Genomic DNA, 49,491 nt, shown 5'->3' with positions numbered 1-49,491 from the left:
GAACCTTAACCGGTGTCCAAAATTGCTTGACCAGTTCAAGGCCGCTCCTACACGACTGTGCAAGCCGACACACTTCCCAGGCTTACGCGGACATTGTAGGAGCGGCCTAGTGCAGCGAAAGGGCCGCAAAGCGGCCCCAACTACTGCAAAGACTTAACTGACAGGCTTAATTTTCCTACCCCGATACCGGCTTATTCAGCCAGCTTGAAGGTAATGAAGCTCGCACGCCCCTGACGCAGCACACGCATGGACACCGAACGGTTCTTCGGCAACTCCTTGGCAATCTCGGTGAACTCCTTGGCCGAGCCGATCGCCTGGTTGTTCAGGTGACTGATCACATCGCCCGGACGCAGGCCGATGAGCGCTGCCGGACCATCCTGAACTTCCTTGATGACCACGCCACCCTTGAGCTCCAGGGATTTTTTCTGCTCGGCGGTCAAGTCGGACACCGCAACCCCCAGGCGATTGCTGCTGCGCTCGGTGCTGCCTTCGGCACTGGCGGCAATCTCGGCATCGTCGTCCGGCAGTGCGCCTACGGTCACATCGAGGTTCTGACGCTTACCGTTACGAATGATTTCCAGCTTGGCTTTCTCACCGTCTTTCAGGCTACCGACCAGGTGCGGCAGGTCAGCCGACATGACGATCGGCTGGCCGTTCATGCTCAGGATAACGTCACCCACCTGCAGCCCCCCCTTGGCGGCAGGACCGCTCTCCAGCACCTGGGCAACCAGCGCACCGGCCGGCTTATCCAAGCCGAAGGATTCAGCCAGGTCCTTGTTGACCTCCTGAATCACCACGCCCAGCCAGCCACGGCTGACCTTGCCGTCTTTCTTGAGCTGATTGGAGACATCGATGGCGACGTCGATCGGAATGGCGAACGACAGACCCATGAAGCCACCGGAGCGGGTGAAGATCTGCGAGTTGATCCCCACCACTTCGCCCTTCATGTTGAACAGCGGGCCGCCAGAGTTACCTGGGTTGATCGCCACGTCGGTCTGAATGAATGGCACATAGGTGTCGTTAGGCAGGGTGCGTCCCTTGGCGCTGACGATACCCTTGGTCACCGAATGGTCGAAGCCAAACGGCGAACCGATGGCCAGCACCCACTCACCCACCTTGAGCTTCTCGGAATCGCCCAATTTGACGGTCGGCAGGTTCTTGCCATCGACCTTGAGCAGGGCTACGTCGGTGCGTGGATCGGTGCCCACCAGCTTGGCTTGCAGCTCGCTGCGGTCGGACAGGCGGACGATGATCTCGTCGGCGTCGGCGACCACGTGGTTGTTGGTCAGCACGTAACCATCGCTGGAGATGATGAAACCTGAGCCCAGCGACTGCGCTTCACGCTGACGGTCGCCACGGGGCGTGCGCGGCTGCTGCGGCATGTTGCGCTCGAAGAACTCGCGGAACATCGGCGGCAAGCCTTCGAGGTCGGGCATCTGCCCAGCCGCGACGCGGCGATCCGGCAGTTTCTGCTTGGTGCTGATGTTGACTACCGCAGGCGAGGCCTGCTCGACCAGCGTGGTGAAGTCCGGCAGCGATTCTTCGGCCTGGGCGGTGAGCACCTGACCGAGCATCAGCACGGCGGCGAACATCGATAGGTAGGATTTCAAGCGTGGTATTGACATACGGCTCCCGTCACAACGAGCGTAGTTAGCAGTTAGACCCCTGCACACACAGCAAAGGCCAGACTCCGAGAAGCCTGACCTATAGAAAATTTGCCGCTGGATTGCAAATGACAATGCTTTAATTTCATGTCAGCTCTGTGTAACAGAAGCTGTCAGAAGGCGCGCCGTCATTGACGTGCCTGCGCATCTTGCGCGCGCATCGACAACGCCACGCGCTCGGCAGTACCCAATGGAATCTCACCCACCACGGTCACCATCATCTTGCCCTTGGGGGTAGTGAGATGGCGCGAAACCGCCACGGTCGGCCCCAATTGCGCGCGCGTGTCCGCACCCGCACCGTCGGCGACCGGCTCAAGGAACACCGAGAAGCGCGCCAAGCCATCGTCGTACATCAGGCTGCTGACCGTGCTCTTGCGCGCCGGATCACGACGCACACTGCTGTTGATCAGTTCGAAACCAGGGGGCAGCCAGTCCGATCGCCATCCCGCGACAGCTTGAGCGGTCGTAGCGGGCACCGCTTCGACAGGCTTGCAGGCAGCACTGCCGGTCAGGTCGGCATCGCTTAGCGCATCCTCGGTGTCCAGGCGCGTCATCTGGAAACGCTCAAGCAACTGCCCCTTGTCGTTGATCATCAACGAGCGCAGCGGCAGGCCGGTCTGGCGATCCAGGTGCATTTCGAACGCGTAGCGATGCTGGTCGCGCGGGGTGAGCGTGACGATCACCGCATCGCGCCCGGCGACGCGGGATTTACCCGCGACACTCAGGTCGTACCAACTCATCAGCTTCAGGGGATCGAGCACACGCGCAGCCGAATCGGGAGGAATACCCACGCCGCTGGCCAGTGCACCGCTCACGCATTGCACCTTACCATCGACGCGTACGATCTCCTGCGCCGAGCCGTCGAGCTGCAATAGCCGCTCGCTGACCTTGCCATTCTGGACGCGGTGCCAGATATCGTGGCTGGAGAAGCTGCCATTGCGCTCATAGACGAACGAACCCTGGTAGCTCTGCGTCTGTTCTGCCCGCGCCAGCTTGTTCAACCATTCGCTGGCCTCGGGCGAGGAATTGGCCGCCAGGGCCTGCACCGTCAGACTGCTGCCGAGCAGCAGCGACAGGAGAGGGAGCGCGCGCATGATCCTCCTTAATTAGCGATTTTCCAGGCTAGCGGCGCGTGCGTAAGGCAGAGCGGTCTCGGTGCCCTTGAGCGCAGACTCCTGGGCATGCTGGCGCAGGTAGCCTGGCAGACGCTGATCCCAGCCGGCTTGGTTCTGCAATACACCGTTAGCCATCGGGCCGGTCGGTTGTTCGCTGCTTTCACTGTAACCTGCCAGCACGGCCGGTCCTTGCGCCTGTGGCATGCTCAGACCTTGCTGGGCAGGCTGCTGCGCGGCCAGTTCGGCGCCGCTGATCTCATCTTGGTTGTAGAAACGTACGCCTGCCAGTACGGCAACCGTGACCGAGGCTGCAACGGCCAGACGGCCGAGGCTGCGCCATGGGCCCTGCTTGACCTTGGCCGGCACGGCCTCATCGGCCAACGCTGCGCTAACCGCCGAGGCGATATCCAGCTTAGGCAGCAGCAATTCCTTGTGCATCGCCGCACGCGCTACCTGGTAACGCGACCAGGTGGCACGGGTTTCGGCATCGTCGGCGGCATTCAGCACGCGACGCAGTTCCAGTTCGTCCGCTTCGTTATCCATTACCGCGGACAGCGATTCCTGCAAAGCTTCACGACTCATGGCGGTTCCTCTCTTGGCTGTCGCCGCTGTCTCAGGTGTCCTGCAACAGGGGTTGCAGGGCTTTGTCTATGGCCTCCCGAGCGCGGAAGATTCGAGAGCGCACGGTACCCACTGGACATTGCATGACGCTGGCAATGTCTTCGTAACTCAGACCATCGAACTCGCGCAGCGTCAGGGCCGTACGCAAATCTTCCGGCAGTTGCTGGATGGTGCGATGGACAGTGCCTTCGATTTCATCCCGCAACAACGAGCGCTCTGGGGACTCGAGATCCTTGAGACCATGATCGCCGTCGTAAAACTCCGCATCCTCGGAGCTAACATCACTGTCTGGCGGCCGTCTTCCACGGGACACCAGATAGTTCTTCGCCGTGTTGATGGCGATGCGGTACAACCACGTATAGAACGCGCTGTCACCACGGAAATTCCCCAGCGCCCGGTAGGCCTTGATGAAGGCCTCCTGCGCCACGTCTTGCGCTTCATGGGTGTCGTGTACGAAACGCACGATCAACCCGAGAATCTTGTGCTGGTACTTCAGCACCAACAGATCGAACGCTCGCCTGTCGCCACGCTGCACGCGCTCGACAAGCTGCTGATCCTCTTCCTGGGTTAGCATGAACACTCCTCAATGAGCTCGAAGGAGCGTTGCAGCAGCCATCGCTCAGGCTTGCAACCATAGACTCGGGCTTTACGCAAAAGTTCTCCCCTCCAAGCAAGTTTCCTGCGGCCCTTGGTCGGCTCACACGAAAGTCGCAGAACGGTCAGCGCCGACTGCGTCGATAATCTGGTTTCATTACACAGGTGCCAGCCCAAGATAGAGCTGCCGCCCTGCGTCGCCGCGGCAAACTGTGGCGTGCGGGCAGCCTTCTTAGGATTTCCAGGGCTGTAGGAAAGTTCCCAAAAAGATCGCCCGAGCCTCGCAGGTGCCATTGGAAATCAGGCACCCAGGGCTGCTATAAAGGCATCCCGGCAAGGCTTCACGATAGTTTCACAATGCCATCTGCGCGCGACTATTGTGCCGTGCCCCCTTCGAAGATTACTAGTGTCCCGACATGAGCCAACAATTCCAACATGATGTCCTGGTGATCGGCAGTGGTGCCGCCGGTCTCAGCCTGGCACTGAACCTCCCGGATCACCTGCGTATTGCCGTACTGAGCAAGGGTGACCTGGCCAATGGCTCGACCTTCTGGGCACAGGGCGGCGTAGCCGCGGTGCTGGACGACACCGATACGGTGCAGTCGCATGTCGAGGACACCCTCAACGCAGGCGGCGGCCTGTGCCATGAAGACGCGGTTCGCTTCACCGTCGAGAACAGCCGCCAGGCCATCGAATGGTTGATCGAACAAGGCGTGCCGTTCACCCGCGACGAACACGCCAGTGTCGACGACGGCGGTTTCGAATTTCACTTAACCCGTGAAGGCGGCCACAGCCATCGGCGCATCATCCATGCCGCCGACGCGACCGGGGCAGCCATTTTCACCACGTTGCTCGAGCAAGCTCGCCGGCGCCCGAACATCGAGCTGCTGGAGCAGCGCGTGGCAGTCGACCTGATCACCGAGCGCCGCCTCGGCCTGCCAGGCGAACGCTGCCTGGGGGCCTACGTGCTCAACCGCAACAGTGGCGAAGTGGACACCTTCGGCGCGCGCTTCACCGTACTGGCCACCGGCGGCGCAGCCAAGGTCTACCTGTATACCAGCAACCCAGACGGCGCCTGTGGCGACGGCATCGCCATGGCCTGGCGTGCAGGCTGCCGGGTAGCGAACCTTGAGTTCAATCAGTTCCACCCCACCTGCCTGTACCACCCGCAAGCCAAAAGCTTCCTGATCACCGAAGCCTTGCGTGGCGAAGGCGCCCTGCTGCGCCTGCCCAATGGCGAGCGCTTCATGCCGCGCTTCGACCCCCGTGAAGAACTGGCCCCACGCGACATCGTCGCCCGCGCCATCGACCACGAGATGAAGCGCCTGGGTGTGGATTGCGTGTACCTGGACATTACCCACAAGCCGGCCGACTTCATCAAGAGCCACTTCCCCACCGTCTACGAGCGCTGCCTGACCTTTGGCATCGATATCACCCGTCAACCCATCCCGGTAGTACCTGCGGCGCATTACACCTGTGGCGGCGTGATGGTGGACGATCGCGGCCACACCGACGTGCCGGGGCTCTACGCGATTGGCGAGACCAGTTTCACCGGCCTGCATGGCGCTAATCGCATGGCCAGCAACTCATTGCTCGAATGCTTCGTGTATGGCCGCGCCGCCGCGACGGACATCCAGGCGCACCTGGAAACGGTCGGCATGCCACGCGCCCTGCCCTGCTGGGACGCAAGCCAAGTCACCGATTCTGACGAGGATGTGATCATCGCCCACAACTGGGACGAGCTGCGGCGATTCATGTGGGACTACGTGGGCATCGTGCGCACCAGCAAGCGCTTGCAACGCGCCGAGCACCGGGTACGCATGCTGCTTGCCGAGATCGACGAGTTCTACAGCAACTACAAGGTCAGCCGCGACCTGATCGAACTGCGCAACCTGGCCCAGGTGGCCGAGCTGATGATCCGCTCGGCGATGCAGCGCAAGGAAAGCCGTGGACTGCATTACACCCTGGATTATCCAGGCATGCTGCCAAAGGCGGTGGATACGGTTCTCAGCCCGACCTGAATCAGGCGCCGCATGCCCAGCGGCGCCGACCGAACTTGAGCCTGACCCGTAAACGGCGGTGCTGCTCAAGGTCCAGTGCATCCTGCGCGATGCACTGGGATTCAGTCCACCAGCGCCCTTCACGGGCGAAACGCAGCACCACGCAGCGTGGCACCGCAACACTGTCGCGGCGCAAGCGCACCGACTGCCACCCCTGCGAACGGCTGAACACCCACCAGCCAAGCGCGTCGCGGCGTAGCCCCGTGATGGCGTGCGGGTGACTCAACAGGATACGACGGGGAATGGCCCAGCCCGCGTGGGCAATGCAGGCACCCAGTACAGCCAGGCATACCCACCCAGGCAGAGCACTCAGCCACAATGCCGCCAGCGCCAGAGCCTGGCATGCGAGGTAGAGCACCAACAGCCGGCGCGAGCCGTGCCAGTGGCACTCGAAACCATCACTTGGGCTGAACACGGTCCAGAATGATCCGCACCATACGCTGAAGCTCGGGGTCTTCGGACTCGGTGCGCTCCATGAACCAGCCAAACATGTCCTGATCCTCGCAGCTCAACAGGCGCACATACAGCTCGCGGTCGGTCTCGCTCAGGGTGGGGTAGACCTCCTGGGTGAAAGGCACCAGCAGCACGTCCAGTTCCAGCATGCCACGACGGCTGTGCCAGAAAAGCCGATTGAGTTCAGTTTGTTCGACCATGGGGCCCTCCTCGAATGGTCGCGCAGTATACCGCGACGCAGACGAAGCGACACCGGGCGTTGGTCTAGTCACCTACCTATTTTGTTACCGCCGTTCTATGATGACCGCCAGTCTTTAAGCCACCGCGATGACCCATGGCCGATTCCGCTTTCTTCTGTACGCTCGCCCACGAGGGCGTCCTCGCCGTCCGCGGCTCCGATGCCGGCAAATTCCTGCAAGGCCAGCTGACCTGCAACATCAACTACCTCAGCGACGCGTATGCCAGCTTGGGCGCACGCTGCATGGTCAAGGGGCGCATGCAGTCCAGCTTCCGCATCGTGCCTGAGGGCAACGGCTACCTCCTGGCAATGGCCAGCGAGCTGCTCGAAGCGCAACTGGCCGACCTCAAGAAGTACGCCGTGTTCTCCAAAGCCACCCTCACCGACGAGAGCGCCGCCTGGGTACGCTTCGGCCTGCAACACGGCGATAGCGCGTTGCAGGCACTGGGCCTGGCCCTGCCGGACAGCCCGGGGGCGACGGTTCGCCATGAACGCCTGTTCGCCATCCGCGCCAGCGCCCAGCGCGCCGAGCTGTGGGTGGCGGCCGAACAGGCCACGCAGGTGCGTGAACAGCTCGCCCCCACACTGCCCAAAGGCACGCTCAACGACTGGCTGCTCGGCCAGGTGCGCGCAGGCATTGGCCAGGTAATGGGCCCGACCCGCGAGCTGTTCATCCCGCAAATGATCAACCTGCAAGCAGTCGATGGCGTGAGCTTCAAGAAAGGCTGCTACACCGGGCAGGAAATCGTCGCGCGTATGCAGTACCTGGGCAAGCTCAAGCGTCGCCAGTACCGCCTGGCCCTAGAGCAGACCGAGCTGCCGGCACCGGGCGCCGAGATCTTCTCGCCTACTCACGGTTCATCGGTCGGCGAGGTGGTGATCGCCGCGTCCACCGGTCATGGCATCGAGCTGCTGGCGGTGCTCAGCGCCGAGGCGGTGGCCGACGACAACCTGCACCTGGGCGACCTTCAAGGCCCACGCCTGACACTGCTCGACCTGCCTTACGAACTGGACCGCGACCGGGAAATCCAGCGCTGACCAGCCCGCCCCGCCTGCCTGCGGGGCCGCACCACCTTTGCGGTAGAGAAGTCCCATGAACAAGCTGGCCGAGATGGTCCAAGCACAATTGCTGGCAGCCATCGACAACGACGACCTGGTCCTGCCGACCCTACCAGAGGTCGCCCTGAGCATCCGCGAGGCGGCCGAGGACAGCGAGATCAGTGTCTCGGCCCTTAGCAAAGTGATCGGCCGCGACGCCGCCTTGTCGGCGCGCCTGATCAAGGTGGTCAACAGCCCGCTGCTGCGCGCCGCCGTCGAGGTCACCGACCTGCATACCGCCATCACACGGCTGGGCATCAACTACAGCAGCAACCTGGCCATCGGTCTGGTGATCGAGCAGATCTTCCACGCCCGAGCGCCGGCAGTCGAAACGAAGTTACGCGATATATGGACCAATAGCCTTGAAGTTGCAGGCATCAGCTACGAAGTATGCCGACGCCACACCACACTCAAACCCGACCAGGCGGCCTTGGGCGGGCTGGTTCACCAGATCGGCGCCCTGCCGGTACTGATCTACGCCGAGGAGCACAACGAGCTGCTCTCGGACCCGGTCTGCCTGCATTATGTGATCGAGCAGATCCAGCCGGCGCTGGGTGACAAGATCCTCAGCGCCTGGGAGTTCCCCGAGCAACTGGTGAACCTGCCCAGCCAGGTCCAGGACCTCGATCGGCGCACCGACCAGATCGACTACATCGACGTGGTCCAGATCGCCCGCTGCATCAGCCAGCGCGGGCGCAGCCGTCCGCTCGCCGCCCTGCCCGCCTACCGACACCTTGGGCTGCCCTTCGGCACCGAGCTGGAGATGGACGAGTTGCTGGACGCGCGCAGCATGTTGCGCTGAAAGCGCTGTCCGACCTGGGCGCCGCGCACTACAACGCAGGCCCGCCGCTCAATCGGCGATGAAACTCACCCGTACCTTCAACCCGCCTCGCTCACCATCGTGCAGGCTGATCTGCGCCAGATGCGCCCGGCAGATCTCCCCGACAATCGCCAGGCCCAAGCCGCTGCCTTGGGCACTGCGCCGGTAGAAACGCTCGAACACCCGCTCGCGCTCGCCCTCAGGGATACCAGGGCCATCATCTTCGACCTCCAGCACCGCTGGCGCCAACACGCGCAGGATCACATCGCCTCCGGCAGGGGTGTGGGCCAAGGCGTTGTCCACCAGGTTGCTCAGCAGTTCGTTGAGCAGGGTCGGCTCGCCCTTGAGCCATACAGGTGCCTGCGCCTCCAGCGCCAAGGCCACGCCACGGGCATGGGCCAACGGCGCCATGGCCATCCCCAGCTCGCGCGCCAGTTGGCTCAGATCAAGACGCTGGGCGCCGCCTTCGGCGATGGCCCGAGCGCCGTTCTCGACCCGCGCCAGCGACAGCAACTGATTAGCCAGGTGGGTGAGCCGATCGGTCCCTTGTACCGCGGACTCCAAGGTCTGACGCCACTCCTCGGGCGCCTTGGAACGTAACCCAAGCTCCACCCGCGCCTTGAGCGCCGCCAACGGCGTACGCAGCTCGTGGGCGGCATCGGCGATGAACTGCGCTTGACGCTCGAACTGGCCTCGCAGGCGCTCGGTAAAGTGATTGAGCGCACGCACCAACGGCCCCAGCTCGCGTTGCACCTGCACCACCGGCAAGGCCCGCAGGTCGTCAGGCTGGCGCTCCTCAACGGCACTGCGCAGGCGCTCCAACGGCCGCAGGGCGGCGCTCACGGCGAACCACACCAGCCCCAGCGCACCCAGCGCCAGCATGCCCAGACGCAGCAGGGTATCGGCCATCAGGCTGCGGGCCATGCGCACCCGCGCCTCTTCGGTTTCGGCGACGCGGATCTCGGCCATGCCGTTCATGTTCGGCTCGCTGACCGCCTTGAGCAAGCTCACCACCCGCACGTCCTGACCCAGATAGGTGGCATTGTAGAAACGCGCCAAGGCCGGATAGTCGTCAGTGCGCGGTGTGCCCGGCGGTGGCGGTGGCAGGCGCTCGTAACCGGAGATCAGTTTCTGGTTGATGTCCAGCACCTGGTAGTAGATACGCCCGGCGCTGTCGTAGGCGAAGGTATCCAGGGCCACGTACGGCACGTCGGCACTGAGGGTGCCGTCACGTTGCGAAAGGCCGGCGGCGATGGTCCGCGCCGAGGCCAGCAGGGTGCGGTCGTAGGCGGTATCGGCCGCTTCGCGGCCGTTCCAGTAGGCGCTCAAGCCGCTGGCCAGCATCAGCACCACCAGCAACAGCGCCAGGTTGCCCAGCAAACGACCGCGCAGGCTTCCGTTGTCACGCATCGCGGTGCTCGAGCAGGTAACCCAGGCCGCGGAACGTGACGATGGCCACCGGCTGGCCATCGAGCTTCTTGCGCAGGCGATGGATGTAAATCTCGATGGCGTCAGGGCTGGCCTCTTCGTCCAGGCCAAATACCTGGGCGGCCAGTTGCTCCTTGCTCATCACCCGCCCCGGTCGGGCGATCAAAGCTTCGAGCACACTCTGCTCGCGCTGGGTCAAGGTCAGGGGGTCGTTTTCCAGGCTAAAGCGCCGGGTATCCAGGTCGTAGACCAACGGGCCGCAGCGCTGCTGGCGCTCGCCACCGAGCACGCTGCGCCGCAGCAGGGCCTTGACCCGCGCTTCGAACTCGGCCAATTCGAACGGTTTGGCCAGGTAGTCGTCGGCGCCAAGGTTGAGCCCGTGGACCCGATCCTTGACATCGCTGCGCGCGGTCAGCATCAGCACCGGCAAGGTCTTGCCACGCCCACGCAGACGCGCCAGCACCTCGAAGCCGTCCATGCGTGGCAGGCCGACATCCAGTACAGCCACGGCGTAATCCTCACTGGCCAGGGCCAGGTCGGCGGCCACGCCATCGTGCAGGACGTCCACGGTCAGGCCTTGGCTCTTGAGGGCCTGGGCCACGCTTTCGGCCAGTTGCAGGTGGTCTTCGACCAGCAGCACACGCATCGGATTCTCCCTGCTCGGGTGGGTCGGTGGCGCGGAGTTTACCGCTGTCCAGGGGCCTGTGAAGCCCCTTGTAACAAACCTTTCACGCTGAAAGGTTAGCGAAAGGTTCGTTACCTAGCATCGCACCACGGTCGCCCTACGCGCCGAAAAAAGCACCAGCAAGGTGCAACGAATAAGAACAATAAACGGAGTCATCCCGATGCTGTCATCGCAGCCTAAGGCGTTCGCGCCTAGCCGTTCCCTGTCCGCACGTCCATCGGCGATTGCCAGCGCCCTTGCGCTTGCAGGCGTCGCCCCGCTGAGCCAGGCCGCCTTCTTCGAAGACAGCACGGCCACCTTCGAAACCCGCAACATGTACTTCAATCGCGACTTCCGCGATGGCACCAGCGCGCAACAATCCAAACGCGACGAATGGGCCCAGGGGTTCATGCTCAACTTCGAGTCCGGCTACACCGAAGGCCCTGTAGGCTTTGGCCTGGACGCACTGGGCATGCTGGGGGTCAAGCTCGACTCCAGCCCTGACCGTACCAACTCCGGCCTGCTGCCGACCCACGACGATGGCCGCGCCGCCGACGAATACTCCAAGCTTGGCCTGACCGGCAAGGTGAAGATTTCCAAGACCGAACTGAAGATCGGCACCCTGATCCCGGAACTGCCGACCCTGCAGCCCAACGACGGGCGCATCCTGCCGCAGACCTTCGAGGGCGGCCTGCTCACCTCCCAGGAGATCAAGGGCCTGACCTTCACCGGTGGGCGCCTGGACCACGCCAAGGACCGCAACGACACCAACTGGGAAGCACTGGCCCTCAACAACAAGAACGGTCGCTTTGGCGGCACCTTCAGCTCCGACCACCTGAACTTGGCGGGCCTGGACTACAAGTTCACCGACCGTATCACCGGCAGCTACCACTTCGCCCAGCTCGACGACATCTACCGCCAGCACTTTATCGGCATGGTCGCCACCCAGCCTTGGGGACCGGGCACCTTCGGCGCCGACCTGCGCCTGGCGATCAGTGACGAGGCAGGCTCGGCCAAGGCCGGGCGCATCGACAACACGACCTTCAGCAGCATGTTCAGCTATGGCCTGGGCGGGCATAAGCTCAGCGCCGGCTGGCAGCAGCTGTCCGGCGACAGCGCCTTCCCCTACGTCGACGGTGCCGACCCCTACTTGGTCAACTTCGTCCAGATCAACGACTTCGCAGATGCCGACGAGCGCTCCTGGCAGGCGCGCTACGACTACAACTTCGCAGCCCTGGGCATCCCCGGCCTGACCTTCATGACCCGCTATATCAATGGCGACAACGTCAGCCGCGCCGCCGCTGGCGAAGGCAAGGAATGGGAACGCAACACCGAGCTGAAGTACGTGGTACAAACCGGCCCGTTGAAGAACGTCGCCGTGCGCCTGCGCAACGCCACCTTCCGCTCCAACTTCGCCCGCGATGCCGACGAAGTGCGGCTGCTGGTGAGCTACAGCGTGGCCCTGTGGTAACCCATAACAACAATGCTCACGGAGATAGACGATGACCTTTTCACTGCGCCGCCTCGCCCTCGTCACTGGCTGCCTGCTGCTGGCCGGCAACGCCCTGGCCGCCGAGCCCAAACGTCCTGAATGCATCGCCCCGGCCTCGCCCGGTGGTGGTTTCGACCTGACCTGCAAGCTGGTGCAAAGCGCCCTGGTGCAGGAGAAGATCCTCAGCAAACCGATGCGCGTCACCTACATGCCCGGTGGCGTGGGTGCGGTGGCCTACAACGCGGTCGTCGCCCAGCGTCCGGCAGATGCCGGCACCTTGATCGCCTGGTCCAGCGGCTCGCTGCTCAACCTGGCGCAAGGCAAATTCGGCCGTTTCGACGAGAACGCCGTGAAATGGCTGGCCGCCGTGGGCACCAGCTACGGCGCCATCGCGGTGAAGAGCGACTCGCCCTACAAGACCCTCGACGATCTGGTCGCGGCCTTGAAGAAAGACCCAAGCAAGGTGGTGATCGGCTCAGGCGGCACCGTCGGTAGCCAGGACTGGATGCAGACCGCCCTGATCGCCAAGGCCGCTGGTATCAATCCACGCGACCTGCGCTACGTGGCCCTGGAAGGCGGCGGCGAGATCGCCACCGCACTGCTCGGCGGACACATCCAGGTCGGCTCCACGGATATTTCCGACTCCATGCCGCATATCCAGAGCGGCAACATGCGCATCCTCGCGGTGTTCTCCGAAAAGCGCCTGGACGAGCCAGAAATGAAAGACATCCCGACCGCCAAGGAACAAGGCTACGACATCGTCTGGCCGGTGGTACGTGGTTTCTACCTAGGGCCAAAAGTCAGCGACGAGGACTACGCCTGGTGGAAGCAGTCGTTCGACAAGATGCTCGCATCGGAAGACTTCGCCAAGCTGCGTGACCAGCGCGAGCTGTTCCCGTTCGCCATGACCGGCGAGGAGCTGGATGGCTACGTGAAGAAGCAGGTGGCGGACTACAAGACCCTGGCCAAGGAATTCGGGTTGATTCAGTAATCGAGCCCCCTGTGGGAGCGGGCTTGCCCGCTCCCACAGGGAAGTGTGAAAGCCGCTTCAATCGAGGATTCCCCGATGATCCTGCAACGCCTCTTCGCCCTGGTCCTGCTCGCCGTGTGCGCAGCCCTGGCCGTAATGGCCTGGCCCTACCAGGCCGCGTTTTCCTATGAGCCGGTGGGCCCGCGCGCTTACCCGTTGCTGATGCTCGGGCTGATGAGCCTGGGCCTGTTGTACCTGGCCATCCGCCCCACCCCCATCGTACGCAAGGATGACGAACCGGAGCTGGACCGCGAAACCCTGATCAAGATCGCCATCTGCGTGGGCCTGCTGATCGTCTTCGCCGGCACCTTCGAGCCGCTGGGCTTCATCCTCAGCGCGATCCTGGTCGGCCTGCCGATGGCACGCCTGTATGGCGGCCGCTGGCTGCCCAGCGCCGTCGTGGTAGTGGGCATGAGCCTCTTCCTCTACTGGCTGTTCGACCGGGTCATGGACGTCCCCCTGCCCCTTGGCCTGCTGAGCGTACTGGAGAACTGATACATGGATACCTTGAGCTACCTCGGCCAGGGCTTCGGCGTCGCCCTGAGCCCGTATAACCTGGTCACCGCCCTGAGTGGCACCCTGATCGGCACCGTGGTCGGCCTGTTGCCAGGCCTGGGCCCGATCAACGGCGTGGCCCTGCTGATCCCTATCGCCTTCGCCTTGGGGCTACCGCCGGAGTCGGCGCTGATCCTGCTGGCGGCGGTGTACCTGGGCTGCGAATACGGCGGGCGCATCAGCTCGATCCTTTTGAACATCCCCGGTGAAGCCTCCACTGTGATGACCACCCTGGACGGCTACCCGATGGCGCGCCAAGGGCTGGCAGGTGTGGCCCTGTCGCTGTCGGCCTGGAGTTCGTTCATCGGTGCCTTCATCGCCACCTGCGGCATGGTGCTGTTCGCCCCGCTGCTGGCCAAGTGGGCAATCGCCTTCGGACCAGCGGAATACTTCGTGTTGATGGTCTTCGCCATCGTTGCCCTGGGTGGCATGGCCGGCGACAAGCCTTTGAAGACCTTCATCGCCGCGTTGATCGGGCTGTTCCTGTCGGCAGTCGGCATCGATGCCAACAGCGGTGTGTACCGCTTCACCGGTGACAGCGTGCACCTGGCCGACGGCATTCAATTCGTGGTGCTGGTACTGGGCCTGTTCTCCATCAGCGAAATCCTGTTGCTGCTGGAAAAGACCCACCACGGACACGCAGCAGTCAAGGCCACCGGCCGCATGCTGTTCAACTTCAAGGAAGCCGCCTCGGTCTTCGTGGTCAACATCCGCTGCGGTCTGCTCGGTTTCGTCATGGGCGTACTGCCTGGAGCAGGCGCCACCCTGGCCAGCGCCGTGGCCTACATGACCGAGAAACGCATCGCGGGTGACAGCGGCAAGTTCGGCAAGGGCGATGCCCGCGGCCTGGCCGCCCCGGAAACCGCCATCGGCGCCTCGTGCTGCGGCGCCCTGGTGCCGATGCTGACCCTCGGCGTTCCAGGCTCGGGCACCACGGCGGTGATGATCGGCGCCCTGACCCTGTACAACATCACCCCAGGCCCGCTGCTGTTCGAACAGCAACCGGACATCGTCTGGGGCCTGATCGCCTCGCTGTTCATCGCCAATATCATGCTGGTGATCCTGAACATCCCGATGATCCGCATCTTCACCCGCATCCTGGCCGTGCCGAACTGGGCGCTGGTGCCGGTGATCGCAATCATCACTGCGATTGGTGTGTACGCCGTGCACGCCACCACCTTCGACCTGTTCCTGATGGTCGGCATCGGCATCATGGGCTATATCCTGCGCAAGCTGGACTTCCCACTGTCGCCGATCCTGCTGGGCTTCATCCTCGGCGGGTTGATGGAGCAGAACCTGCGCCGCGCGCTGTCGATTTCCAACGGTGAGCTGGGCATTCTCTGGTCGAGCCCGATCAGCCTGTCGGTGTGGGTGCTGACCGCCTGCATGCTCTCCCTGCCGCTGCTGCGTATCTGGCGCAAACGCACCTTGCAGCGCCGAGCCATGGCCGGTGCCTGATCGCAGCGTGCCTGTGTTTTGGGCAACCGGGCTGGTTGGCCTGGCAGGCGGCTTTGCCGCCAGCCAGGTCGGCTGGCCTTTGCCGTGGATGGTCGGCTCGTTGCTGGCGATCATCCTGGTGCGCTGCCTGACGCCCTGGCAACTCAGCGAAATCCCCAACGGGCGCAAATGCGGACAGTGGATCATCGGGATCGGGATCGGCCTGCACTTCACCCCGCAGGTGATCGAACAAGTCGCCAACCACTTCGCCTTGATCGTGTTCGGCGCGCTGTTCACCACACTCTCCAGCGTCATCAGTATCTGGCTGTTGCGGCGTACCGGCGAGGACCGCGCCACGGCGTTCTTCGCCAGCATGCCGGGCGGTTCGGGCGAGATGGTCAACCTGGGGGCACGCAATGGCGCAGTCCTCAGCCAGGTGGCCGCCGCGCAGAGCCTGCGGGTGCTGACGGTGGTGCTCTGCGTGCCGGCACTGTTCAAGCTACTGCTCGGTGATGGCGTGGCGCTGGACCATGCTGGGAGTGTCAATTGGGCCTGGCTGGCGCTGATCGCGCCGCTGGGCGTGGCAGTGGCGTTGCTCTGGCAGCGCCTGCGCCAGCCCAACCCATGGTTGTTCGGCCCGCTGCTGGTGGCCGCCAGCGTGAGCCTGGCGGGTAACCTGCAAATCGGCTTGCCCAACGGCGCCAGCCAGGTTGGCCAGTGGCTGATCGGCAGCGGCTTGGCGTGTCACTTCAACCGGGCCTTCTTCCGCCGCGCTCCTGCGTTCCTCGGCCGCACCCTGCTGGCCACCGCCTTGTGCATGCTGATCGCGGCAGCGGCGGCCTGGGGCTTGAGCCTGCTCACCCAACTGGACCTGCGCTCGCTGACCCTGGGCATGATGCCTGGCGGCATCGCCGAGATGAGCCTGACGGCCGAGACCTTGCAGTTGTCAGTGCCGCTGGTGACCGCGCTGCAGGTGATGCGCTTGTTGCTCGTGCTGTTTTTGGCCGAGCCGTTGTTCAGGCGCTGGAACGCCAGCCAGGAATAATGTGCTGGCCTCTTCGCGGGTAAACCCGCTACCACAGGTACGGCGCAGGCTCTGAGGGCGGCGCATTTGCTGTGGGAGCGGGTTTACCCGCGAAGAAGCCAGCACCACGCGTCAGCCGATCACAGTGGCGGCACCGCCCAGTCGATTGGCGTCATCCCGCGCTGCTCGAGAAAACCATTGGCCCGGCTGAAATGCCCGCACCCAAAGAACCCACGGTACGCCGACAATGGCGAGGGGTGCACCGACTTGAGCACCAGATGCTTGCTGGCATCGATCAGCTTCTGCTTGCTCTGGGCATGTGCGCCCCACAGCAGGAACACCACGCTCGGGCATTGTTCGCTGACCACCTGGATGATCCGGTCGGTGAAGAACTCCCAGCCTTTCTTGGCGTGGGAAGCAGCGTTGGCGCGCTCCACGGTCATAGTGGTGTTAAGCAACAACACGCCCTGCTCGGCCCAGCTCTGCAAATACCCATGGGACGGAATCGGCAGGTTCAGGTCGCGCTGCAGCTCCTTGTAGATGTTGACCAGCGAAGGCGGCGTGGCAACGCCCGGTTGCACCGAGAAGCACAGGCCGTGGGCCTGGCCTGGGCCGTGGTACGGGTCCTGGCCGAGAATCACCACCTTGACCTGGTCCAACGGCGTGGAGTTCAAGGCATTGAAGATCATCGGCCCCGGCGGATAGATCTGCTTGCCAGCAGCATACTCGGCACGCAGGAACTCGCGCAGTTGGTGCATGTACGGCTGGTCGAACTCGGCGCGCAGGGCGGCCTTCCAGCTGGGTTCGAGCTTGATGCGATCGTCGTCGGTCATGGGCCTGTCCAGAAGCAAAGTGGCGCGACACTAGGAAAGCTGCGCCGGGTTGTCAATCGAAGCGACCGGCGACCTGCAGCTTCGCCTCGACGAGCCATACTGATGGGATGACTTGCGCGAGGTAGCTCATGTCCATTCAATGCGAAGTACTCACTGGCGCCGACGGCGCCCGAATCGGCATCGCCAGCCTGGATGCTGCCAAGACCCTCAATGCCCTGACACTGCCAATGATCGAGATGCTCCACACGCAGTTGCAGGCCTGGGCCCGCGACCCAAGGGTGGTTTGCGTGCTCTTGCGCGGCAACGGCCCCAAGGCGTTCTGTGCCGGGGGCGATGTACGCGCGTTGGCCCAGGCCTGCCGTGAAGCTCCCGGCAGCGTGCCTGAACTGGCCGCCACCTTCTTCGCCAGCGAGTACCGCCTCGATCACTGCTTGCACACTTACCCCAAGCCCCTGCTGTGCTGGGGGCACGGCCATGTGCTAGGCGGCGGCATGGGCTTGTTGCAAGGGGCTGCGGTGCGCATCGTCACCCCCAGCAGCCAGTTGGCGATGCCAGAGATCAGCATCGGCCTGTACCCCGATGTGGGCGCCAGCTGGTTCCTCTCGCGCCTGCCCGGCAAACTCGGCCTGTTCCTCGCCTTGACCGGCGCCCCCCTCAACGCCCGCGACGCCCTGGACCTCGGCCTGGCCGACCGTTTCCTCAGCGAGGGGCAACAAGACGTTCTGATCGAGGAACTGCTGCAACTGAACTGGCAGGAGCAAACGGCGCTTCAGCTCAACAGCCTGCTCAAGGCCGAACAACACCGCGCCTGGGCCGAGCTGCCCGAAGGTCAGTGGCTGGCACGCCGGACACAGATTGACGCAATGCTCGATGTGGCTGATCCGGTTGCCGCCTGGCGCGCCTTGAGCAGCCTGTCAGGGCACGCCGACCCTTTGCTGGCCGAGGCCGGCCAGCGCTTGCAGAAAGGCTGCCCGCTGACCGCGCACCTGGTTTGGGAACAACTGCGCCGAGCCCGGCATCTGTCACTGGCGCAGGCGTTGCAAATGGAGTACGGCCTGAGCCTGAACTGTTGTCGCCATCCCGAATTCAGCGAAGGCGTACGCGCCAGGCTGCTGGACAAGGACCACGCACCCCATTGGCATTGGCCGGATGTGGCGCAGGTTCCCAACAGTGTGGTGCAGGCGCACTTCTCGAAGGTGTGGGAGGGACGTCATCCGCTGGCCGAGCTGGATTGAACGCATCGCCGTGCGCAGCGGACGATCCGACACGCACGGCGATGGCTTCAACGCTGCCAGTTGCGGTCCCCGCCGCGTCCGTTGCCGCTGTCGTTACCGCCGCCAGCGTTCGGCCTGCGGTCGCGGTTACCCTGGCCTTGCGAATGCCAACGATCACCGCCATTACCGCGGTTGTCGTTGCGGTAGTCTTGCCGGTCACGGTCGCGCCCATAGTCATAGCGCTGCCGGTTGCCGTAGTCATGGCGCGGGTTGCCTTGCCACTGCGTTGGCCTGCCAGGAGGCGGGCCAGGGCGGTAGTGAGGCGCAGGCTCAGGCCGGTAATAACGCGGAGCCGGTTGGTAGTAACGCGGCGCAGGCTGGTAGTAGTAGCGCGGCTGTGGCGTCACGTAATAGCGATCCTGGCGGTAATAACCGGGGTAGACGTAACGATCGCTGCTGTAATAGTCGCTACGGTAATAGCCGTCGCTCTCGTAGTACGGCGCGCAGGCGGATGTCAGCAGTCCCAACAGGACAATGATGAGGATTCGTGGGTACATGGCGGCCTCCTGGACCGCAGGGGTGCCCGGTTCAGCGGCGCTGACGGGCGTCGGCGATAGGCGGATCACCGACACCTGATAAGACCGCGAGACCGGTAAACAGTGCCATTTCGGCAACAAATTGAAACAGCTCGTATAACCCTGAAAAACATGCAGTCATTTATCGGCCATCTCACTAGAATGTGAACTCTGGCACATATCACGGGACGATCATGCCTTCGCCTTCCGCCCTGTTTTCGCAACGCTCGCTGATCTTCACGCTCCTGCTGTTGCTGGCCTGCGGCTTTTTGGCTACGTCGCTGCTGAGCTACTACGCCTCGCGCGGGGCGATCCGTGATGGCATCGTCAACACCGAGTTGCCGCTGACCTCCGATACGGTCTACTCCGAGATCCAGAAAGACCTGATCCGTCCCGTGCAGATGTCGGCGATGATGGCCCAGGACACCTTCCTGCGCGACTGGGTGCTGGCCGGCGAACAGGACAGCGAACGCATGACCCGCTACCTGAGCGAGGTGATGGATACCCAGAACACCTGCACCAGCTTCTTCGTCTCCGACCGCAGCCTCACCTACTACCAGGCCAAGGGCGTGCTCAAGCGAGTCAAGCCCGAAGCCTGGCGCGATGCCTGGTATTTTCGCCTACGCGAGTCGACCGAACCCTACGCGATCAACGTCGACCTGGACATGGCTAACCAGGACACGCTCACCGTGTTCATCAACTACCGCGTGCTCGACTATCAGCAGCGCTTCCTCGGTGCGGTCGGCGTGGGCCTGAGCGTGGAGTCGGTGGTGAAACTGATCGACGATTACCAACGCCGCTACCAACGCTCGGTCATTTTCACCGATGCCAAGGGCAAGATCATGCTCACCGGCTCCGACGGCGGCCCCCATGGCTTGCGCGCAGGTCAGCAACTGGCTGACAGCGACCAGTGGGAGGAACTGCTCACGCGCATGCCCACCCCTTCTGCGGGCAGTCACGAGTACCGCGACAGCAATGGCCACAGCCATTTCCTGAATATACGCCTGCTGCCCGAGCTGGATTGGTACCTGCTGGTGGACAAGCGCGAGACCGACGCACTGGACCGCATCCGCCAGTCGCTGTATCTGAACCTGGCCATCTGCACGATGATCACGTTGGTGGTGTTGTCGCTGCTCAACGCCATGATCAAGCGCCACCAAGCCAACGCCGACGCCCTGGCCACCCTCGACAGCCTCACCGGGCTGCCCAACCGACGCAGCTTCGACCTGCTGGCCGGCCAAGCGCTGATCGAGGCCCAGCGCGACAACGCGCCCTTGGTCGCCTTGCTGATCGACCTTGACCACTTCAAGGTGCTCAACGATACACACGGCCACCTGGCAGGCGACGAAGTGCTGCGCCAATTCGCCCACGTGCTGCAAAGCAGCCTGCGTCAGTCCGATATACTGTGCCGCTGGGGCGGCGAGGAGTTCATCGTGCTGCTGCGCGAAGCCGAGGGCCGCCAGGCCATCGAGGTGGCCGAAAAGATCCGGCGGCGCACCGAGCAACTGACCTTCAGCTACGCCGACCAGCCGCTGCGCCTGACCACCAGCATCGGCCTGTCGGGCTTGCAGCGCGGCGACTCGCTGCACACCCTGCTCAGCCGCGCCGACCACGCGCTTTATCGTGCCAAACAAGGCGGACGCAACCGTGTCTGCAGCGAGATGCTCGGAACCGACCATGACTGACGCCAGCCACTGTCCCGCTTGCGGCGCCGCCAACCGCTGCGGCCTCGCCGCCCCACGCAGCGCCGCGCGTGGCTGCTGGTGCTTCGAGGTGAGCATCGACCCGGCAATCCTCCAGGCCCTGCCCGCCGAATTGCGCAACAAGGCCTGCCTGTGCCCGCGCTGCGCGGCGGTAGACGACCAGCTCAAGGCAGCGCCAGCACCTGGGATCGGTTAGACTGCGCGCCGATCCCCGGCCACCGTCAGCCCATGCGCCTCGACCGATTTCTCGCCAACCTGCCCACCTACAACCGCCAGCACGTGCGCCTGCTGCTGGCCCAGCGGCGTGTGCGGGTGGATGGCCAGGCAACCGCCGACCCGCTGCATGAGGTGCGTGAGTTCAGCCGGGTAGAAGTGGATGACCAGTTGCTGCAAGCAGGCCGAGCGGCCCGTTACCTGATGCTGCACAAACCCACCGGCTGCGTCAGCGCCACCCGCGACCCGCAGCACCGCACCGTGCTCGACTTACTGCCGCGCGAACTGCACGAGGACCTGCACATTGCCGGGCGCCTGGACTACAACACCACCGGCCTGATGCTGCTGACCAACGATGGCCAATGGTCACGGCGTCTGACTCAACCGCGCACGCGGCTGGAGAAAATCTATCGGGTGCGCACCGAAGCCCCGATCGGCGAGCATTACATCGACAAGTTCCACGAAGGTTTCTACTTTGCCTTCGAAGACCTCACCACCCTACCCGCCCGGCTGGAGATCATTGGCCCGCACGAGGCGCGCCTGGCCATCGTCGAGGGGCGCTACCATCAGGTCAAACGCATGTTCGGCTATTTCCAGAACAAGGTGGTGGCGCTGCATCGCGAACGCATGGGCCCGATCGCGCTCGACCCGGCCCTGGCGCCTGGTCAGTTCAGGGCGCTGACGGCACAGGAAATCGCCCTGATCTGAGGGGCTGGCGCGGCTGTCTGCGCGCAAACGATTGGGTAGCCGGGCACGCGGCGCACTACATATACCGCCCGGCGGTTTGCCTTGAAAAATCCCTTGAATGGCACTTGCGCGAGCCGCGCCCCACTGCTTGACTCATCACTTGTCGGTCTGCATGTGACCCAACAGTCACAGGTGCAGTCCAAGACACCTTTTTGCCGGCCACCCGGGGTCTCGATGCCTTGGGGCACGGCAAATCGCCCGCCACAACAATACCGTCGACGCTGCGTCAAGGATCGACACAAGGGCCCACCGGTTGTACTTCCAGGCGAATGCCTACCTGTCATAAAGCACGTGCACCCTAGGTGACGCGAATACCCTTTTGGCGCCAGGAGTCGATGACATGAGGCCAGAAATCGCTGTACTTGATATCCAAGGGCAGTACCGGGTTTACACGGAGTTCCATCGCGCCGAAGGCGCCGAAAAAACGATCATCCTGATCAACGGCTCATTGGCCACCACGGCTTCCTTCGCCCAGACGGTGCGCAACCTGCACCCGCAATTCAACGTGGTGCTTTACGATCAGCCGTACGCTGGCAAGTCCAAGCCCCACAACCACCAGGAACGCCTGATCACCAAGGAGACCGAGGCGCACATCCTGCTGGAGCTGATCGAGCACTTCGCTGCCGACCACGTGATGTCGTTCTCCTGGGGCGGCGCCTGCGGGCTGCTGGCCTTGGCGCACCAGCCGCGGCGCGTGAAGAAGGCCATCGTCAGTTCGTTCTCGCCCGTGATCAACGAACCGATGCGCGACTACCTGGAGCGGGGTTGCCAGTACCTGGCTGCCTGCGACCGCTACCAGGTGGGCAACCTGGTCAACGACACCATCGGCAAGTACCTGCCGTCGCTGTTCAAACGCTTCAACTACCGCCACGTCAGCAGCCTGGACAGCCACGAATACGCGCAGATGCACTTCCACATCAACCAGGTGCTCGAACACGACCTGGAGCGGGCCCTGAAGGCTGCACGCAACATTGACATCCCGGTGCTGTTCATCAACGGTGACCGTGACGAGTACACCACGGTCGAGGACGCCCGGCAGTTCAGTCGCCATGTAGGTCAGAGCCACTTCAGCGTGATCCGCGATGCTGGGCACTTCCTCGACATCGAGCACAAGGGCGCTTGCGAAGACACCCGTAGCGCGATGCTCGGCTTCCTCAAGCCGACCACCCGCCAGCCCCGTCAACGCTTCGCACCCGTACAGGGGCAACATGCACTGGCCATCTGAGCACATCGGCGCCCTGTAGCGCTTCATCTACCCGCAGGCTACAGGTCGCCGACAGGCTTTTTTATAACGTGGGCTTCTATTTCGCGGAGGTTTCTGGTAAAAAAGTCGGGCGCCGACGCGGGTATAGTTTAGTGGCAAAACGAAAGCTTCCCAAGCTTTAGTTGAGGGTTCGATTCCCTCTACCCGCTCCAAAAAATCGCATTACCCCGCATGGCGTTCCAGTAACGTCATCGCTGTCAAAAGGAGCCTCGGCTCCTTTTTTCGTTTCTGCGCCTTCGTTGACCTGGCCCATGGCCGCTGACCTGCCAATCCGCTTGAATGCCCGACTTTCGCGCACTTGCCTGCCACACCGGTTGCGGCGATAAATGCCTGTATTCATCGAAACATCATCAAGGACTGCGCATGTTTCTCTCCCGCTGGCTACCGGGCCTGGCCAACCTGTTGCACTACCGCCGCGAATGGTTTCACGCCGACCTGCAGGCCGGACTTTCGGTGGCCGCGATCCAGATCCCGATTGCCATCGCCTATGCCCAGATCGTCGGCCTGCCACCGCAGTACGGGTTGTACGCCTGCGTGCTGCCGATGATCGTCTACGCCCTGATCGGCAGCTCGCGCCAGCTGATGGTCGGCCCCGACGCAGCCACCTGCGCCATGATCGCCGGCGCCGTGGCCCCGCTGGCCATGGGCGATACCCACCGCATCGCCGAATTGTCGGTGATCGTCACGGTACTGGTGGGGGTGATGCTGATCGCCGCAGGCCTGGCCCGCGCAGGTTTCATCGCCAGCTTCTTCTCGCGGCCGATCCTGATCGGTTACCTCAACGGTATCGGCTTGAGCCTGATCGCCGGGCAACTGTCCAAAGTGGTGGGTTTCACCATCGAGGGCGATGGGTTCATCCTCAGCCTGATCAACTTCCTCCAGCGCCTGGGCGAAATTCACTGGCTCACGCTGGTCATCGGCCTCACCGCACTGGGCCTGCTGATCTGGCTGCCGCGCCGCCGCCCACAGTGGCCGGCGGCGTTGGTGACGGTGGTGGCGTTCACTGCGCTAACCGGCTTGTTCGGCCTGGACCGCTTCGGTGTGGCGATCCTCGGCCCGGTGCCAGCAGGCATCCCGGAGCTGGCCTGGCCACAGAGCAGCCTGGCCGAAGCCAAGAGCCTGCTGCGCGACGCCTTGGGGATCGCCACCATCAGTTTCTGTAGCGCCATGCTCACGGCGCGCAGCTTCGCCGCGCGCCACGGCTATGCGATCAACGCCAACCACGAATTCGTCGCGCTGGGCGTCAGCAACCTGGCCGCCGGTCTTTCCCAAGGTTTTGCCATCAGCGGGGCCGACTCGCGCACCGCCGTCAACGACATGGTCGGAGGCAAGAGCCAACTGGTGGGCATCATCGCGGCGCTGGTAATCGCGTTGATCCTGCTGCTGTTCACCGCGCCCATGGCCTGGATCCCACAGGCGGCGCTTGGCGCCGTGCTACTGATGGCCGGCTGGGGGCTGATCGATGTTAAATCGCTCAAGGGCATTCGCCAGCTCAGCCGCTTCGAGTTCTGGCTGTGCCTGCTGACCACCGTCGGCGTGCTCGGCCTGGGCGTACTGCCGGGCATCGTGTTCGCCGTGACCCTGGCGATCCTGCGTCTGCTGTACAGCATCTATCAACCCACCGATGCCGTACTGGGCTGGGTGCCGGGCATCGAAGGCCAGGTGGACGTGCGCCAACACAAGGACGCGCGCACCGTACCCGGGCTGCTGGTGTACCGCTTCGACGACGCGATCCTGTTCTTCAACGCCGACTACTTCAAGATGCGCCTGCTCGAAGCCGTGCAGCGCGAACACACGATCCAGGTGGTGCTGTTCGACGCCGAGGCCGTGAGCAGTATCGACGTCACCGGCATCAGTGCCCTGCGCGAAGTACGCGACACCCTCCGCGCCCGAGGTATTCACTTCGCCATCGCCCGCGCCCGCGGCACGTTCCTGCGCATGTTGGTACGCTCGGGGATGGCCCGTGAGATGGAAGACAAACTGCTGTTCGGCTCGGTACGGGCGGGGATTCGGGCCTACCGGGTGTGGCGCAATCGCGAGCGCAGGACGGCTTCGAACAGCGCCCCTAGCGTACCTGCGACGATCACCAGCGAGCCGCCCAAGACACTGGATGAGCCCGCGCCATGACTTGAAGCGTCGCAACCCGCGCCTGGCGAGCGGTAAACACCGCACGACATGCTAAAGTCGCGGCGTTTTCCGCCACGCCAACGGACCTGCCGATGCCTGCCCTCGACGCCCATTTGCCCACCTGGGCCGATCTCAACCAGCGCCACCCAAGCCACGCATTGTTGCTCGGCAATGGCGCCAGCCGCGCCCTGTGGAAACGCTTCGGCTATTTCTCGCTGTACGAGCAAGCCCAAAGTGCCGGGCGCAAGAAAGGCCTGGCAGTCAGCGACCAGGCGCTGTTCAAGTCATTCGCAACAGAGCTGTTCGAACCACTGCTGAGCACCCTCAACCAGGCGGTGCGGGCCAACGCTGCATTGGCCATCAGCTCAACTGCGCCGCTCAACCGCTACTACTCGATCAAGGAAGCGCTGATCCACGCCGTTCGCAGCGTACACCTGCCTTGGGCGCTGCTGCCGCAGACCACCCTGGCGACGATCAACCAGGCCTTGCGCAGCTACCGCAGCGTCTACACCAGCAACTACGACCTGATACTGCCCTGGGCGGTACACGCCGCACCACATGGATTCGCCGAACTGTTCGATGAGCAGGGCTTCTTCGATGTACGCCGCACAGCCAGTTCAGGCACGCGGGTGCTGCACCTGCATGGCGGCCTGCACCTGCTCAAACTACCGGACGGCACGACCCGCCAGCGCAGCGCCGAAGGCTCCGAACTGTTCGACGGCTTCGCGGTGAACATACCCGGCGAAGTGCCGCTGTTCATCAACGAAGGGCGCAGCGACGAAAAGCTGGCAGCCATTCGCCACAGCGATTACCTGTCCTGGTGCCTGGGCGAACTGGCCAGCGAGCGCGAAGGGCTGTGCCTGTTCGGCCAGCACCTGGACAGCAGCGACCAGCACCTGGTCGAAGCGATTCGCCAGGCGCAACCCAAGCACCTCGCCATTGCCATCCGGCCATTGAACGATGCGTCGGTGATCAACCAGAAGCAGCATTTCGTCAATCGCTTCGGCGACCTCAACGCAACCGCACTGTACTTCTTCGATGCCAGCAGCCACCCGCTGGGGGATGCCAGGCTGATGATCGAAGATACCCAGCACAGTTATTGAGCGATAGCGTTGGTGTTCATTTGGGCTGCTTTGCAGCGCATCGCGTAGGCCTCTCGTTGCAGGCTTACGCGCCCTCTGAGCGGCCTCGTGCCGCGAAGGGCCGCACAGCGGCCCCGACAATTCAAAGTACAACCAGGATTTCAAACTGCCGGGGCAACACAGCGTTACTCGAACAATTGAACGATCTCGTTAGGCAAGGCACTGCGCTGCTGCGACCACGAGCCGGTGAAATGATAAATGTCATTCACCTTGAGGAAATGTTTCACGAAATGGAAGTGATAGTCAGCGGCAATCTGGAACAAATACAGATCACTCAGAACATTCACGAAGCTGGTGCCGAAACGGTCAAGGGATTTGCTCCGTTCGACCATGCCACTCAACACGGCATTGTCATCCGGTTCGAGGTCGACATTGATCGGCGTGGTCGGCTGTTCGGTAAAGAAGCGGCGCCAGGCGTTTTCCGAACTGTGTCTGCCGGTCTGACTCTTGGACAAATCGCAAGGAAACTCGATCGCCTGCCGGGCCTTGCCCATATCTCCCTGGATGCGCTCATCGAGCACCAACTTCTGGCCGGTTTTTGCCTGGCAGAACAGGCTAGTCAATTCAAGCCAGGCGGCCGCGTACTCTTTCGGGTTATCGCGCTCGACAGTCTGTTTGGGGTCAGACCAGCAAGGCTTGTATCGGTAACGGACAAAACTGTAATCCGGGAAATGCCCAAGCCAGCCGTGCCCCAAGTAACTGGTGCTGTTCGGCGCCGCCTCGAAGTTACTGCTCGCCAGTGAACTCAACACCGTATTGGTCCACGGCTTCGATGGGCCGTCGGTGTAATAGATGGATTGGCGCCCATAGCCCATTTTGGCCGGATTCCAGGAGTCCGGGTCGTAATCCGCATCCCAGTATGTGTTCATCACGTTGTCCAGGCCGCAGTGGTCCTGATGCGCCCAGGTATCGGCAATCACATGGGCCCTGATGCCCAGCAGGATCAAGCGGAACCGGCGCAACACGTCGGCGCGCTCGGCCTTGAGGATCGTCTCGCCACCGATGGCCAGGCTGAGGATCTTCTCCAGGCGCGAGTCATCCTTGGCACACAGCACGGCATCTTCGAACAGTCGCCGGGAAAGCGCGCTTTGCGGACGATTGAGCATTCGCCCGTACTGCAACTCGGCGACCTTGCCCGGGTTGTACTTTCTTAGAATGTATTCACCGCCATGGGTATCTCGTTTGCTGAACGCAGGCAAATGGCTGACCACTTCGGCGCCATGGATTTGCTCGCGCGTTGGCGTTCCCGCCGGATCATTGTAGTTACCCGGAATGAAGTGGTAGGAACACCACAAACCATCCTCAGGGCTCAACAAGTCACCCAGATGTCCATGTTGGAACGTATACCGAGGATTATCCATGTGCGCGACAACTGTGTAATTGCTCGACGACGCGGTTTCGCTGACCAGGCGCCAATAGGAGGCGTAGGTATTCTCACTGAAGAAATCGATGAAGTTTGCTGCTTTGGCAATCAGCGTTGCGTCGTCCTTGTCGAATCCGCCGGACATGGCCGAATGGAAAGTACCGTAAAAGTGAAAATCCTGATCCATCGTGCCTTCCCCTATACAGTGTTCGGTCAAAGTGACCGAGTACGCTTATAACGGCGGCAGCAGAACGATGTCAAATAGCCATCAGTTAATGAGAATTACCCTGAATATCAATACACACAAGCGCCGTTAAATAACCTGCGCGGTCATTCAAAAGCAGGGTAGTTACACTCAACACGCCTGACTCAAACGGCAGTTATACGCTGCGATATTCGCAAAACCGCCGAGATCTTCATGAGCGTGTACAAGGTGTCGGTACACGTGAACGCCACCTCGCCCGTTTGTCGCAAAGTGCATGTTTAACCTTGGCAAGCACCGTAGCGGGGTTGTGCACAATGCACAGCGCCCCACAGCCCGCATCAAATCAAACCATCGCCTTGCAACAACGTTTCCAGGCAATGCGCTTTCACGCCGTAGAACGCTTTGAGTTCGACAATCTTGCCGAGCAGCGCGCGGTTGTCCTGAGCCTGCCGGCGCTTGACTGCCAGAATCATCTTGTTCTTGTTGGTGTGTTCCAGCGAAATGAACTCGAACACCTTGGTCTCGTAACCACAGGCCTCAAGGTACAGTGCGCGCAGGCTATCGGTGAGCATCTCGGCCTGTTGGCCCAGGTGCAAGCCATATTGCAACATCGGTTGCAGCAGTTCAGGGCTGTGCAGTTGCGGGCGGATCTGCTTGTGGCAGCACGGCGAGCACATGATGATCGCGGCGTTGCAACGAATGCCGGTGTGGATGGCGTAGTCGGTGGCCACGTCGCAGGCATGCAGGGCAATCATCACCTCGATGGCCTCGGGTACCACACTGCGCACATCGCCACACTCGAATACCAGCCCCGAGTGCTCAAGGCGCGCCGCAGCGCGGTTGCACAACTCGACCATGTCCGGGCGCAACTCCACGCCGGTCACCTGTGCGTCGCGCTCCAAACTGTTGCGCAGGTAATCGTGCATGGCGAAGGTCAGGTAACCCTTGCCCGAACCAAAGTCGGCGACCCGCAAAGGCTGCTCCTTCGCCACCGGCGCACCCGCAAGGGCGTGATCGAAGACCTCGATGAACTTGTTGATCTGCTTCCACTTGCGCGACATCGATGGAATCAACGCACCCTGGGCATCGGTCACGCCCAGGTCACGCAGAAACGGCCGCGACAGCTCCAGGTAACGTTTCTTTTCCCGGTCATGCCCGGCCGGGGCCGCTTCGCGCGGGGCCTGCTGGGCCAGGTGGCGCTGCAACATCGGTTTGCCCTTCTTGCTGAAGGCCAGCTGCACCTCGCCAGCCGCCGTGAACAGGTGCGCATTACGAAACTGCTCTGGCAACTGCTCAGCCACGAACGCCTCGACCTCGGTCAGCGGCAGATTGCGCGTAAGGTCACGGGTCTGATGGCGGTACACCAGTTGCAGGCAGGCTTGCTCCTTGATCTGCACGGGCTTGGCGATGATTCGTTGCAGGCTGGCGTCGGCGCCGACATGCCGGGCCAGGACCAGCTTGATCAGGCTGGCGTCAGCCAGGGCTTCGGCCAGCAGGCTCAGGAATTGGGCGCGCGGATCTGGCGCAGAAGTCGTGCAGGACATGGACAAAGGTGCCTCGGGAATGCGGGGAGCGCTCGGCGCAATGGCGCGCATTCTACGTGGCTGAATGCCCATCGCGAAGGTTTTCACGATAGGCGCGGTTCAATCGAGGATCACCAGACGGTTAGGCAGCTCGTTGCGCGCGTGGGTGGGCGGCACATACTCGCTGAGCAGTTCGCCACAGGCTTCGATGCACTCGACGAAGCCTTCCAACGTGCGCCCCTGGCCCACCTGCTCGGTGAACCGCGCAACGATCGCCTCACGCGCACGGCTTGGCAGGTGCTGGGCAATACCGTCATCGACCAGGATCTCGACGTGCCGCTCGGCCTCGCTGACGAAGATCAACACCCCGGTGGCGCCTGCGGTGCGTTGCAGGTTGAGTTCGAGAAATTGCTGCCGGGCCAGGCCCGAGGCGCGCCGACGGCGCAAGATCGACGGCACCACCCATGCCGCCAGGCGTGGGTGACGCAGTAAGAGGCACAAGGCAATGAAGGTCAGCATCTGCGCGAGCAGCAGGCCATGCAGGCCGATACCGTTCTGCCAGCGGTGCAACAGCAAAGGGATCGCCAGGGCCAGCAGCGCAGCCCACAGCAGCGGTAGATAAGGGTAGTCGTCGGCGCGGCGGGCCAACACCGTGACCAGTTCTGCGTCAGTGCGCCGCTCGGCGCGAGCGATCGCCTCGGCGATCTGGCGCTGTTCGTATTCGGTCATGCCATCGTCTCTTGAGCATTCTTATCGTTGTTATCCCGGCATCGGGCTGGCAAGAGTGTATCTCATCGCAGGCCATATATAAGGCATAATCGCCTGCTGCCACGGGATCGAAACGGCACGTCCTGGCCAACAGGGATACCGGGACATGCCGAACAAAAACAGCCGCCTGAACCACTTCGGCCACACGCGTATCCCCGTGGATACGGCGCAGGCCTTCATAAAACGGAATCAACGATGAAACTGTCTTTGCTGGGCCTGGCCATGGGCCTTGCCAGCCAGGCGGCCCTAGCCGCCAACACCGCCCCGCCCCTGCAGGACAAGCAGGCCTTCATCGACCACCTGGTCGGGCAAATGACCGAGGCCGAGAAAATCGGCCAGTTACGCCTGATCAGCATCAGCCCGGAGATGCCCCGCGAGAAAATCCGTGAGGAAATCGCCGCTGGTCGCATCGGTGGCACCTTCAATTCACGTACCGCCCCCGAGAACCGGCCGATGCAGGACGCCGCCATGCGCAGCCGCCTGAAGATCCCGATGTTCTTCGCCTACGACACCCTCCATGGCGAGCGCACCATCTTCCCGATCAGCCTGGGCCTGGCCGCCACCTGGGACATGGACGCCATCGCCAAGGTCGGCCGCACCTCGGCCATCGAGGCGTCCGCCGACGCCCTGGACATGACCTTCGCGCCCATGGTCGACATCGCCCGCGACCCACGCTGGGGTCGCACCAGTGAAGGCTTTGGCGAAGACACCTACCTAACCTCGAAGATCGGCCAGGTAATGGTCCGCTCGTTCCAGGGCTCGAGCCCGGCCAACCCCGACAGCATCATGGCCATCGTCAAGCACTTCGCCCTTTATGGCGCGGTAGAAGGCGGGCGCGACTACAACACGGTCGATATGAGCCCGGTGAAGATGTACAACGACTACCTGCCGCCCTACCGCGCCGCAATCGACGCGGGTGCTGGCGGGGTAATGGTGGCGCTGAACTCGATCAACGGCGTGCCTGCCACCTCCAACACCTGGCTGATGAACGACCTGTTGCGCAAGGAGTGGGGCTTCAAGGGCGTGACCATCAGCGACCATGGCGCCATCCAGGAACTGATCCGCCACGGCGTCGCCCGCGATGGGCGCGAGGCCGCCAAGCTGGCGATCAAGGCCGGCATCGACATGAGCATGAACGACACCCTCTACGGACAGGAGCTGCCAGGCCTGCTCAAGTCAGGCGAGGTGAGCCAGGCCGAGTTGGACCAGGCGGTACGCGAAGTGCTCGGCGCCAAGTACGACATGGGCCTGTTCAAGGATCCGTACGTGCGCATCGGCAAAGCCGAAAGCGACCTCAAGGACTACTACGGCAACGACCGCCTGCACCGCGACGCTGCCCGTGACGTGGCCCGCCGCAGCCTGGTGCTGCTGGAAAACCGCAACCAGACCCTGCCACTGAAAAAGGCCGGCAGCATCGCTCTGGTCGGCCCGCTGGCCGACGCGCCCATCGACATGATGGGCAGTTGGGCCGCCGACGGACGCCCGGAGCACTCGGTTACCGTACGTGAGGGCCTGGCCGCGGCCCTTGCTGGCAAGGCCAAGGTGGTCTACGCCAAAGGCTCGAACGTCACGGGCGACAAGGCGATGTTCGACTACCTGAACTTCCTCAACTTCGCCGCCCCCGAGATCATCAACGACCCGCGCCCGGCTTCGGTAATGATCGACGAAGCGGTCAAGGCCGCGCAGCAGTCGGACGTGGTAGTGGCCGTGGTCGGCGAGTCGCGGGGCATGTCCCACGAGTCCTCCAGCCGCACGACCCTGGAAATCCCGGCCGTGCAGCGCGACCTGATCAAAGCCCTCAAGGCCACGGGTAAACCGCTGGTACTGGTGCTGATGAACGGCCGCCCACTGTCGATCGCCTGGGAGCGCGAACAGGCCGATGCCATTCTGGAAACGTGGTTCAGCGGCACCGAAGGCGGCAACGCCATCGCCGATGTGCTGTTCGGCGACTACAACCCGTCCGGTCGCCTGGCCATCACCTTCCCGCGCTCGGTCGGGCAGATCCCGATGTACTACAACCACATGCGTATCGGTCGCCCGTTTACCCCAGGTAAGCCCGGCAACTACACCTCGCAGTATTTCGAGGAGCCAAACGGCCCGTTGTATCCATTCGGCTATGGCCTGAGCTACACCGACTTCGAGCTGTCGGGGCTGAAGCTTTCGCAACAGGCACTCAAGCGCGGCGCGACCCTGCACGCACAGGTCACGGTGAAAAACACCGGCAAGCGTGACGGCGAGACCGTGGTGCAGTTGTACGTGCAGGACGAAAGCGCCTCGATGAGCCGCCCAGTGAAGGAACTGAAACACTTCCAGAAGCTGATGCTCAAGGCCGGGGAAAGCCGTACCTTGACCTTCGACATCAGCGAACAGGACCTGAAGTTCTACAATAGCCAGCTGCAGCATGTGGCCGAGCCTGGGCAGTTCAATATCCAGGTCGGACTCAACTCGCAGGATGTCCAGCAGCAGAGCTTCGAACTGCTCTGAAACCTGCGCAGGCCTCTTTGCGGATAACCCCGCCCCCACAGGTTTTCCGATTACTGTGAGAGCGGGTTTACCCGCGAAAGGGCCAGACCTGAAACCGCCCTACCGGATCCGGCCCATGCCCACATCCTTTCGCGCCCTGCGTCTGGGGCTGATCATCCTGCTGATCGTGGTCGGCACCGCGCTCAGCGCCGGCTGGGCCATGCACAAAGCCAAGCGCGAAGCCATGCAGCTCGACGCACGCCGAGCCAATCAACAGCTAGGCCTGTACGCCAACGCCCTGCACACCCTGATTGAACGCTACCGCGCCCTGCCTGCGGTGCTGGCCCTGGATCCGCAACTGATCGACGCCCTGCGCGGCCCGGTCAGCGAGCCGCTGCAGGACGCGTTGAATCGCAAACTCGAACGCATCAACGGCGCGGCCAACTCCTCCACCCTGGAACTGCTCGACCGCACCGGCCTTGCCATCGCCGCGAGCAACTGGCGCCTGCCGACGACGTACGTCGGCTCCAACTATGGCTTTCGGCCTTATTTCAAACAGACCCGCAGCCAAGGCAGCGGGCGCTTCTACGCGGTCGGCGTGACCAGTGGCGTGCCGGGCTACTTCCTGTCCAGCGCGGTGAGCGATGAACACGGACGCTTTCTCGGTGCCATGGTAGTCAAGCTGGAGTTTCCCGAGCTTGAGCGCGAATGGCGCCAAGGCAACGACATCCTGCTGGTCAGCGATGCCCGCGGGATTACCTTCATTGCCAACCAGGACGGCTGGCGCTACCGCGAGCTGCATCCGCTAAGCCTCGCCGACCGTGCCGAACTGGCCGAAACCCGCCAGTACGACAAGCAGCCACTGGTGCCTTTGCAGCGCCAGTTACTGACCCGTTTTACCGACAACAGCCATCTGACCCGGGTCCAAGGCCCGGATGGCCAGGCCGAGTACCTGTGGGAAAGCCTGCCACTGGATGCAGAAGGCTGGACCTTGCATCTGCTGCGCAAGCCGCAGGTGGCCGAAGACGGGCGCAACGCAGCCCTGGGCGCAGCCGCCGTGTGGTTGACCCTGGTGTTCGCCGTGTTGTTCGTCAGCCAGCGCCTGCGCCTGGCACGCCTGCGCCAACGCAGCCGCGATGAACTCAAGCGCCAGGTAGAAGAACGCACCCGCGAACTGCGCACCGCTCAGGAAGGCTTGGTGCAATCGGCGAAACTGGCGGCATTGGGACAGATGTCCGCCGCCCTGGCCCATGAGATCAACCAGCCGTTGACCACCCAGCGCATGCAGTTGGAGACCCTGCGCCTGCTGCTCGACAGCGGTCGCTTCGAGCAGGCGCGTCAGGCCCTGGAACCACTGGAGCAGATGCTCACGCGCATGGCGGCGCTCACCGGCCATCTCAAAACCTTCGCCCGTAACAGTCCTGGCGGCCTGCGCGAGCGCCTGGACCTGGCCTGCGTGGTCGACCAGGCGCTGCACCTGCTCGAAGCGCGGATCCGCGCCGAACAAGTCGAGCTGGCGCTGTACCTGGCGCGCCCAGCGTGGGTGCGCGGCGATGCGATTCGCCTGGAGCAAGTGCTGATAAATTTGCTGCACAATGCCCTCGACGCGATGGCCGACAAACGCTACAAACGCCTGGAAGTGCGCATCGAGAACATCGGCACACAATGGCAACTGAGTGTGCTCGACTCCGGCGGGGGCATCGAGCCCGCGAACCTGGCCAAGGTATTCGATCCGTTCTTCACCACCAAACCGGTGGGTGAGGGGCTGGGGTTGGGCTTGGCGATCTCCTATGGCATCGTCGTCGAAGCAGGCGGTAGCCTGCTGGCTGAAAACCTGGCCGGTGGCGCACGCTTGAGCCTCACCATGCCCCGTGACCTGGAGCCTGTATGTTGAACTCAGTGATCGTCGTCGATGACGAAGCCAGTATCCGCACGGCAATAGAACAGTGGCTGAGCCTGTCGGGCTTCAAGGTGCAGTTGTTCGCCCGCGCCGAGGACTGCCTTGCGCAGGTGCCGCGCGACTTTCCTGGGGTGATCCTGAGCGATGTGCGCATGCCGGGGCTCGGCGGCCTGCAACTGCTCGAGCGCCTGCACCAGCAAGACCCGGACCTGCCGGTGATCCTGCTGACCGGCCATGGCGACGTGCCAATGGCCGTTGAAGCCATGCGCAACGGCGCCTACGACTTCCTGGAAAAACCCTTTACCCCACAGCACCTGATGAGCAGTCTTGGCCGCGCCCTGGACAAGCGCCATCTGGTGCTGGAGAACCGTCGGCTGCATGAACAGGCCGATCTCAAGGCCCAGCTCGAAGGCACGCTGTTGGGCATGTCCCAAGGCTTGCAAAAGCTGCGCCGCCAGGTGCTGGACCTCGCCAGCCTGCCGGTCAACGTGCTGATTCGCGGTGAGACAGGCAGCGGCAAGGAGCGCGTGGCGCGCTGCCTGCACGATTTCGGCCCGCGCGCCGACAAGCCCTTCGTCGCCCTTAACTGCGCGGCCATCCCCGAGGCGCTGTTCGAGGCCGAGCTGTTCGGCCACGAGAGCGGCGCGTTCACCGGCGCCCAGGGCAAGCGCATCGGCAAGCTGGAGTACGCCAACGGCGGCACGTTGTTCCTCGACGAAATCGAAAGCATGCCACTGGCCCAGCAGGCCAAGCTACTGCGGGTGATCCAGGAACACACGCTGGAGCGGCTGGGGGCCAACCAGAGCATCGAAGTGGACTTGCGCATCATTGCGGCGACCAAGCCTGATCTGCTCGAGGAGTCCCGCGCCGGACGTTTTCGTGAAGACCTGGCCTACCGCCTGAACGTTGCCGAACTGCGCCTGGCGCCACTGCGCGAGCGACGTGAAGACATCCCGCTGCTGTTCGAGCACTTCGCCCGCCACGCCGCCGAACGCCTGGGCCGCACAGCGCCTGCGCTGAGTGGGGCGCAGTTGGCGCGCCTGCTGGCGCATGACTGGCCAGGCAATGTGCGCGAGTTGGCCAATGCCGCCGAGCGCCATGCGCTGGGGCTGGACTCACCGAACCTGGCATCGGCGCCCGCAGGTCAGTCACTGGTCGAGCAGATGGAGGCGTTCGAAGCCCAGTGCCTGCGCGCAGCGTTGCGCCAGCATCAGGGTGAGATCAAGGGGGTCATGGAAACGCTGCAAGTGCCACGACGTACGCTGAATGAAAAGATGCAGCGCCACGGGTTGGTGCGGGAAGATTTTCTGCTGCGCGAGTGAGCGGATTTCCGCCTACGCATTCACGGCAATAAGCGAAAAACCGCCTATTAGTGCCTGAAATAGCCCCCCCGCTGGGTGCGCTGAGCGCAGCCGGACGGGCGCTGCGTATCCCTTACGGGGCAGGGGCTGCAAGGGTGCGCGATGCACCCAGACGGATCACCCTGCCCCAGTTTGGCACACCTTCTGCAAAAGCCTTCTCAAGCTGCGCCATCGAGCGCGCTCCACAAAAACAACGAGAAGGTATCCCTGATGGATAACGCCAGCACTCTGCCCGCCGGAGCAGCCGCCGCGCCTGCCGTGGAGAAAACCACCGCCAGCCGCCTCAAATCGATCTTCAGTGGCTCGGTCGGCAACATGGTCGAATGGTACGACTGGTACGTCTACGCCGCATTCTCCCTGTATTTCGCCAAGGCCTTCTTCCCCGCCGGCGACACCACTGCCCAACTGCTCAACACCGCCGCGATCTTTGCCGTGGGCTTCCTCATGCGCCCGATCGGTGGCTGGCTGATGGGCCTGTACGCCGACCGCAAGGGCCGCAAGGCGGCACTGATGGCCTCGGTGCTGCTGATGTGCGCAGGCTCGCTGGTCATCGCGCTCACCCCCGGCTACGAGACCATCGGTGTCGCGGCGCCGATCCTGCTGGTCATCGCGCGCCTGATGCAAGGCCTGTCGGTGGGCGGTGAATACGGCACCTCGGCCACCTACCTCAGCGAGATGGCCAGCAAGGAGCGTCGTGGCTTCTTCTCCAGCTTCCAGTACGTGACCCTGATCTCCGGTCAGCTCATCGCCCTGGCGGTACTGATCATCCTGCAGAACACCCTGACCACCGAGCAGCTGTATGCCTGGGGCTGGCGTGTACCCTTCGTGATCGGCGCGCTGTGCGCGGTGGTTGCGCTGTACCTGCGTCGCGGCATGGAAGAGACCGCCTCCTTCACCAAGAAGGAAAAGTCCAAAAAGAGCCTGATGCGTACCCTGATGCGCCACCCCAAGGAGCTGCTGACCGTGGTCGGTCTGACCATGGGCGGCACGCTGGCCTTCTACACCTACACAACCTACATGCAGAAGTACCTGGTCAACACTGTGGGCATGAGCATCAGCGACTCGACCACCATTTCGGCGGCGACCTTGTTCCTGTTCATGTGCCTGCAACCGGTGATTGGCGGTCTGTCCGACAAAATCGGCCGACGCCCGATCCTGATCGCGTTCGGCGTGCTGGGTACGCTGTTCACCGTGCCGATCCTGAGCACCCTGCACACCATCCAGACCTGGTGGGGCGCGTTCTTCCTGATCATGGCCGCGCTGATCATCGTCAGCGGCTACACCTCGATCAACGCGGTGGTCAAAGCCGAGCTGTTCCCCACCGAAATCCGCGCTCTGGGCGTAGGGCTGCCGTACGCGTTGACCGTGTCGATCTTCGGCGGCACCGCCGAGTACGTGGCCCTGTGGTTCAAGAGCGCAGGCATGGAAACCGGCTTCTACTGGTACGTCACCGGCTGCATCGCCTGCTCGCTGCTGGTATACGCGACCATGAAAGACACCAAGCAGCACTCGCGCATCACCACTGACTGATCTGCGCCGCAACCCGCAAAAAGGGGCACTCCGCTTGGCGGAGCGCCCCTTTTCTGTTGAACGAGCGGAATAGTGAGATTATTTGGCTCACAAAATGAGCAGAATACGCCGCCCCGGGCAGGGCTCTAAGCGCAACTGGGGCAGTTCCTTGATGGTTCTAAGGCAGCCGTAGCGACAATCAGCTCGACCCACTGTTGCGGGCCGGCATCGCCCCATTTCTGGTTCGCCACCTTGCACCCATTCGCCGATGGCAACGGTCGGCTGACCCGGGCGCTGACCGACCTGGCGCTGGTCCAGGGCAAACAACAGGCCATTCGCTTCTACGCCATGTCAGCCAACATCCTCGACGACCGCACGGGTTACTACCAGGTGCTGGAGCGCAGCCAGAAAGGCGCCCTGGACATCACTGAATGGCTCACTTGGTTCCTCAGCACACTGCTGCGCAGCCTTGAACAGGCGCTGCTGCGCATCGACCGAGTGCTGATCAAGGCACGCTTCTGGCAAATCACCGAGGTGATGGCCTGACACCTGAATAGACCAAGGTACTCAATCGCCTGCTGGACGGCGGCCCGAAAGGGTTTGAGGACGGTATCAGCGCCAGCCAGTACCAGGCAGTGGCCAAGGTATCCAAGGCCACCGCCACTCGCCACCTGGCCGGTCTGCTGGCCCAGGGTTGCGTGGTACGCATGCCCGGCGGAAGACGCAGTACGCGATATGCCATCCACCCAGACTGAGCCTTACACGCGTTCAAGCCCCCGTACAGGCTCACGACGCTGGTAATAGGTCGCCATCAGGACCAACACCACCAGCACTGCGCCCAGCACTGCAGATGACCCCACGGTGCCAAAATCCAGCCCGCCCTTTTCGTGGGACTTGGTCAGCACATCGCCCAAGGTCGCACCGAACGGTCGGGTGAGGACGAAGGCGATCCAGAACAACACCACGCCAGAGATACGTGTCCAGTAGCGCGCGGCCGCCACCACGGCAATGGCTGAGCCGATCAGCAGCGCGCCACCGGCAAAGCCCAACCCCGAATCATCGGCCAGGTAGTCGCCCAGCGCAGTGCCGAGGGTGTTGGAGAACAGGATCGCTACCCAGTAGAACAGCTCACCGCCACGGTTACGGATGCGCGAGACATCCAGAGGGTTACCACTGAGCCGCCACAGCGCGAAGGTCAGCAGCAAGATACCGATCAACAGCGCGGAACCGGCGGCATAACCCAAACCCAAGGTGCGGTCCATGAAGTCGGACATGGTGGTGCCGGCGGTGCTGGTTGACAGGATCACCAGCCAGTACAGCAACGGGTGGTAACGCCGCGAGTAGAGCTGGGTGACCAAGGTGGCCAGGAACACGCTGATCAACAACAGCGAACTCATGGCGTAACCGATGTTCAGGGTCATCGACAGCAGATCGCCGGCTGTCTCGCCAAGAGTGGTGGCGCAGATCTTCATGACCCAGAAGGCCAGGGTGATTTGCGGAAGTTTATTCATTGTGATGCCGCTCCAAGGGTTGGGTGCGGCGATGGTGAAGAGCCAGGGCTGAAAAATTGGTTGATGCCGAATGAAAAAGGCATTGATCGGTGAGCAGCAGCGGGCGTTGAGGCTTAATTGGCCATTAACGGTCGGCGTTTAGTCTGATCGCAGGATTCGAGCTGCAAGAGCACATCGGCGCATTCCTAAACGCTCACGCTGAGGGTGTGAAGGCATTCGCGCAACCTTAAATATCGAATAAATCGATTTTTAGGTGCTATTTTTTGCGCTTTTTAATCACATTAATCGGCGTAACATCAAGTCCATAGAAACAAACAACCCCTAGCGAACCCCGGAGCAACCACCATGAAAAACAAACTGATCCTCACCTTGGCCCTCTCGGTTCTGGCCACTGGCGCCTTCGCCGAAGACGGCTTCGACCGTACCAATGCCCACACCTTCGCCGCCGTACAGTCCCAGTCGGCCACTTATGCCGAAGATGGTTTCGACCGCACCAACGGCCAACGCTTTGCTGAAGACGGCTCCGACCGCACCAACGGCCAGCGCTTTGCCGAAGATGGCTTCGACCGCACCAACGGCCAACGCTTCGCCGAAGACGGCTCCAACCGCACCAACGGCCAACGCTTTGCCGAAGATGGCTTCGACCGCACCAACGGCCAACGCTTCGCCGAAGACGGCTCCGACCGCACCAACGGCCAACGCTTTGCCGAAGACGGCTTCGACCGCACCAATGGCCAACGCTTTGCCGAAGACGGCTTCGACCGCACCAATGGCCAACGCTTTGCCGAAAATGGCTTCGACCGCACCAACGGCCACCGCTTCAGCTAATCGCTGACAGCGTGCAACCAGCCCGGCTTCGGCCGGGCTTGATCATTCCCAGCCAGGCAAAGCCTTGGCACACTATGCGCTTCGTCCCCTGACAGGAAGGGCCTTGCGGCCTCGCGCAGATGTACTACTACGAACCCGCCAAAGGCCACGGCCTGCCCCACGACCCCTTCAACGCCATCGTCGGCCCGCGCCCCATAGGCTGGATCTCCAGCCACGACCGCGAAGGCCACCTGAACCTGGCGCCGTACAGTTTCTTCAACGCCTTCAACTACATTCCACCGATCATCGGTTTCTGTAGCGTCGGGCGCAAAGACAGCCTGAACAACATCGAGCAGACCGGCGAGTTCGTCTGGAACCTGGCAACCCGTCCGCTGGCCGAGCAGATGAATCAGAGCTGCGCGGCTGTCGCAGCCGATGTCGACGAGTTCGTGCTCAGCGGCCTCACCCCGGCCGCCTCGAACGTAGTCAAGGTGCCGCGAGTCGGCGAAAGCCCTGTGAGCTTCGAATGCAAGGTGAGCCAGATCGTCCAGCTCACCCGCGCCGACCAGGCGCCGGTGCCGAGCTGGTTGATCCTGGGTGAGGTGGTAGCGGTGCACATTGCCGAACACCTGCTCAAGGACGGCATCTACGACACCGCTGCCGCCGAGCCGATCCTGCGTGGCGGTGGCCCGGCCGACTACTTCGCCCTAGGCGAGCTGTTCAAGATGAGCCGCCCACAGGCCTGATCAGAAGATCAGCTCACCTTCCTCGCCAACGCCTTGCAGGCGTTCGAGTTCGGCGCAGGCGGCCTCGTCGGCCGCCAGTGCGCTTTTGAACACCTGCCCGTCAAGAACCTTGTGAAAGCGCGGTGCACCGCCCAGGTGCAGGGCTTTCACGGCGATTGCCGCGTTATAGCCACCCCCCTCGACGGGGACCATCGCCGAAACGGCTTCGAACTGGGGAAACTCTCTACGTGCCATGCTCAACTACGCCTGTATGAACGAGGGCGGCATTCTACACCCTAGGCGAAGGTGTGCAGGTCCAGGCTACTGACCACCTGCTCCTGCACCAGCTCGCCGAACATCGAAAGGGTTGGCGAGGCGAAGTACCCACTCATCGCCTGCTGGTCGCGCCAGCTGCCACTGAGCAGCCACAGGTCAGCGTCGACCTGTGAACGCTGCACACTGAAACTCAGGCAGCCTGGCGTTTGCAACGAGGGTTCGAGCAGATCGCGCAAGCGCATGCCAAGCTCTGCCGAACGACCATTGCTGGCGCGAATGAAAGCCAGGTGTGTGACCGGTTGCTGCGGGGTCATGGACGATCTCCTTGAAGCGCTACGAACGGGAAAACCAGGCTGCCAAGGTTAGGACCCTGCCCGCGCGCGGCGTTAGGTCATTACTGCCTGTCGATTGCCTGATCCTGCCGCACGGCAGGATCAGGCAATCGACAGGCAGCATTCGACTAGCGCCTAGCATTGCCCAAACCTATGCTGGCCCGGTCTGCAGAGGAAACCCGTCATGACCACGTCCGCCGATCTCTCGCTCGAACCCCAGCGCCAGGAACTGGCCGGGCTGATCCTGCGCCACGCCCACGGCCCACATGGCCCGATGTCGGCAGTGCCGGACCTGTACCTGTCAGCCTACCGCGAGAACGTGCGCTCCGTACCGAGCCTGGCGCAACCGGCGCTGTGCATCTTGGCCCAAGGCAGCAAAGCGCTGTTTCTGGGCGATGAACAGTACACCTACGACCCACTGCACTACATGGTGGTGTCGGTCACCCTGCCGATCAGCGGCGTGCGCCTGGACGCCAGCCCCGAACACCCAAGCCTGGGTCTGCGCCTTGACCTCGATGCAGCCGAGATCAGTCAACTGATCGCCGAGAGTGGGCCGATGCTGGTGCCCAACCTGCCCTCTGGACGTGGCCTGTATGTAGAGCGCAGCGATCCGCAGTTGCTCGATGCACTGCTGCGACTGGTGCGCCTGCTGGACAGCCCGCGGGATATCCCGATGCTGGCGCCGCTGATCCGCCGTGAACTGCTCTACCGCCTGCTGCGCGGGCCGCAGGGCCATCGCCTGTATGAAATCGCCCTGGCCAATAGCCAGACTCACCGCGTCTGCCAGGCCATCGCCTGGCTCAACCGGCACTTCCAACAGCCACTGCGCATCGAGGACCTGGCGCGGGAGGTGAATCTGAGCACCTCTACCCTGCACCACCGATTCAAGGCGGTGACCTCCATGAGTCCATTGCAATATCAAAAGCAGCTACGCCTGCAAGAGGCGCGGCGGCTGATGCTCAACGACGGACTGGAGGCCGCGGTGGCGGCGTATCGGGTGGGCTATGAAAGCCCATCGCAATTCAGCCGCGAGTACAGCCGCTTGTATGGTGCTCCACCGATCCGCGACGTGGCACGCTTGCGCGCCACCACGGCCTAAGGCGAGGTCCCTGTAGGAGCGGGTTTGCGAAATCAGTTCTCTGCGCGACAGCGCAGCCCAAAGGGATGGGTAATCTCCCACAGGATTGTGCAAAGCCTGAATCCAGCGCTGTACCTGTAGGAGCGGGTTTACCCGCGAACACCGGCAAAGCCGGTGCCATCCCTCGGTGCTTCAACCCCGCACGTGCATCTGCCACTGCTGCTGATCGACCTGGATCAAGGTCGGCCCACGCCGCTCCACCGCCCGCAACAACGCCGCCTGCAACTGCTCGACATCGCCGACATCCTCGGCCTGAGCGCCCAGCGCCCGTGCCACACCGATGAAGTCCGGGGTATGAATATCCACACCCACCGGCTCGATGGCGCGGTTGACCATGTACTTCTTGATTTCCTCGTAGCCGTGGTTGTTCCAAAGCAGCACGATCAAAGGCACCTGCGCCTCTACCGCGCTGGCCAGCTCCGGCAGTGTGAACTGCAAGCCCCCATCACCGATCAGGCACACCGCCGGCGCTCGCTCAGCCGCGGCTTCGGCACTGCCCAGCCAGGCGCCCATGGCTGCCGGCAAGGCGTAACCCAGGGTGCCGTAGCCGGTCGACGCGTTGAACCAACGGCGCGGCCGGGGCATGTCCAGGGTCAGGTTGCCGGTATACACCGGTTGGGTCGAGTCCCCCACCAGAATGGCTTGCGGCAGCGTCTCCAGGATGCTGGTCAACAGGCGCGTCTGGCTCAGGGTCGGGGCATCCCAGGTCGCAGCGTTGTCCTGGCGCAGGCGCGCGGCGCGCACACAGCCCCAACCGGCATCGCAAACCGGGCTCGGCAGTGCACGCAGGGCGCTCAGCAAGGCTTGCGCGGCCTCCTCGGCGTCGGCCACCAGCGCCAACGCCGGCAGATAGTTGCGCACGGTCTGGTCAGGATCGATATCGATACGCAGCAGGCTGCCGGGGATCTCGAAACCACCCTTGAAGGTCACGTCGTAGTCGGTCTCGGCCAGTTCCGTCCCGATCGCCAGCACCACATCCGCCTCGGCGACCAGAGCACGGGTGGCGGGCAAGGTCTGGGTCGAGCCGATCTGCAACGGGTGGCTGGCCGGTAGCAAGCCCTTGGCGTTGATGGTCAGCGCAACCGGGGCCTGCAAATGCTCGGCCAAGGCCGCTAACGCAGGACCTGCGCCCAACGCCCCGCCACCGGCCAGGATCAAGGGGCGCTGCGCGTTCGCCAAGCGCTCGGCCATCGGCGCCACCGCCGCAGGCGCAGCACCGGCACGAGCTGTGCGAACCGGGCGACCGGGCAGCAGGTGGTCGGCAGGCTCCACCAGCACATCCAGCGGGATTTCAATGTGCACTGGGCGCGGACGGGCGCCATCGAACACGGCAAAGGCACGCGCCAGCACGTGCGGCAGGTCGTCGGCGCTCATCAGGGTGTGGGAAAACGCCGCGACCCCAGCCACCAGGCCAGCCTGATTGGGCAACTCGTGCAGCTTGCCGCGCCCGCCGCCCAGCTGGCTGCGCGACTGCACGCTGGAAATCACCAGCATTGGAATGGAATCGGCATACGCCTGGCCCATGGCGGTAGTGATATTGGTCATGCCGGGGCCGGTAATGATGAAGCACACACCGGGTTTGCCACGGGTACGCGAGTAGCCGTCAGCCATGAATCCTGCGCCCTGCTCGTGACGCGGTGTGACATGCCGAATACCGGAAGCCGCAAGCCCACGGTAAAGCTCGACGGTATGTACGCCGGGAATACCAAAGACATGATCCACATCATAGTCTTCAAGGAGTTTGACCAATATTTCGCCACAGGTTGCCATTATCGTGTGCCCGATTCTTGTTGAAATCAGGGGTATGGAACCAAGCCGCCGCTATCCCCACAATCCAAAAAAACACATACTAGCCATGACCTAGCATCATGGCTCAAGACAATGAACCGCTTACCGCCCCTGCCCGCCCTGCACACGTTCCTGATCACCGCCCAGCACTGCAACTTCACCCGCGCCGCGCAGCAGTTGCACATTACCCAAGGAGCTGTCAGCCGACAGATCGCCGGGCTGGAAGCGCACCTGGGCTACCCGCTGTTCCAGCGCCAGGCACGCGGGCTGGCCCTGACCCGCGAAGGTCAGGACTGGTTACCCCGGGTGCAACAGGTCTTCGCGCTGATCCAGGAGGGGGTACGCGAGGTGGGTGGTCGCAGCGCCACGCTTCAGCTCAAGGCCCCCACCTGCGTGATGCGCTGGCTGCTGCCACGGCTGATGGAATGGCAGGCATTGCGCCCGGATGTGCCGGTGGAACTCACCACCACGGTGCAACATGGCGTGGACTTTCGCCGCGAAGGCTTCGATGCGGCGGTGGTCTATGGCGAGGCGCCGAACCACGGTCTGCAAGTGCGCAAGCTGTTCGATGAACAACTCACCCCGGTCTGCGCGCCAGCCCTGCTCGAAGGCCCACTGCCACTGCGCCAGTTGCAGGACCTGGACCGGCACATGTTGCTGCACCCTTCGCGTGACGAGCATGACTGGCGCCTGTGGTTGCAGGCAGCCGGGGCCAACTTCGAGCCGCGTGGCCCGCGACAGCACTTCGAGACCCTGGACATGGCCATGGCCATGGCCTCGCAAGGCACCGGCGTGGCAATCGGCGACTGGGCATTGATCGGCGATGACCTACGCAGCGGCAGGTTGTGCATGCCATTCGGGCTGAAAGTCATGACGGGCAAGCGTTATGACCTGGTGAGCCCAGGCAAGACGATGCCGGCGGGGTTGGCACAGTTGATCGATTGGCTTGAAGAGCGCGCAAAGCTCTAGATCGCAGGGGAGCAACGCCCCCGCGAGCGCCAGGCGACTCAGTAACCGACGGTGAACCGCTGCCGCGAATGCGCAGGTTTCTCCAACTCGTCGATCATGGCGATCGCGTAGTCGGCGAAGGTGATCCAGCTGCGGCCATCAGCGCCAAACAACAGGTGATCCTTGCCCTGCGTGTAGCGCCCGCTACGCTCGCCTTCGACGAACTCCGCCGAGGGCGAGAGGAACGTCCAGTCGAGCGCCGACTCCTGACGCAACGCGTCGAGAAAACGCACGCCGCCATTGGCCTCGGCTTTATAGGCCTCGGGGAAATCCGGGCTGTCGATCACCCGCTGCCCCGACGGCAGCAACAAGCTGCCCGCCCCGCCCACCACGAGCAGGCGCTTGACCCCGGCGGCCTTGACCGGACCGATGATCGCCTGCGGTTCAAGGGTCGAGAAATGCGCAGCACTCAGCACCGCATCGCTGCCGGCGACTGCCGCCTGCAGGGCGACGCTGTCGTTGGCGTCCAACGCCTTGACGGTCACCCCGTCACGACCTTGCAGGTGCGACGGGTCACGGGCAATGGCGACCACGCTATGCCCTCGACGCAGGGCCTCTTCCAGCAACTGGCTGCCGGCGCGGCCGGTGGCGCCGATGATTGCAATCTTGCTCATGGGAAACACTCCATCAGGTTGAAAGGAATTACCACTTCATCTCGCCCTTGGCGACCTTGGCACCCAGTTCCAGGGAGCTCTCGTCGGCCAGGTTCGGGTAACGCTGCTTCATCGTGGCGATCAGTGCATCGGCATTGGCTGCCTTGACAGAGGCCGCGTCGAAGTCACGGATGTAGCCGGCAGTAAAGCGCACCGCCTGCAACGAACGGCTGCTGTCCCCCAGGTAGTGACCGGGGATCACCGTACGCGGCTCAAGCTGTTCGATATGCGCCAGGGTGGCGAGCCAGTCGGCGTGGGATTGTGCTGTCTGGGTGTCGGCCATCCACACGTGGATATGCTCGGAGACCACCACACCGCCGACCACCGCCTTGATCGACGGGATCCACACAAAACTGCGATCAGGCTGCGGGCCGTCGAGGCCGATGACCTCCAACGCTTGCCCTTCCAATTCAAGCCGGTTGCCTTTGAGCACCTGCGGCACCACCAGCTTGCCCGGCTTATCAGCCCCCATCTGCGGGCCCCAGTAGGCCAGCTTGGCGTCCATGGTCTTGCGGATATGCGCAACCGTCGCGGCGGAAGCCACGACACGCGCCTCAGGGAAGGCCTGGGTGAGCGTATCGAGGCCAAAGTAGTAGTCTGGATCACCGTGACTGACATAAATGGTGGTCAACCGCTTGCCCCCCTGGCGCAGGCGTTCGACCACGTGCTCGGCCTGGGCCTTGCCGAACTGGGCATCGACTAAAATGGCGTCGTGCTGACCACTGACGATCACCGAGCTGACCGGAAAAATAGCGTCATGCCCTGGGTTGTAGACATCCAACGTCAGCGGTTCGGCAGCCATGGCAGGGCCGGCCAGGGTCAAGCAGGCGAGCAGCAGGTGACGCAAAGGGGCGAAGAGCGGCATCGGGCATTCCTGTGTACGGGACGATGACGCTAAGCTTAGTTGCCCTATCCGATACAAAAAATGCGATGCTGCAACATAGTTTGTTTCTAATATCGAGCAGATCATGGACCGCCTGAACGCCATGCGCGTATTCGTCACCGTCGTCGACCTGGGCAGCCAGTCGGCGGCGGCGGATCACCTACAACTTTCACGCCCGGTGGTGTCGCGTTACCTGGCAGAGCTGGAAGACTGGGTCGGTGCGCGGCTGATGCAGCGCACCACGCGCAAGCTCAGCCTGACGGCAGCCGGCCAGGAAACCCTGCCACGCTGCCGCCAGTTGCTGGAGCTGACCGACGAGTTGCACAACGCCGTACGCCAGCCCGACGACACACCACGCGGCGAACTGCGCATCAGCGTCAGCACCTCGTTCGGTCAGGCGCAGTTGGTGGACGCACTGGCCGCCTATGTCGAACGCTACCCTGGGGTGAAAATCGAGCTGCAGATGCTCGATCGCACCGTCAACCTGGTAGACGAGCGCATCGACCTGGCGATTCGGACCAGCAACGATGTGGACCCCAACCTCATCGCCCGCCGCCTGAGCGTGTGCCGTTCGGTGATCTGCGCCAGCCCCGCCTACCTGCGCATCCATGGCGCACCGCATCAGGTGCAAGCGCTGAGCAAGCACAATTGCCTGACCCACGCCTATTTCGGCCACAGTCTGTGGCATTTCGAAGTCGACGGCGAGGAACTGGCCGTACCGGTGCAAGGCAACATCAGCGCCAATGAGGCCATGACCTTGCAGAAGGCAGCGGTAGCCGGCGTGGGTATCGCCATGCTGCCCACTTACCAAGCCTGTGCGGCGATCAACAGCGGCGAATTGGTACGCCTGCTGCCTGAAGCCAAACCACGCGAGCTGACACTGAACGCCGTGTACACCTCACGCAAGCACATGCCTGCGACCTTGCGCAGCATGCTGGATTTTCTGGTGGAACGCTTCGCTGATGAACCGACGTGGGATCGGGGATTGGTGTAGAGCAGATTCCCGGTGCAGATCGATCAATCCAGCCTATGCTTAGGAAGGATCACCTGTTGCATCAGCAGGAGGTAGGCACCATGAGCATCAAGTTCAGGCGTTGCGCCCTCGTCTTCGCCATTGTCGCCGTTGCCGGACTCTACGCCTCGGCCTGCTGGCGGGTCGAGCTGCTACGCAGCCAACCCAACAGCGCTGCCAGCTGCGCGCTGGAGCATTGCGTACCGCACACCGCCACCTTGAGCGCCGTCAGGTAAACCGCCAGGTCACTCCTCGACGCTCATGTACTCCTTGGCCCAACGGATGTAGTCCTCAGGCTGGGTGTAGGTGTGCGAAAGTTCGGTGGCGCTGAGGTTTTCCGACTTGTTCTGCTGACCACGTTGCAGGCGCAGGCAGTCGTAGGTGGCCTTGATCGCAGCAAAGTAGGCGGCGTGCCCATCAACCACGATGCGCACACCCAGGCGCGCGAGGCGCTCGTCGTCACGCAGGTTCGGATTGCCGTAGGTGACCAGCATCAGCGGCACGCTGAGGTGTTCGGCGATCTGCTCCAGTTGATCGAAGTCCTTCACCCCCACCATGCAGATACCATCGGCGCCAGCCTTCTGGTAGCTCTGGGTCCGCACGATGATCTCCTCGGTGCTCAGCACGCCGGCGTTGGTCCGGGCGATGATCGCCAAGGCTGGGTCGACGCGTGCCTCAAGGGCCGCGCGGATCTTGCCCACGCCCTCTTCCACGGAAATCAGGTCGGTGGACTTGCGGCCGAACTGGGCCGGCAGCAGGGTATCTTCGAGGGTAAGCCCGGCGACGCCAGCGCGTTCAAGTTCGATCACCGTGCGCATCACGTTGAGCGCATTGCCATAGCCATGGTCGGCATCGGCAAGCACCGGCAGTTGGGCAACGCGGCCGATGCGGGTGGCCTGCTCGACGAATTCACTGAGGGTGATCAGGGCGAAGTCCGGTGCAGCAAGCACCTGCAACGAGGCGACCGAGCCCCCGAGAATACCGACTTCAAAGCCCAAGTCGGCGGCGATGCGCGCAGACATGGGGTCAAACACCGAAGCGGTGTGATAGCACGAACCGGAATCGAACAGTTCGCGCAAGGCATTGCGCAGATCGTGGTGGGAAGCCTTGGGCATGATCACTCCGCTTTATATAGAAAATGTTGAACGGCTGAAAACCGACCCCTGTATCGGGTCTACCTGACTGTTACAACCGTCGCCATCTGGGCGGTCATGCTCGACATGCAGGCAGAGGAATAGAAGGTGTGGACATACAGCGACGCGAAACCCTGCGGCAAATGGCTGCACCACGCTGGTGCAGGCCCCGGATTTCAGCCTCTGCGGCCCTATCACGATATCACGCGGCCATGCTTTGAACGATGAATGGGCCAATGCCGATCTTGCATAGGGGATGCACGTAGTACATAGGAAGCTACGTAACTCAGGTTACAATCGGTCCATTACAAATTGGCTGATCGCCGTTCAGGCCGCCTCCCCGCACACTGTCGGCGCGGACAAGCTCTGCGCTGACCGCCCACCACAAGGTAATCCCGTGACTGCCGCCCTGCCCCCTAGCGTTCTGCGCAGCGTTCTGACCGCACTGATGCTGGCGATCTTCCTCGGTGCCCTGGACCAGACCATCGTCGCCGTGTCGATGCCGGCAATCAGCGCCCAGTTCAACGACGTCGCCCTGCTGGCCTGGGTCATCTCCGGGTATATGGTGGCCATGACCATCGCCGTGCCGATCTACGGCAAGCTCGGCGATTTGTATGGGCGCCGGCGCATGATCCTCACCGGCACGGCGCTGTTCACCCTGGCCTCGATGGCCTGCGGCCTAGCCCAGGACATGCCGCAACTGGTGCTGGCGCGGGTGATCCAGGGGATCGGCGCTGGCGGCATGGTCTCGGTGAGCCAGGCGATCATCGGCGACTTCGTGCCGCCGCGCGAACGCGGGCGCTATCAGGGTTATTTCAGCAGTATGTACGCCCTGGCCAGTGTCGCAGGGCCGGTGCTGGGCGGCTGGCTGACCGAGTACCTGTCGTGGCGCTGGGTGTTCTGGATCAACCTGCCACTGGGGCTGATCGCGCTGTGGGCGATCCACCGCGCCCTGGACGGCCTGTCGGTGAAACGCCGCGAGGCACAGGTCGATTATCTGGGCGCGTTGCTGATGATCATCG

Annotated in this window: 45 protein-coding genes, 1 tRNA gene and 2 pseudogenes (1 of these 48 running past the window's edge); 28 read left to right on the top strand and 20 right to left on the bottom strand. The window is 63.0% G+C overall.

Going from position 1 to position 49,491, the window contains the following annotated elements; genetic code table 11:
- Nucleotides 1–191: 191 nt before the first annotated feature.
- The 4 genes from FEM01_RS13800 to rpoE all read right to left on the bottom strand — a co-directional run bounded on the left by FEM01_RS13800 (nt 192) and on the right by rpoE (nt 3,974).
- Nucleotides 192–1,592, bottom strand: a complete 1,401-nt coding sequence (locus FEM01_RS13800) for a DegQ family serine endoprotease (protein ID WP_416781539.1) — start codon at nt 1,590–1,592, stop codon at nt 192–194.
- Between the two features lie 200 nt (nt 1,593–1,792).
- Nucleotides 1,793–2,758, bottom strand: coding sequence for a MucB/RseB C-terminal domain-containing protein (locus FEM01_RS13795; RefSeq protein ID WP_138220037.1), 966 nt, complete (start codon nt 2,756–2,758; stop codon nt 1,793–1,795).
- 12 nt (nt 2,759–2,770) lie between these two features.
- A complete protein-coding gene (locus tag FEM01_RS13790; RefSeq protein ID WP_138220036.1) occupies nt 2,771–3,361 on the bottom strand; it encodes a sigma-E factor negative regulatory protein in 591 nt (196 codons plus the stop codon).
- Between the two features lie 31 nt (nt 3,362–3,392).
- Nucleotides 3,393–3,974, bottom strand: coding sequence for an RNA polymerase sigma factor RpoE (gene rpoE / locus FEM01_RS13785; protein WP_008094990.1), 582 nt, complete (start codon nt 3,972–3,974; stop codon nt 3,393–3,395).
- 436 nt (nt 3,975–4,410) lie between these two features.
- Here rpoE and nadB point away from each other — a divergent pair, with 436 nt between their 5' ends.
- A complete protein-coding gene (nadB, locus tag FEM01_RS13780; protein WP_138220035.1) occupies nt 4,411–6,015 on the top strand; it encodes an L-aspartate oxidase in 1,605 nt (534 codons plus the stop codon).
- A gap of 1 nt (nt 6,016) precedes the next feature.
- Here the strand turns inward: nadB and FEM01_RS13775 are convergent, their stop codons facing one another.
- Together FEM01_RS13775 and FEM01_RS13770 are read right to left on the bottom strand one after the other, a co-directional pair.
- Complete coding sequence (locus FEM01_RS13775; protein ID WP_138220034.1) at nt 6,017–6,469, bottom strand: protein YgfX; 453 nt, start codon at nt 6,467–6,469, stop codon at nt 6,017–6,019.
- Nucleotides 6,453–6,707: a succinate dehydrogenase assembly factor 2 gene (locus FEM01_RS13770; RefSeq protein WP_138220033.1), complete on the bottom strand. Its 255-nt coding sequence runs from the start codon at nt 6,705–6,707 to the stop codon at nt 6,453–6,455. Before FEM01_RS13770 ends, FEM01_RS13775 begins: the two co-directional genes overlap by 17 nt.
- Before the next feature lie 134 nt (nt 6,708–6,841).
- Between FEM01_RS13770 and FEM01_RS13765 the strand changes: the two genes are divergently transcribed.
- Nucleotides 6,842–7,783, top strand: coding sequence for a YgfZ/GcvT domain-containing protein (locus FEM01_RS13765; RefSeq protein ID WP_138220032.1), 942 nt, complete (start codon nt 6,842–6,844; stop codon nt 7,781–7,783).
- A 55-nt stretch (nt 7,784–7,838) separates the two neighbouring features.
- Nucleotides 7,839–8,645 (top strand): HDOD domain-containing protein, encoded by an 807-nt coding sequence (locus FEM01_RS13760; RefSeq protein WP_138220031.1) that lies wholly within the window; start codon nt 7,839–7,841, stop codon nt 8,643–8,645.
- Nucleotides 8,646–8,693: 48 nt separating this feature from the next.
- On the opposite strand, the gene FEM01_RS13755 is transcribed toward FEM01_RS13760, so the two are convergent.
- Both FEM01_RS13755 and FEM01_RS13750 read right to left on the bottom strand, forming a co-directional pair.
- On the bottom strand, nt 8,694–10,073 hold the full coding sequence (locus tag FEM01_RS13755) for a sensor histidine kinase (protein WP_138220030.1): 1,380 nt from the start codon (nt 10,071–10,073) through the stop codon (nt 8,694–8,696).
- Nucleotides 10,066–10,737 carry a response regulator gene (locus FEM01_RS13750; protein ID WP_138220029.1) on the bottom strand — a complete coding sequence of 224 codons (672 nt, stop codon included), beginning with the start codon at nt 10,735–10,737 and terminating at the stop codon, nt 10,066–10,068. Before FEM01_RS13750 ends, FEM01_RS13755 begins: the two co-directional genes overlap by 8 nt.
- Before the next feature lie 199 nt (nt 10,738–10,936).
- On the opposite strand from FEM01_RS13750, the gene FEM01_RS13745 reads away from it, so the two are divergent.
- The 5 genes from FEM01_RS13745 (at nt 10,937) to FEM01_RS13725 (ending at nt 16,314) form a co-directional block, all read left to right on the top strand.
- The gene (locus FEM01_RS13745) at nt 10,937–12,226 is read left to right on the top strand and encodes an OprD family porin (RefSeq protein ID WP_138220028.1); all 1,290 of its coding nucleotides are present in this window, start codon (nt 10,937–10,939) and stop codon (nt 12,224–12,226) included.
- 31 nt (nt 12,227–12,257) lie between these two features.
- A complete protein-coding gene (locus tag FEM01_RS13740; protein ID WP_138220027.1) occupies nt 12,258–13,238 on the top strand; it encodes a Bug family tripartite tricarboxylate transporter substrate binding protein in 981 nt (326 codons plus the stop codon).
- 75 nt (nt 13,239–13,313) lie between these two features.
- On the top strand, nt 13,314–13,772 hold the full coding sequence (locus tag FEM01_RS13735) for a tripartite tricarboxylate transporter TctB family protein (RefSeq protein WP_138220026.1): 459 nt from the start codon (nt 13,314–13,316) through the stop codon (nt 13,770–13,772).
- A gap of 3 nt (nt 13,773–13,775) precedes the next feature.
- The gene (locus FEM01_RS13730; protein ID WP_138220025.1) at nt 13,776–15,290 is read left to right on the top strand and encodes a tripartite tricarboxylate transporter permease; all 1,515 of its coding nucleotides are present in this window, start codon (nt 13,776–13,778) and stop codon (nt 15,288–15,290) included.
- Nucleotides 15,283–16,314, top strand: coding sequence for an AbrB family transcriptional regulator (locus tag FEM01_RS13725; RefSeq protein WP_138220024.1), 1,032 nt, complete (start codon nt 15,283–15,285; stop codon nt 16,312–16,314). Before FEM01_RS13730 ends, FEM01_RS13725 begins: the two co-directional genes overlap by 8 nt.
- A gap of 119 nt (nt 16,315–16,433) precedes the next feature.
- Here FEM01_RS13725 and ung read toward each other — a convergent pair whose 3' ends face one another.
- A complete protein-coding gene (gene ung / locus FEM01_RS13715) occupies nt 16,434–17,126 on the bottom strand; it encodes a uracil-DNA glycosylase (RefSeq protein WP_138220022.1) in 693 nt (230 codons plus the stop codon).
- A gap of 128 nt (nt 17,127–17,254) precedes the next feature.
- Between ung and FEM01_RS13710 the strand changes: the two genes are divergently transcribed.
- Nucleotides 17,255–18,361: an enoyl-CoA hydratase/isomerase family protein gene (locus FEM01_RS13710; protein ID WP_138220021.1), complete on the top strand. Its 1,107-nt coding sequence runs from the start codon at nt 17,255–17,257 to the stop codon at nt 18,359–18,361.
- A 47-nt stretch (nt 18,362–18,408) separates the two neighbouring features.
- Here the strand turns inward: FEM01_RS13710 and FEM01_RS13705 are convergent, their stop codons facing one another.
- Nucleotides 18,409–18,897 (bottom strand): hypothetical protein, encoded by a 489-nt coding sequence (locus tag FEM01_RS13705; protein ID WP_138220020.1) that lies wholly within the window; start codon nt 18,895–18,897, stop codon nt 18,409–18,411.
- A gap of 212 nt (nt 18,898–19,109) precedes the next feature.
- On the opposite strand from FEM01_RS13705, the gene FEM01_RS13700 reads away from it, so the two are divergent.
- The 7 genes from FEM01_RS13700 (at nt 19,110) to FEM01_RS13670 (ending at nt 26,072) form a co-directional block, all read left to right on the top strand.
- A complete protein-coding gene (locus FEM01_RS13700; protein ID WP_138220019.1) occupies nt 19,110–20,600 on the top strand; it encodes a sensor domain-containing diguanylate cyclase in 1,491 nt (496 codons plus the stop codon).
- Complete coding sequence (locus FEM01_RS13695) at nt 20,593–20,814, top strand: cysteine-rich CWC family protein (RefSeq protein ID WP_138220018.1); 222 nt, start codon at nt 20,593–20,595, stop codon at nt 20,812–20,814. The genes FEM01_RS13700 and FEM01_RS13695 overlap by 8 nt, the downstream gene beginning before the upstream one ends.
- A gap of 32 nt (nt 20,815–20,846) precedes the next feature.
- Nucleotides 20,847–21,539: a pseudouridine synthase gene (locus FEM01_RS13690; RefSeq protein ID WP_138220017.1), complete on the top strand. Its 693-nt coding sequence runs from the start codon at nt 20,847–20,849 to the stop codon at nt 21,537–21,539.
- Nucleotides 21,540–21,918: 379 nt separating this feature from the next.
- Nucleotides 21,919–22,803, top strand: a complete 885-nt coding sequence (locus tag FEM01_RS13685; RefSeq protein ID WP_138220016.1) for an alpha/beta fold hydrolase — start codon at nt 21,919–21,921, stop codon at nt 22,801–22,803.
- A gap of 117 nt (nt 22,804–22,920) precedes the next feature.
- Nucleotides 22,921–22,994, top strand: a tRNA-Gly gene (locus FEM01_RS13680).
- A 211-nt stretch (nt 22,995–23,205) separates the two neighbouring features.
- Nucleotides 23,206–24,969, top strand: a complete 1,764-nt coding sequence (locus FEM01_RS13675) for a SulP family inorganic anion transporter (RefSeq protein WP_240791753.1) — start codon at nt 23,206–23,208, stop codon at nt 24,967–24,969.
- Nucleotides 24,970–25,061: 92 nt separating this feature from the next.
- Nucleotides 25,062–26,072 carry a DUF4917 family protein gene (locus tag FEM01_RS13670; protein ID WP_138220015.1) on the top strand — a complete coding sequence of 337 codons (1,011 nt, stop codon included), beginning with the start codon at nt 25,062–25,064 and terminating at the stop codon, nt 26,070–26,072.
- A 164-nt stretch (nt 26,073–26,236) separates the two neighbouring features.
- Here FEM01_RS13670 and FEM01_RS13665 read toward each other — a convergent pair whose 3' ends face one another.
- The 3 genes from FEM01_RS13665 to FEM01_RS13655 all read right to left on the bottom strand — a co-directional run bounded on the left by FEM01_RS13665 (nt 26,237) and on the right by FEM01_RS13655 (nt 29,931).
- Nucleotides 26,237–27,661, bottom strand: a complete 1,425-nt coding sequence (locus tag FEM01_RS13665) for a DUF6765 family protein (protein WP_138220014.1) — start codon at nt 27,659–27,661, stop codon at nt 26,237–26,239.
- 356 nt (nt 27,662–28,017) lie between these two features.
- Nucleotides 28,018–29,223, bottom strand: coding sequence for a class I SAM-dependent methyltransferase (locus tag FEM01_RS13660; RefSeq protein WP_138220013.1), 1,206 nt, complete (start codon nt 29,221–29,223; stop codon nt 28,018–28,020).
- A gap of 99 nt (nt 29,224–29,322) precedes the next feature.
- Complete coding sequence (locus FEM01_RS13655; RefSeq protein WP_138220012.1) at nt 29,323–29,931, bottom strand: TPM domain-containing protein; 609 nt, start codon at nt 29,929–29,931, stop codon at nt 29,323–29,325.
- A gap of 234 nt (nt 29,932–30,165) precedes the next feature.
- Between FEM01_RS13655 and bglX the strand changes: the two genes are divergently transcribed.
- The 5 genes and pseudogenes from bglX to FEM01_RS13630 all read left to right on the top strand — a co-directional run.
- A complete protein-coding gene (gene bglX / locus FEM01_RS13650) occupies nt 30,166–32,454 on the top strand; it encodes a beta-glucosidase BglX (protein WP_138220011.1) in 2,289 nt (762 codons plus the stop codon).
- A gap of 115 nt (nt 32,455–32,569) precedes the next feature.
- Nucleotides 32,570–34,327 carry an ATP-binding protein gene (locus FEM01_RS13645; protein ID WP_138220010.1) on the top strand — a complete coding sequence of 586 codons (1,758 nt, stop codon included), beginning with the start codon at nt 32,570–32,572 and terminating at the stop codon, nt 34,325–34,327.
- Complete coding sequence (locus FEM01_RS13640; protein WP_138220009.1) at nt 34,321–35,655, top strand: sigma-54-dependent transcriptional regulator; 1,335 nt, start codon at nt 34,321–34,323, stop codon at nt 35,653–35,655. Before FEM01_RS13645 ends, FEM01_RS13640 begins: the two co-directional genes overlap by 7 nt.
- Before the next feature lie 249 nt (nt 35,656–35,904).
- Nucleotides 35,905–37,224 carry an MFS transporter gene (locus FEM01_RS13635; RefSeq protein WP_138220008.1) on the top strand — a complete coding sequence of 440 codons (1,320 nt, stop codon included), beginning with the start codon at nt 35,905–35,907 and terminating at the stop codon, nt 37,222–37,224.
- Nucleotides 37,225–37,388: 164 nt separating this feature from the next.
- A pseudogene (locus tag FEM01_RS13630) lies at nt 37,389–37,958 on the top strand (Fic family protein); the annotation flags it as partial.
- Between the two features lie 3 nt (nt 37,959–37,961).
- Here FEM01_RS13630 and FEM01_RS13625 read toward each other — a convergent pair.
- Nucleotides 37,962–38,714, bottom strand: a complete 753-nt coding sequence (locus FEM01_RS13625) for a COG4705 family protein (RefSeq protein ID WP_138220007.1) — start codon at nt 38,712–38,714, stop codon at nt 37,962–37,964.
- Between the two features lie 345 nt (nt 38,715–39,059).
- Between FEM01_RS13625 and FEM01_RS13620 the strand changes: the two are divergent.
- Together FEM01_RS13620 and FEM01_RS13615 are read left to right on the top strand one after the other, a co-directional pair.
- Nucleotides 39,060–39,383 (top strand): annotated as a pseudogene (locus FEM01_RS13620) (heme utilization protein); the annotation flags it as partial.
- A 278-nt stretch (nt 39,384–39,661) separates the two neighbouring features.
- Nucleotides 39,662–40,267, top strand: a complete 606-nt coding sequence (locus FEM01_RS13615) for a flavin reductase family protein (protein ID WP_138220005.1) — start codon at nt 39,662–39,664, stop codon at nt 40,265–40,267.
- On the opposite strand, the gene FEM01_RS13610 is transcribed toward FEM01_RS13615, so the two are convergent.
- Together FEM01_RS13610 and FEM01_RS13605 are read right to left on the bottom strand one after the other, a co-directional pair.
- On the bottom strand, nt 40,268–40,501 hold the full coding sequence (locus FEM01_RS13610) for a hypothetical protein (RefSeq protein WP_138220004.1): 234 nt from the start codon (nt 40,499–40,501) through the stop codon (nt 40,268–40,270).
- A 41-nt stretch (nt 40,502–40,542) separates the two neighbouring features.
- On the bottom strand, nt 40,543–40,836 hold the full coding sequence (locus tag FEM01_RS13605; protein ID WP_138220003.1) for a putative quinol monooxygenase: 294 nt from the start codon (nt 40,834–40,836) through the stop codon (nt 40,543–40,545).
- A gap of 202 nt (nt 40,837–41,038) precedes the next feature.
- On the opposite strand from FEM01_RS13605, the gene FEM01_RS13595 reads away from it, so the two are divergent.
- On the top strand, nt 41,039–41,953 hold the full coding sequence (locus tag FEM01_RS13595) for an AraC family transcriptional regulator (RefSeq protein WP_138220001.1): 915 nt from the start codon (nt 41,039–41,041) through the stop codon (nt 41,951–41,953).
- A gap of 171 nt (nt 41,954–42,124) precedes the next feature.
- Here FEM01_RS13595 and FEM01_RS13585 read toward each other — a convergent pair whose 3' ends face one another.
- Nucleotides 42,125–43,762, bottom strand: a complete 1,638-nt coding sequence (locus tag FEM01_RS13585) for a 5-guanidino-2-oxopentanoate decarboxylase (RefSeq protein WP_138219999.1) — start codon at nt 43,760–43,762, stop codon at nt 42,125–42,127.
- Between the two features lie 111 nt (nt 43,763–43,873).
- On the opposite strand from FEM01_RS13585, the gene FEM01_RS13580 reads away from it, so the two are divergent.
- Nucleotides 43,874–44,749: a LysR substrate-binding domain-containing protein gene (locus tag FEM01_RS13580; protein WP_138219998.1), complete on the top strand. Its 876-nt coding sequence runs from the start codon at nt 43,874–43,876 to the stop codon at nt 44,747–44,749.
- A 38-nt stretch (nt 44,750–44,787) separates the two neighbouring features.
- On the opposite strand, the gene FEM01_RS13575 is transcribed toward FEM01_RS13580, so the two are convergent.
- On the bottom strand, nt 44,788–45,402 hold the full coding sequence (locus FEM01_RS13575; protein ID WP_138219997.1) for an NAD(P)-dependent oxidoreductase: 615 nt from the start codon (nt 45,400–45,402) through the stop codon (nt 44,788–44,790).
- 28 nt (nt 45,403–45,430) lie between these two features.
- The gene (locus FEM01_RS13570; protein WP_138219996.1) at nt 45,431–46,306 is read right to left on the bottom strand and encodes an MBL fold metallo-hydrolase; all 876 of its coding nucleotides are present in this window, start codon (nt 46,304–46,306) and stop codon (nt 45,431–45,433) included.
- Between the two features lie 103 nt (nt 46,307–46,409).
- Here FEM01_RS13570 and FEM01_RS13565 point away from each other — a divergent pair, with 103 nt between their 5' ends.
- A complete protein-coding gene (locus tag FEM01_RS13565) occupies nt 46,410–47,318 on the top strand; it encodes a LysR family transcriptional regulator (protein WP_138219995.1) in 909 nt (302 codons plus the stop codon).
- 80 nt (nt 47,319–47,398) lie between these two features.
- Nucleotides 47,399–47,572, top strand: a complete 174-nt coding sequence (locus tag FEM01_RS24175; RefSeq protein ID WP_171030956.1) for a hypothetical protein — start codon at nt 47,399–47,401, stop codon at nt 47,570–47,572.
- A 9-nt stretch (nt 47,573–47,581) separates the two neighbouring features.
- Here FEM01_RS24175 and FEM01_RS13560 read toward each other — a convergent pair whose 3' ends face one another.
- Nucleotides 47,582–48,451, bottom strand: coding sequence for an isocitrate lyase/PEP mutase family protein (locus tag FEM01_RS13560; protein ID WP_138219994.1), 870 nt, complete (start codon nt 48,449–48,451; stop codon nt 47,582–47,584).
- A 415-nt stretch (nt 48,452–48,866) separates the two neighbouring features.
- On the opposite strand from FEM01_RS13560, the gene FEM01_RS13555 reads away from it, so the two are divergent.
- Nucleotides 48,867–49,491, top strand: the 5' portion of a protein-coding gene (locus FEM01_RS13555) for an MDR family MFS transporter (RefSeq protein WP_138219993.1). It continues 827 nt past the right edge of the window; only the first 625 of its 1,452 coding nucleotides appear in the window; it begins with the start codon at nt 48,867–48,869; the stop codon falls past the right edge of the window.

The organism is Pseudomonas mosselii (assembly GCF_005796105.1).
GTDB lineage: Bacteria > Pseudomonadota > Gammaproteobacteria > Pseudomonadales > Pseudomonadaceae > Aquipseudomonas > Aquipseudomonas mosselii_C.
This window is presented reverse-complemented; position numbering and strand designations above follow the sequence as displayed.

What these genes read in the sequence shown, in the direction of transcription:
- FEM01_RS13800 (WP_416781539.1), bottom strand. Translation starts at nt 1,592, where the DNA reads ATGTTCGCCGCCGTGCTGATGCTCGGTCAGGTGCTCACCGCCCAGGCC.
- FEM01_RS13795 (WP_138220037.1), bottom strand. Translation starts at nt 2,758, where the DNA reads ATGCGCGCGCTCCCTCTCCTGTCGCTGCTGCTCGGCAGCAGTCTGACG.
- FEM01_RS13790 (WP_138220036.1), bottom strand. Translation starts at nt 3,361, where the DNA reads ATGAGTCGTGAAGCTTTGCAGGAATCGCTGTCCGCGGTAATGGATAAC.
- rpoE (WP_008094990.1), bottom strand. Translation starts at nt 3,974, where the DNA reads ATGCTAACCCAGGAAGAGGATCAGCAGCTTGTCGAGCGCGTGCAGCGT.
- nadB (WP_138220035.1), top strand. Translation starts at nt 4,411, where the DNA reads ATGAGCCAACAATTCCAACATGATGTCCTGGTGATCGGCAGTGGTGCC.
- FEM01_RS13770 (WP_138220033.1), bottom strand. Translation starts at nt 6,707, where the DNA reads ATGGTCGAACAAACTGAACTCAATCGGCTTTTCTGGCACAGCCGTCGT.
- FEM01_RS13765 (WP_138220032.1), top strand. Translation starts at nt 6,842, where the DNA reads ATGGCCGATTCCGCTTTCTTCTGTACGCTCGCCCACGAGGGCGTCCTC.
- FEM01_RS13760 (WP_138220031.1), top strand. Translation starts at nt 7,839, where the DNA reads ATGAACAAGCTGGCCGAGATGGTCCAAGCACAATTGCTGGCAGCCATC.
- FEM01_RS13755 (WP_138220030.1), bottom strand. Translation starts at nt 10,073, where the DNA reads ATGCGTGACAACGGAAGCCTGCGCGGTCGTTTGCTGGGCAACCTGGCG.
- FEM01_RS13750 (WP_138220029.1), bottom strand. Translation starts at nt 10,737, where the DNA reads ATGCGTGTGCTGCTGGTCGAAGACCACCTGCAACTGGCCGAAAGCGTG.
- FEM01_RS13745 (WP_138220028.1), top strand. Translation starts at nt 10,937, where the DNA reads ATGCTGTCATCGCAGCCTAAGGCGTTCGCGCCTAGCCGTTCCCTGTCC.
- FEM01_RS13740 (WP_138220027.1), top strand. Translation starts at nt 12,258, where the DNA reads ATGACCTTTTCACTGCGCCGCCTCGCCCTCGTCACTGGCTGCCTGCTG.
- FEM01_RS13735 (WP_138220026.1), top strand. Translation starts at nt 13,314, where the DNA reads ATGATCCTGCAACGCCTCTTCGCCCTGGTCCTGCTCGCCGTGTGCGCA.
- FEM01_RS13730 (WP_138220025.1), top strand. Translation starts at nt 13,776, where the DNA reads ATGGATACCTTGAGCTACCTCGGCCAGGGCTTCGGCGTCGCCCTGAGC.
- ung (WP_138220022.1), bottom strand. Translation starts at nt 17,126, where the DNA reads ATGACCGACGACGATCGCATCAAGCTCGAACCCAGCTGGAAGGCCGCC.
- FEM01_RS13710 (WP_138220021.1), top strand. Translation starts at nt 17,255, where the DNA reads ATGTCCATTCAATGCGAAGTACTCACTGGCGCCGACGGCGCCCGAATC.
- FEM01_RS13705 (WP_138220020.1), bottom strand. Translation starts at nt 18,897, where the DNA reads ATGTACCCACGAATCCTCATCATTGTCCTGTTGGGACTGCTGACATCC.
- FEM01_RS13700 (WP_138220019.1), top strand. Translation starts at nt 19,110, where the DNA reads ATGCCTTCGCCTTCCGCCCTGTTTTCGCAACGCTCGCTGATCTTCACG.
- FEM01_RS13695 (WP_138220018.1), top strand. Translation starts at nt 20,593, where the DNA reads ATGACTGACGCCAGCCACTGTCCCGCTTGCGGCGCCGCCAACCGCTGC.
- FEM01_RS13690 (WP_138220017.1), top strand. Translation starts at nt 20,847, where the DNA reads ATGCGCCTCGACCGATTTCTCGCCAACCTGCCCACCTACAACCGCCAG.
- FEM01_RS13685 (WP_138220016.1), top strand. Translation starts at nt 21,919, where the DNA reads ATGAGGCCAGAAATCGCTGTACTTGATATCCAAGGGCAGTACCGGGTT.
- FEM01_RS13675 (WP_240791753.1), top strand. Translation starts at nt 23,206, where the DNA reads ATGTTTCTCTCCCGCTGGCTACCGGGCCTGGCCAACCTGTTGCACTAC.
- FEM01_RS13670 (WP_138220015.1), top strand. Translation starts at nt 25,062, where the DNA reads ATGCCTGCCCTCGACGCCCATTTGCCCACCTGGGCCGATCTCAACCAG.
- FEM01_RS13665 (WP_138220014.1), bottom strand. Translation starts at nt 27,661, where the DNA reads ATGGATCAGGATTTTCACTTTTACGGTACTTTCCATTCGGCCATGTCC.
- FEM01_RS13660 (WP_138220013.1), bottom strand. Translation starts at nt 29,223, where the DNA reads ATGTCCTGCACGACTTCTGCGCCAGATCCGCGCGCCCAATTCCTGAGC.
- FEM01_RS13655 (WP_138220012.1), bottom strand. Translation starts at nt 29,931, where the DNA reads ATGACCGAATACGAACAGCGCCAGATCGCCGAGGCGATCGCTCGCGCC.
- bglX (WP_138220011.1), top strand. Translation starts at nt 30,166, where the DNA reads ATGAAACTGTCTTTGCTGGGCCTGGCCATGGGCCTTGCCAGCCAGGCG.
- FEM01_RS13645 (WP_138220010.1), top strand. Translation starts at nt 32,570, where the DNA reads ATGCCCACATCCTTTCGCGCCCTGCGTCTGGGGCTGATCATCCTGCTG.
- FEM01_RS13640 (WP_138220009.1), top strand. Translation starts at nt 34,321, where the DNA reads ATGTTGAACTCAGTGATCGTCGTCGATGACGAAGCCAGTATCCGCACG.
- FEM01_RS13635 (WP_138220008.1), top strand. Translation starts at nt 35,905, where the DNA reads ATGGATAACGCCAGCACTCTGCCCGCCGGAGCAGCCGCCGCGCCTGCC.
- FEM01_RS13625 (WP_138220007.1), bottom strand. Translation starts at nt 38,714, where the DNA reads ATGAATAAACTTCCGCAAATCACCCTGGCCTTCTGGGTCATGAAGATC.
- FEM01_RS13615 (WP_138220005.1), top strand. Translation starts at nt 39,662, where the DNA reads ATGTACTACTACGAACCCGCCAAAGGCCACGGCCTGCCCCACGACCCC.
- FEM01_RS13610 (WP_138220004.1), bottom strand. Translation starts at nt 40,501, where the DNA reads ATGGCACGTAGAGAGTTTCCCCAGTTCGAAGCCGTTTCGGCGATGGTC.
- FEM01_RS13605 (WP_138220003.1), bottom strand. Translation starts at nt 40,836, where the DNA reads ATGACCCCGCAGCAACCGGTCACACACCTGGCTTTCATTCGCGCCAGC.
- FEM01_RS13595 (WP_138220001.1), top strand. Translation starts at nt 41,039, where the DNA reads ATGACCACGTCCGCCGATCTCTCGCTCGAACCCCAGCGCCAGGAACTG.
- FEM01_RS13585 (WP_138219999.1), bottom strand. Translation starts at nt 43,762, where the DNA reads ATGGCAACCTGTGGCGAAATATTGGTCAAACTCCTTGAAGACTATGAT.
- FEM01_RS13580 (WP_138219998.1), top strand. Translation starts at nt 43,874, where the DNA reads ATGAACCGCTTACCGCCCCTGCCCGCCCTGCACACGTTCCTGATCACC.
- FEM01_RS13575 (WP_138219997.1), bottom strand. Translation starts at nt 45,402, where the DNA reads ATGAGCAAGATTGCAATCATCGGCGCCACCGGCCGCGCCGGCAGCCAG.
- FEM01_RS13570 (WP_138219996.1), bottom strand. Translation starts at nt 46,306, where the DNA reads ATGCCGCTCTTCGCCCCTTTGCGTCACCTGCTGCTCGCCTGCTTGACC.
- FEM01_RS13565 (WP_138219995.1), top strand. Translation starts at nt 46,410, where the DNA reads ATGGACCGCCTGAACGCCATGCGCGTATTCGTCACCGTCGTCGACCTG.
- FEM01_RS24175 (WP_171030956.1), top strand. Translation starts at nt 47,399, where the DNA reads ATGAGCATCAAGTTCAGGCGTTGCGCCCTCGTCTTCGCCATTGTCGCC.
- FEM01_RS13560 (WP_138219994.1), bottom strand. Translation starts at nt 48,451, where the DNA reads ATGCCCAAGGCTTCCCACCACGATCTGCGCAATGCCTTGCGCGAACTG.